This window comes from Kitasatospora sp. NRRL B-11411, assembly GCF_000721345.1.
GTDB lineage: Bacteria > Actinomycetota > Actinomycetes > Streptomycetales > Streptomycetaceae > Kitasatospora > Kitasatospora cineracea.
This window is the reverse complement of sequence record NZ_JOGH01000027.1, coordinates 1-56,746: the sequence shown is the minus strand read 5'-3', so window position 1 is coordinate 56,746 and position 56,746 is coordinate 1. Positions and strand designations below refer to the sequence as shown.

48 protein-coding genes (1 of these 48 cut by a window edge) are annotated in these 56,746 nt (G+C 74.4%); 32 read left to right on the top strand and 16 right to left on the bottom strand.

Going from position 1 to position 56,746, the window contains the following annotated elements; all coding sequences use genetic code 11:
* Window positions 1-503, top strand: the 3' portion of a protein-coding gene (locus tag IH44_RS0115605; RefSeq protein WP_035955220.1) for a TetR/AcrR family transcriptional regulator. It extends 103 nt beyond the left edge of the window; 503 of the gene's 606 nt are visible here — the last part of the coding sequence; its start codon lies off the left edge, out of view; its stop codon occupies window positions 501-503.
* Window positions 504-558: 55 nt separating this feature from the next.
* Here IH44_RS0115605 and IH44_RS0115600 read toward each other — a convergent pair whose 3' ends face one another.
* Window positions 559-2,127: a protein phosphatase 2C domain-containing protein gene (locus IH44_RS0115600; RefSeq protein WP_030460150.1), complete on the bottom strand. Its 1,569-nt coding sequence runs from the start codon at window positions 2,125-2,127 to the stop codon at window positions 559-561.
* Between the two features lie 312 nt (window positions 2,128-2,439).
* On the opposite strand from IH44_RS0115600, the gene IH44_RS0115595 reads away from it, so the two are divergent.
* The 3 genes from IH44_RS0115595 (at window position 2,440) to IH44_RS0115585 (ending at window position 4,506) form a co-directional block, all read left to right on the top strand.
* The gene (locus IH44_RS0115595; protein WP_030460149.1) at window positions 2,440-2,949 is read left to right on the top strand and encodes a hypothetical protein; all 510 of its coding nucleotides are present in this window, start codon (window positions 2,440-2,442) and stop codon (window positions 2,947-2,949) included.
* A 112-nt stretch (window positions 2,950-3,061) separates the two neighbouring features.
* Window positions 3,062-3,793, top strand: a complete 732-nt coding sequence (locus tag IH44_RS0115590) for a DUF3105 domain-containing protein (RefSeq protein ID WP_030460148.1) — start codon at window positions 3,062-3,064, stop codon at window positions 3,791-3,793.
* Complete coding sequence (locus IH44_RS0115585) at window positions 3,790-4,506, top strand: DUF305 domain-containing protein (protein WP_035955217.1); 717 nt, start codon at window positions 3,790-3,792, stop codon at window positions 4,504-4,506. The genes IH44_RS0115590 and IH44_RS0115585 overlap by 4 nt, the downstream gene beginning before the upstream one ends.
* Before the next feature lie 95 nt (window positions 4,507-4,601).
* Here the strand turns inward: IH44_RS0115585 and IH44_RS0115580 are convergent, their stop codons facing one another.
* Window positions 4,602-6,029, bottom strand: coding sequence for an MFS transporter (locus IH44_RS0115580; RefSeq protein ID WP_030460146.1), 1,428 nt, complete (start codon window positions 6,027-6,029; stop codon window positions 4,602-4,604).
* A 242-nt stretch (window positions 6,030-6,271) separates the two neighbouring features.
* Here IH44_RS0115580 and IH44_RS0115575 point away from each other — a divergent pair, with 242 nt between their 5' ends.
* From IH44_RS0115575 to IH44_RS0115565, 3 genes are all read left to right on the top strand, one after another.
* A complete protein-coding gene (locus IH44_RS0115575; protein ID WP_030460145.1) occupies window positions 6,272-6,778 on the top strand; it encodes a MarR family winged helix-turn-helix transcriptional regulator in 507 nt (168 codons plus the stop codon).
* A 97-nt stretch (window positions 6,779-6,875) separates the two neighbouring features.
* Complete coding sequence (locus tag IH44_RS0115570) at window positions 6,876-8,462, top strand: DNA-3-methyladenine glycosylase 2 family protein (RefSeq protein ID WP_030460144.1); 1,587 nt, start codon at window positions 6,876-6,878, stop codon at window positions 8,460-8,462.
* Entirely contained in the window at window positions 8,459-8,998 is a 540-nt protein-coding gene (locus IH44_RS0115565; RefSeq protein WP_030460143.1) for a methylated-DNA--[protein]-cysteine S-methyltransferase, read from the top strand. Before IH44_RS0115570 ends, IH44_RS0115565 begins: the two co-directional genes overlap by 4 nt.
* A 7-nt stretch (window positions 8,999-9,005) precedes the next feature.
* Here the strand turns inward: IH44_RS0115565 and IH44_RS0115560 are convergent, their stop codons facing one another.
* Window positions 9,006-11,093 (bottom strand): tetratricopeptide repeat protein, encoded by a 2,088-nt coding sequence (locus tag IH44_RS0115560; RefSeq protein ID WP_035955211.1) that lies wholly within the window; start codon window positions 11,091-11,093, stop codon window positions 9,006-9,008.
* A 308-nt stretch (window positions 11,094-11,401) separates the two neighbouring features.
* Between IH44_RS0115560 and IH44_RS0115555 the strand changes: the two genes are divergently transcribed.
* Window positions 11,402-14,581, top strand: coding sequence for a BTAD domain-containing putative transcriptional regulator (locus IH44_RS0115555; protein ID WP_198544996.1), 3,180 nt, complete (start codon window positions 11,402-11,404; stop codon window positions 14,579-14,581).
* Between the two features lie 490 nt (window positions 14,582-15,071).
* Here IH44_RS0115555 and rsgA read toward each other — a convergent pair whose 3' ends face one another.
* Complete coding sequence (gene rsgA, locus IH44_RS0115545) at window positions 15,072-16,172, bottom strand: ribosome small subunit-dependent GTPase A (RefSeq protein WP_030460140.1); 1,101 nt, start codon at window positions 16,170-16,172, stop codon at window positions 15,072-15,074.
* Between the two features lie 470 nt (window positions 16,173-16,642).
* Between rsgA and IH44_RS0115540 the strand changes: the two genes are divergently transcribed.
* Both IH44_RS0115540 and IH44_RS0115535 read left to right on the top strand, forming a co-directional pair.
* Window positions 16,643-17,965 (top strand): hypothetical protein, encoded by a 1,323-nt coding sequence (locus tag IH44_RS0115540; RefSeq protein ID WP_051816932.1) that lies wholly within the window; start codon window positions 16,643-16,645, stop codon window positions 17,963-17,965.
* Window positions 17,956-18,294, top strand: a complete 339-nt coding sequence (locus IH44_RS0115535) for a hypothetical protein (RefSeq protein WP_030460138.1) — start codon at window positions 17,956-17,958, stop codon at window positions 18,292-18,294. Before IH44_RS0115540 ends, IH44_RS0115535 begins: the two co-directional genes overlap by 10 nt.
* A 75-nt stretch (window positions 18,295-18,369) precedes the next feature.
* On the opposite strand, the gene IH44_RS0115530 is transcribed toward IH44_RS0115535, so the two are convergent.
* Entirely contained in the window at window positions 18,370-19,587 is a 1,218-nt protein-coding gene (locus IH44_RS0115530; protein WP_030460137.1) for a YihY/virulence factor BrkB family protein, read from the bottom strand.
* 172 nt (window positions 19,588-19,759) lie between these two features.
* On the opposite strand from IH44_RS0115530, the gene IH44_RS49710 reads away from it, so the two are divergent.
* From IH44_RS49710 to IH44_RS0115475, 11 genes are all read left to right on the top strand, one after another.
* On the top strand, window positions 19,760-19,843 hold the full coding sequence (locus tag IH44_RS49710) for a putative leader peptide (protein ID WP_318264789.1): 84 nt from the start codon (window positions 19,760-19,762) through the stop codon (window positions 19,841-19,843).
* Window positions 19,844-20,023: 180 nt separating this feature from the next.
* A complete protein-coding gene (locus IH44_RS0115525; RefSeq protein WP_030460136.1) occupies window positions 20,024-21,748 on the top strand; it encodes a nitrite/sulfite reductase in 1,725 nt (574 codons plus the stop codon).
* Window positions 21,745-21,921, top strand: coding sequence for a hypothetical protein (locus IH44_RS47250; protein WP_198544995.1), 177 nt, complete (start codon window positions 21,745-21,747; stop codon window positions 21,919-21,921). The genes IH44_RS0115525 and IH44_RS47250 overlap by 4 nt, the downstream gene beginning before the upstream one ends.
* Window positions 21,905-22,603 carry a phosphoadenylyl-sulfate reductase gene (locus IH44_RS0115515; RefSeq protein WP_030460135.1) on the top strand — a complete coding sequence of 233 codons (699 nt, stop codon included), beginning with the start codon at window positions 21,905-21,907 and terminating at the stop codon, window positions 22,601-22,603. Before IH44_RS47250 ends, IH44_RS0115515 begins: the two co-directional genes overlap by 17 nt.
* Before the next feature lie 49 nt (window positions 22,604-22,652).
* Window positions 22,653-23,219, top strand: a complete 567-nt coding sequence (gene cysC / locus IH44_RS0115510; protein ID WP_030460134.1) for an adenylyl-sulfate kinase — start codon at window positions 22,653-22,655, stop codon at window positions 23,217-23,219.
* Window positions 23,216-24,154, top strand: a complete 939-nt coding sequence (gene cysD / locus IH44_RS0115505; RefSeq protein ID WP_030460133.1) for a sulfate adenylyltransferase subunit CysD — start codon at window positions 23,216-23,218, stop codon at window positions 24,152-24,154. Before cysC ends, cysD begins: the two co-directional genes overlap by 4 nt.
* A gap of 3 nt (window positions 24,155-24,157) precedes the next feature.
* A complete protein-coding gene (locus IH44_RS0115500; protein WP_030460132.1) occupies window positions 24,158-25,477 on the top strand; it encodes a sulfate adenylyltransferase subunit 1 in 1,320 nt (439 codons plus the stop codon).
* Between the two features lie 301 nt (window positions 25,478-25,778).
* Window positions 25,779-26,858, top strand: coding sequence for an aliphatic sulfonate ABC transporter substrate-binding protein (locus IH44_RS0115490; protein ID WP_107066541.1), 1,080 nt, complete (start codon window positions 25,779-25,781; stop codon window positions 26,856-26,858).
* A gap of 128 nt (window positions 26,859-26,986) precedes the next feature.
* Complete coding sequence (locus IH44_RS0115485; protein ID WP_030460130.1) at window positions 26,987-27,790, top strand: ABC transporter ATP-binding protein; 804 nt, start codon at window positions 26,987-26,989, stop codon at window positions 27,788-27,790.
* Window positions 27,777-28,682 (top strand): ABC transporter permease, encoded by a 906-nt coding sequence (locus tag IH44_RS0115480; RefSeq protein ID WP_030460129.1) that lies wholly within the window; start codon window positions 27,777-27,779, stop codon window positions 28,680-28,682. The genes IH44_RS0115485 and IH44_RS0115480 overlap by 14 nt, the downstream gene beginning before the upstream one ends.
* 4 nt (window positions 28,683-28,686) lie before the next feature.
* The gene (locus tag IH44_RS0115475; RefSeq protein ID WP_081966906.1) at window positions 28,687-29,562 is read left to right on the top strand and encodes a sirohydrochlorin chelatase; all 876 of its coding nucleotides are present in this window, start codon (window positions 28,687-28,689) and stop codon (window positions 29,560-29,562) included.
* Between the two features lie 12 nt (window positions 29,563-29,574).
* On the opposite strand, the gene IH44_RS0115470 is transcribed toward IH44_RS0115475, so the two are convergent.
* From IH44_RS0115470 to IH44_RS0115455, 4 genes are all read right to left on the bottom strand, one after another.
* The gene (locus IH44_RS0115470; RefSeq protein WP_030460127.1) at window positions 29,575-30,234 is read right to left on the bottom strand and encodes a response regulator transcription factor; all 660 of its coding nucleotides are present in this window, start codon (window positions 30,232-30,234) and stop codon (window positions 29,575-29,577) included.
* On the bottom strand, window positions 30,231-31,403 hold the full coding sequence (locus IH44_RS0115465; protein ID WP_198544997.1) for a histidine kinase: 1,173 nt from the start codon (window positions 31,401-31,403) through the stop codon (window positions 30,231-30,233). The genes IH44_RS0115470 and IH44_RS0115465 overlap by 4 nt, the downstream gene beginning before the upstream one ends.
* Window positions 31,403-32,236, bottom strand: a complete 834-nt coding sequence (locus tag IH44_RS0115460) for a CPBP family intramembrane glutamic endopeptidase (RefSeq protein WP_030460125.1) — start codon at window positions 32,234-32,236, stop codon at window positions 31,403-31,405. The genes IH44_RS0115465 and IH44_RS0115460 overlap by 1 nt, the downstream gene beginning before the upstream one ends.
* Window positions 32,237-32,384: 148 nt before the next feature.
* Entirely contained in the window at window positions 32,385-32,897 is a 513-nt protein-coding gene (locus tag IH44_RS0115455) for a hypothetical protein (RefSeq protein WP_030460124.1), read from the bottom strand.
* Window positions 32,898-33,006: 109 nt separating this feature from the next.
* On the opposite strand from IH44_RS0115455, the gene IH44_RS0115450 reads away from it, so the two are divergent.
* Window positions 33,007-33,459, top strand: a complete 453-nt coding sequence (locus tag IH44_RS0115450; protein ID WP_030460123.1) for a MarR family winged helix-turn-helix transcriptional regulator — start codon at window positions 33,007-33,009, stop codon at window positions 33,457-33,459.
* 162 nt (window positions 33,460-33,621) lie between these two features.
* Here the strand turns inward: IH44_RS0115450 and IH44_RS0115445 are convergent, their stop codons facing one another.
* The 3 genes from IH44_RS0115445 to IH44_RS0115435 form a co-directional block, all read right to left on the bottom strand.
* On the bottom strand, window positions 33,622-35,397 hold the full coding sequence (locus IH44_RS0115445) for a DEAD/DEAH box helicase (protein WP_030460122.1): 1,776 nt from the start codon (window positions 35,395-35,397) through the stop codon (window positions 33,622-33,624).
* Between the two features lie 193 nt (window positions 35,398-35,590).
* On the bottom strand, window positions 35,591-35,794 hold the full coding sequence (locus tag IH44_RS0115440) for a cold-shock protein (protein ID WP_030460121.1): 204 nt from the start codon (window positions 35,792-35,794) through the stop codon (window positions 35,591-35,593).
* Between the two features lie 306 nt (window positions 35,795-36,100).
* Window positions 36,101-38,257 (bottom strand): MMPL family transporter, encoded by a 2,157-nt coding sequence (locus IH44_RS0115435; protein WP_030460120.1) that lies wholly within the window; start codon window positions 38,255-38,257, stop codon window positions 36,101-36,103.
* A 505-nt stretch (window positions 38,258-38,762) separates the two neighbouring features.
* Here IH44_RS0115435 and IH44_RS0115430 point away from each other — a divergent pair.
* The 3 genes from IH44_RS0115430 to IH44_RS0115420 all read left to right on the top strand — a co-directional run bounded on the left by IH44_RS0115430 (window position 38,763) and on the right by IH44_RS0115420 (window position 42,992).
* Complete coding sequence (locus IH44_RS0115430) at window positions 38,763-40,967, top strand: MMPL family transporter (protein WP_051816931.1); 2,205 nt, start codon at window positions 38,763-38,765, stop codon at window positions 40,965-40,967.
* A gap of 30 nt (window positions 40,968-40,997) precedes the next feature.
* Complete coding sequence (locus tag IH44_RS0115425) at window positions 40,998-41,876, top strand: aminoglycoside phosphotransferase family protein (protein WP_030460118.1); 879 nt, start codon at window positions 40,998-41,000, stop codon at window positions 41,874-41,876.
* A gap of 123 nt (window positions 41,877-41,999) precedes the next feature.
* Entirely contained in the window at window positions 42,000-42,992 is a 993-nt protein-coding gene (locus IH44_RS0115420; RefSeq protein WP_063759613.1) for a polysaccharide deacetylase family protein, read from the top strand.
* A 19-nt stretch (window positions 42,993-43,011) separates the two neighbouring features.
* Here the strand turns inward: IH44_RS0115420 and IH44_RS0115415 are convergent, their stop codons facing one another.
* Window positions 43,012-43,716 (bottom strand): exonuclease domain-containing protein, encoded by a 705-nt coding sequence (locus tag IH44_RS0115415; protein ID WP_030460116.1) that lies wholly within the window; start codon window positions 43,714-43,716, stop codon window positions 43,012-43,014.
* 126 nt (window positions 43,717-43,842) lie between these two features.
* Entirely contained in the window at window positions 43,843-45,090 is a 1,248-nt protein-coding gene (locus tag IH44_RS0115410; RefSeq protein ID WP_030460115.1) for an SAV2148 family HEPN domain-containing protein, read from the bottom strand.
* Between the two features lie 396 nt (window positions 45,091-45,486).
* On the opposite strand from IH44_RS0115410, the gene glgX reads away from it, so the two are divergent.
* The 4 genes from glgX (at window position 45,487) to treZ (ending at window position 52,751) form a co-directional block, all read left to right on the top strand.
* Window positions 45,487-47,595, top strand: a complete 2,109-nt coding sequence (gene glgX, locus IH44_RS0115405; RefSeq protein ID WP_030460114.1) for a glycogen debranching protein GlgX — start codon at window positions 45,487-45,489, stop codon at window positions 47,593-47,595.
* Between the two features lie 101 nt (window positions 47,596-47,696).
* Window positions 47,697-48,557 carry an SDR family oxidoreductase gene (locus IH44_RS48035; protein WP_051816930.1) on the top strand — a complete coding sequence of 287 codons (861 nt, stop codon included), beginning with the start codon at window positions 47,697-47,699 and terminating at the stop codon, window positions 48,555-48,557.
* Between the two features lie 61 nt (window positions 48,558-48,618).
* Window positions 48,619-51,009 carry a malto-oligosyltrehalose synthase gene (treY, locus tag IH44_RS0115395; protein WP_035955201.1) on the top strand — a complete coding sequence of 797 codons (2,391 nt, stop codon included), beginning with the start codon at window positions 48,619-48,621 and terminating at the stop codon, window positions 51,007-51,009.
* Window positions 51,009-52,751 (top strand): malto-oligosyltrehalose trehalohydrolase, encoded by a 1,743-nt coding sequence (treZ, locus tag IH44_RS0115390; protein WP_030460111.1) that lies wholly within the window; start codon window positions 51,009-51,011, stop codon window positions 52,749-52,751. Before treY ends, treZ begins: the two co-directional genes overlap by 1 nt.
* Window positions 52,752-52,808: 57 nt before the next feature.
* Here the strand turns inward: treZ and IH44_RS0115385 are convergent, their stop codons facing one another.
* Both IH44_RS0115385 and IH44_RS0115380 read right to left on the bottom strand, forming a co-directional pair.
* Window positions 52,809-53,699, bottom strand: a complete 891-nt coding sequence (locus IH44_RS0115385) for a transketolase family protein (protein ID WP_030460110.1) — start codon at window positions 53,697-53,699, stop codon at window positions 52,809-52,811.
* 91 nt (window positions 53,700-53,790) lie between these two features.
* Entirely contained in the window at window positions 53,791-54,432 is a 642-nt protein-coding gene (locus IH44_RS0115380) for a transketolase (RefSeq protein ID WP_232794954.1), read from the bottom strand.
* A 206-nt stretch (window positions 54,433-54,638) separates the two neighbouring features.
* Between IH44_RS0115380 and soxR the strand changes: the two genes are divergently transcribed.
* The 3 genes from soxR to IH44_RS0115360 all read left to right on the top strand — a co-directional run.
* A complete protein-coding gene (gene soxR / locus IH44_RS0115375; protein ID WP_030460108.1) occupies window positions 54,639-55,136 on the top strand; it encodes a redox-sensitive transcriptional activator SoxR in 498 nt (165 codons plus the stop codon).
* 161 nt (window positions 55,137-55,297) lie between these two features.
* On the top strand, window positions 55,298-56,146 hold the full coding sequence (locus IH44_RS0115370; RefSeq protein ID WP_030460107.1) for an SAM-dependent methyltransferase: 849 nt from the start codon (window positions 55,298-55,300) through the stop codon (window positions 56,144-56,146).
* Window positions 56,147-56,236: 90 nt separating this feature from the next.
* On the top strand, window positions 56,237-56,746 hold a 510-nt coding region (locus IH44_RS0115360; RefSeq protein ID WP_035955222.1), incomplete at its 3' end, for a sulfurtransferase.

The window sequence follows — 56,746 nt, the reverse complement described above, 5'->3', positions numbered from 1 at the left end:
GCCTCGGCGAACAGCTCGGCATGAGCGCCGGCCACCTCCTCTACTACTTCGGCAGCAAGGACCAGCTCCTGCTGGAGACCCTGCGCTGGAGCGAGGCCCAGCTCGGCGAGCGCCGCAGCCGCGAACTCGCCCGCCGCGAGGTCCCCGTCCTCGACCGGCTCGACCGCTACCTGGAGCTCTACCTCCCCGAGGGCCCCGGCGACCCCCGGTGGATCCTGTGGATCGAGGTGTGGAGCCGCTCCCCCGGCACCGCGGAGCTCCGCCAGGGCCAGCTCGACATCGAGACCCCCTGGCAGGACGACCTCGCCGCGCTCCTCGCCGAGGGCCGCGCCACCGGCCTCCTCCCGGCCGCCGGCACCACCCCCGCCCGCGCCGCCCAACTGCGCGCCCTGCTCGACGGCCTCGCCGTCCCGCTCGCCATCGGCCTGCCCGCCACCACCCGCGAGGACGCCCTCGCCCAGGCCGGCTCCGCCGCGCGCGCCCTGCTGGGGCTGCCCGCGTAGCGGCCGCCGTCCGCCGGGCCCCGCCCTACTCCGCCCTACCCCGCCCTACTCCGTCCTACTCCGTCCAGACCGCGGCCGCGGTGCGGTCGTCCGCGTAGCCCTTGGCGCGGACCTGGATCTGGCGGAGGAAGTCGACCGTGCCCGGCGGGTGCGGGTGGGCCCAGTGGCTGGACAGGAAGTGCGCCACGGCGGGCTCCTCGGCGATCGGGGCGGCCAGGCCCGGGGTGCACAGCAGCAGGATGTCGCCGGAGGTCGCCGGGACCAGGCGGAAGCGGAACGGCCGGGGCGCGGGCATCGAGGCCGGCGGGAGCGGGGGCTGCCCGTCCGGGTGGTGCAGCAGCCGCGCGGCGTAGGCGTCGATCCAGTGCCCGGAGCGCAGCAGGTACAGCCCGCCGGGGCCGGTGCCGAACGCGGCCCGGTGAGTCGCCGCCGGGTCCGCGGACATCAGCAGGCAGTGCAGCGAGGCGGTCTCCTCGGGCGGCAGGCCGGCCGGCCCGTCCCCGTCCCCGTCCCTGTCCCCGTCCTGGGCGGCCTGCTCCGCGGCACTGCGCAGCTGCACCGCCGCCTGGAGGGCGATCCGCTGCAACCCGTAGCGCAGCCGGTCGCGGGCCCCGGCCCGCAGGTCGGCGGCGAGTTCGGCCCGGCTGCGGCCGATCGCGGCCGCCAGCTGCCGGGCCGACTCGGCCGCCGCGACCGACCCCCACTGGGCGTTGGCCCGGCGCGCGGGCGCGGCCAGCACCGCGAGCACCAGCGCCTCCTCGCCCTCGCCGAACCGGACGGTGAGCAGCGCGTCGGTGCGCGGCTCGCCCCGGTAGCGGGCCGAATCCCCGCGGATCGACACCGCCCGCAGCGTGGTCCCCGCGAACCCGGCGCCGTCGATCGCGGTGTCGGGCACCAGCGCCGCCAGCCCGGCCGGATCGGCGGCGGGCAGGCTGGTCGGCTCCGGCGCGTACGTCGGGGGCCGCTCCCCCACGTGCGGCACGGCCGGCGCCTGCGGACGCCCCGACCAGGGCGCGGCCCGGTCCGGCGGCGGGGGCCCCACCACGACCGTCGGCGCGGGGGCGGGGGCGGGGGGCGGAGCGGGGGTCGGCTCCGGTGTCGGCGCGGGCTCGGGCTCGGGCCCGGTCACCGCTTCCGGTTCGGATTCGGGGTCGGGTTCGGGTTCGGGTTCGGGTTCGGGCAAAGGCTCAGGCTCGGGTTCAGGCTCCGGCGAGGGTTCCGGCGGGGCCGTCGGAAGATCCGTCAGCGTCGGGGCCGGGGCGGCCGGTTCCTTCGAGAGGTTCGGCTGGAGCTCGGGCCAGGCGGCCTCGGCCCAGCTGCGCGGCGTCGGCCCCGGCTGCGGTTCGACCGGCGCCTCCGCGAACTCCACCGCCTCCGCCGCGCGCTCCGGTTCCGGCGCCCCCGATCCCGGCGCCTCGGGTTCCGGCGCCGGCGCCTCCTGTTCGGGGCGGCGCTGCGGGGCGATCAGTCCGGCGGCGGTGGTGAACCAGTCGTCGACGGTGCCGGTGTCGGCGCCGGTGTTCGCGGCGGGGGTGTCGGGGAGGGTGCCGGCGGGGCCCGCGTAGACGGTGTGCCACCAGGCGTCGTCGGGACGGGGCTGCCTGGGCGGGCCCTGCTCGTTCAACTGACCGCTCCTGATCCGTGAGGGGGGCCGGACGTCACGTCATTCTTCCGAAGGACAACGACGGTGTCCGGGATTCGGAACATCGCGCGGACGTCCGGGGAGGGGTTCCGGCCACGGGTGGCGCGGCGGTGGCGACGGGGCGGCGGTACGGGGTCAAACGGGTTCCAACAGGGGCTTCGGGGACGGGGTGGCGGGGCGTTCGTCCGGAAAATGAGAGCCCAAGGGGGGCATCGCTTCACCCGATCGGCTGATTAATATGTGCGCATGGCCGCGCCAGGATCTCGTACTCGCCCCGGAGGGCCCGCAGTCGCGGTGCTCCGTCCGGTGGCGGTGCTGTGGTCCCTGCTGCTGGCCGCGCTGCTCGCGCTGCTGCCCTGCGCGGCGACCGCCGCGAGCGCCCGGCCGCTGAGCTCCCCGCCGGCCGGCCAGGAGGCCCCCGGCGCGTCCGCGCCGCAGCGGACGGCGCCCGGCGCGGACCCGGCCGCCGGGGCGTCCCGGACGGCGACCCCGGTGCGGGCGGGTGCGACGGCGTCGCACCACGGGCCGGCGACGGTGCTGCCGGTCGCGGCCGGGGAGGCGCCCGGTGCGGCGTTCATCCTGTGCACCGCGGACAACCCCGGCCCGGTGCCCGGCCACGGCTGCTCCAGCCATCCCTTCTGCGGCCCGGAGTCGCACCTGCCGAACGCGCCGCCGGAGCCCGGCACGGCCGTCCGACCGCGCCTGGTCGCCCCGCCGGTGACGCCCGCCGCTTCGGCCTGCGGCGCACCGACCGGGTCGCACCACGCGCCCGACCTGCACGTCCTGCAGGTTCACCGGTCCTGAGCGGAACCCACCGCCGACCGACGCCCCGCCGCGCGGGGAGGTCGGCGGCTCCGCTGCCCCCACCCCACCGCAGACCGCCGTGCCAGCCACGGCGGGGACAAGGAAGACATCCATGGGTTCCGCCTCCAAGCAGTCCAACCCCACCGGCAAGCAGCCCAAGCCGGGCAGCAAGGCCGCCCAGCAGGCCGACCGCCGGGCCCGGATCGCCGAGCTGCGCGCCATCGAGCAGCGCCGCGAGCGCCGCAACAAGACGATCACCATCGGCATCTCGTCCGTCCTGCTGCTCGCCATGATCGGCGGCGGCAGCTGGCTGGTGATGGACTCCAAGGACAAGAGCGACAAGAAGAAGGCGGCGGCCACCGCCGCGGCCGAGGCCGCGCAGAAGGCCAAGGACGACGCCGCGAAGGCCGACATCCCGGGCCTGCAGACCTTCGGCAAGCTCACCCAGAACCACGTCAAGACCGAGGTGAAGTACCCGCAGACCCCGCCGGTCGGCGGCGACCACGACCCGGTCTGGCAGACCTGCATGGGCAACGTCTACGACAAGCCGGTCCGCAACGAGAACGCCGTCCACTCGCTGGAGCACGGCGCGGTCTGGGTCACCTACAACGGCAAGGCCACCCCCGAGGACATCAAGACCCTCAGCGACAAGGTCAAGGCCACCCCGTACAGCCTGATGAGCCCGTACCCGGACGAGCCGGGCACCATCACGCTGACCGCGTGGAGCAACCAGCTGGTGGTGGACTCCGCCAGCGACCCGCGGGTCGAGACCTTCTTCGCCAAGTTCGTGCAGGGCCCGCAGACCCTGGAGCAGGGCGCGAGCTGCAGCTCGGGGCAGATGTGACCGCGGCCCCCGCCGACGGCGGCGGGCAGCCGGAGTTCGAGGAGCACGTGGAGTTCGAGGAGGAGCTGCCGGCCGCCCCGCGCGGGCGGCGGCGGTTCTGGTGGCCCGCCGCGCTCGCGGCCGTGGTCGCCCTGGGGCTCGGCGTTCCCGCGCTGGTCTCCGGCAGCACCCCGGCGTCCGGCAGCCCGACGGCCGCCGCGCCGGCCACCGACTCGGCGGAGGCCGGGTTCGCCCGCGACATGGCCACGCACCACCAGCAGGCCATCGACATGTCGTTCATCATCCGGGACCGCACCCAGAGCGAGGAGGTGCGGGGCTTCGCGTTCGACATCATCAACACGCAGGCCAACCAGCGCGGCATGCTGATGGGCTTCCTCGACCAGTGGGGCCTGTCGCAGAGCACCACCGCCAAGCCGATGACCTGGATGAACCACCCGTACGAGGCGCACGACGGCTCGCTGATGCCCGGCATGGCGACCAACACCGAGCTGGACCGGCTCCGTTCGCTCAGCGGCCAGGACGCCGAGGTGTACTACCTGCAGCTGATGATCAAGCACCACAAGGCGGGCGCCGAGATGGCCCAGGCGTACGTGGACGCGGGGCGCAACGCCCCGGAGAAGCGGCTCGCCCAGGGCATGGTCGACGCGCAGCACGCCGAGATCCAGCTGATGACGGACATGCTCGCCGAGCGCGGCGCGCAGCCGGCCGCCTGAGCCGGTAGGCACCGGGCGCGGCCGATGCGCCGGAGGGCGCCGCCCAGGGGTTCGCTTCCCCCGGGACGGCGCCCTCCGGCGTCGGGTCGGGCGACTCAGCCCCGGCAGAGCCGGACCGCCAGCGCCGCGACCACCGCGAGCAGCAGCAGGACGGCGCGGCCGCCCGCCGCCGCACCGGCCTGGTGGACGGCCAGCACCGGGAGCGCGGTGCCCAGCGCGGTGCCGAGGCTGCGCACCATGTTGACCAGCCCGCCGCCGACGGCCGAGCTCTGCGCGGGGATCGCCCGCATCACCAGGGCGTTGTTGGCGGGCAGCAGCAGCCCGAGGCCGTAGCCGGTGAGCAGCAGCGGCGCGGCCGTGGTCCACGGGCCGGGGGCGGGCAGCAGGGCGAGGGCGAGCAGTCCGGCGGCGGCGGTGAGCGCGCCGCAGCGGCAGCGGGCGGCGTCGCTCCAGCGGCCGGGCAGCAGCGCGCCGCCGGCGGTGGCGGCGAGCGCGAACGCGGCGGGCAGCGCGGTGATCGCGGCGCCCGCGGCGGTGGCGGTGGTGCCGCGTCCGGCCAGCACGACGGGTTCCAGCACCAGCGGGCAGAACAGCAGCAGGTAGCCGACCAGGGCGACCAGCAGGCCGGCCCGGATGCCGGGGGTGTTGACCAGTCCGGGCGGGATGATCGGACGGTCGGCCCGGCGCTCCTGCCGGACCAGGGCGAACGTGGCAACGGCGCCCGCGGCCAGCAGCCCGGCGACCGCCCAGCCGGGCAACGACAGGCCGGAGGCGGCCGAGAGGGCGAGCAGCAGCGCGGTGGAGGAGCCGGCCAGCAGCAGCAGTCCGGCCAGGTCGAAGCGTCCCTCGCGGTCCGCCGTCCGGGCCGGGCAGCGGCCGTCGGGGAAGGTGCGCGGCAGCAGGAACCAGCCCGCCAGCATGCCCAGCACGCCGATCGGCACGTTGACCCAGAACGCCCAGCGCCAGGACGCGTGCGCGACCAGCAGCCCGCCGAGGGTCGGGCCGAGCGCCAGGCCGAGCGCCTGGGCGGCGGCCTGCACGCCGAGCGCGGTGCGCATCGCCCGTTCGGGTACGCCGCGGGCCACCAGGGCGACGCTGTTGGCCTGCATCATCGCGCCGCCGACGGCCTGCACGGCCCGGCAGGCCACCAGGACCGCCAGGTTCCCGGCCAGCCCGGCGCCCAGCGAGGCCAGCGCGAACACCGCGAACCCGCCCAGGTACATCGTCTTCCGGCCGACCAGGTCCGACAGCCGCCCGACCGGGGCGAGCAGCGCGACCAGCACCAGCAGGTACGCCAGCGAGACCCACTCGACGGCGGCGAACGAGGCGTCGAAGTGGCCTTCCAGCGCGGGGAAGACCAACGAGGTGACGCTGGCGGTGAGTTGGCCCAGGAACGCGCCCAGGCAGACGGTGCCGACCGCCAGCCAGTGCGCGTGCGGCCAGCGCGCGACGGCCCGGGGGCGGGGGCGTTCGGCCAGTTGCAGGGTGTCGAGCAGCCGGGAGGCGACCGCGGGTTCAGCCATGGGGCGAACATATCTGCTTCCGACATAATCGCTCAAGGAGCGTTTCGGGACCCGACCGATCCGCCCGCCGCTCTTCCGCCGCCTTTCCCCTCGCCTTCCCCTCCCCTTCACCGCTCCCCGGTTCCCCTTACCGATCCCCGGTTTCCCTTACCGATCCCTCCCCCCGCCCGGCACGGTGTTTCGGCCGGTCGACGGGTGGACACCCGGTAGCCCGCGGGTGGCCGGACGCTACGCTGTCCGCCATGTCTTCGCAGCCCCAGCCGCTCCCGCCGCCGACCGGACCCGCGGCCGCGGGCGCCGACACGCTCGCCGGGGCGCAGCAGCTCACCGACGTGATCACCCGCCTGCGCCGGGCGCTGCGGAGCTCCATCCGCTCCGAGTTCCCCTGGGAGGCGCTGCCGATGGCCCAGGTCGAACTGCTCCAGACCCTGGCCGCCTCCCCCCTGCGGGTCGGCGAGCTGGCCGCCCGCCAGCGCCTCGCCCCCAACACCGTCAGCGGCCTCATCTCCAAACTGCTGGAGGCCGGCCTGGTCGACCGCCAGCCCGACCCGGGCGACCGCCGCACCGCCCGGATCGCCCTCACCGAGGCCGGCCACCAGCAGCTGCGCGACTGGCAGAGCGCCCACGAACGCCGCCTCGCCACCGCCCTCGAAAGCCTCACCCCCACCGACCGCGAAGCCGTCATGCGCGCCCTCCCCGGCCTCGACCGCCTCGCCCACTCCCTCGCGGGCACCGACCCGCTCCGCTGAGGCCCGCTCGCCGAGGCCCGCTCCGCCGACGGCCCGCTCGCCGACGGCCCGCTCGTCGGCGTCAGGGGCGTCCACGGCGTCAGGGGCGTCCACGGCGATGTCCGATTCCCGCCAGTCGGTGTCCCCGCGATCGCGCAGACTGGAAGGCGTGATCGACGACGAGACCAGGTACCGGGCCGTGGACAGCCGGGACGCCCGCTTCGACGGGGTGTTCTTCACGGCGGTGCGGACCACCGGCATCTACTGCCGTCCGAGCTGCCCGGCCACCACCCCCAAGCGCACCAACTGCACCTTCTACCCGACCGCGGCCGCCGCCCAGGGCGCCGGCTACCGGGCCTGCCGGCGCTGCCGGCCGGACTCGGTGCCGGGCTCGCCCGAGTGGAACCACCGGGCCGACCTGGTCGGCCGCGCCGTGCGGCTGATCGGGGACGGCGTGGTCGACCGGGAGGGCGTCGCCGGACTGGCGTCCCGGCTCGGCTACAGCGCCCGCCAGCTCCAGCGGCAGCTGACCGCCGAGCTCGGCGCGGGCCCGCTCGCGCTGGCCCGGGCGCAGCGCGCGCAGACCGCCCGGCTGCTCCTGCAGACCACCGAACTGCCGGTCACCGACGTGGCGTTCGCGGCCGGCTTCGCCTCCGTCCGGCAGTTCAACGACACCATCCGCGAGGTGTACGACCGCACCCCGTCCACGCTGCGCACCGAGCACGGCGGCCACCGCCGCACCCCGGTCGGCGGCGGCATGCTCGGCCTGCGGCTGGCCTACCGGGGCGCGATCGACACCGGCCACCTGCTGGACTTCCTCGGCCTGCGGGCCGTCCCGGGCGTCGAGGAGGTCGTCCCCGGCCCGCGCCCCGGCACCCGCAGCTACCGGCGCACGCTGTCCCTCCCGTACGGGCACGGCCTGGCCGAGGTGGACGGGCTCGCCCCCGGCGACCGGCCGGACCGGGGCTGGCTGGACTGCCGGCTGACCCTCACCGACCTGCGCGACCTGACCACGGCCGTGCACCGGCTGCGCGCCCTGTTCGACCTGGACGCCGACCCGGACGCGGTGGACGCCCGGCTGGCCGCCGACCCCCTGCTGGCCCCGCTGGCGGCCGCCCGGCCCGGGCTGCGCTCGCCCGGCCACGTCGACCCGCACGAGCTCGCCGTCCGGGCGGTGCTCGGCCAGCAGGTCACGGTGGCCGCCGCCCGCACCCTGGCCGGCCGGCTCGCCGAGCGCTACGGCACCGCGCTGCCGGCCGCCGACGGCGGGCTGCGCCTGCTGTTCCCGACCGCCGCCGCGCTGGCCGCCGCCGACCCGGAGCACCTGGCGATGCCGCAGTCCCGCCGCCGGGCCCTGCTCGGGCTGTGCGCGGCGCTCGCCGACGGCACCGTCCGGCTCGACCCCGGCGTCGACCGCGAGCAGGCCGCCGCCGAACTGCTCGCCCTGCCCGGCATCGGCCCGTGGACGGTCGGCTACCTGCGGATGCGCGCCCTGGCCGACCCGGACGTGTTCCTCCCCACCGACATCGGCGTCCGCGACGGCCTGCGCGCCCTCGGCGCGGACGGCGACCCGCGCTCCGCCGCCGGACGCTCCGCCCGCTGGGCGCCCTGGCGCTCCTACGCCCTGCACCACCTGTGGTCGGCCGCGGCCGACCACCACGCCGCCACCCCCCGTACCCGCAAGACCCGCGAGGACCAGTCATGACCACCGCACCCGCCACGCCCGCCACCGCTCCCACCACCGTGTTCACCACCATGGACAGCCCGCTCGGCACCCTGCTGCTCAGCGGCCCCCTCGACGCCGACGGCCGCTTCGCGCTGGCCGCCGTCACCGCCCCCGGCCAGAAGGGCGCGCTCGCCGAGCCCGCCGCCCACTGGCGGCCCGACGCCGACGCCCTGGCCCCCGCCGTCGAGCAGCTCACCGCCTACTTCGCCGGTGAGCGCACCACCTTCGACCTGCCGCTGGCCCCCGTCGGCACCGCCTTCCGGCAGCAGGTCTGGGACGCCCTGGACGACATCCCGTACGGCGCCACCCTCACCTACGGCCAACTCGCCGACGCCGCGGGCCAGTCCCCGCGCGCGGTGCGCGCCGTCGGCGGCGCGGTCGGCGCCAACCCGCTGCTGATCGTCCGCCCCTGCCACCGCGTGATGGGCGCCAACGGCAGCCTCACCGGCTTCGCCGCGGGCATCGACGCCAAGCGCTGGCTGCTGGCCCACGAGAGCGGCGACCGGCTGTTCTGACGGCCCGTCAACTCCCTTCCGCGGCAGGAGGAGAGGCGTCGGACGGCAGGGACTCCAGCCGCCGGGCCAGCCGGGCGGTGTCGGGGGCGGCGAGCCGCTGGTACGCCCGGTACGCGGTGTCGAACAGCTCCCGGGCGGCCGCCGAGTCGCCTCGGGCGAGGGCCAGTTCGCCGAGTCCCTCGTCGGTGCGGGCCTGCCAGTGTGCGGATCCGGCTGCCACGAACCCGGCCCGGGCCGCCTCCAGGTCCGCCCGGGCCTCCTCGTACCGGCCGGCCAGCAGGTGCGCCCGGGCCCGGACCGCCCGGGCCCGGGAGACCTCGTACGGGTCGTCGGCGGCGATCAGGTCGGCGACGGCCGCGGACAGGTGGCGGACGGCCCCGGCTTCGTCGGCCGCGTCCACCGCCACCTCGCCCAGCGCGACCCGGACCAGGCCGACGCCGCGCCGGTAGCCGAGCGACTCGCGCAGGCGCAGCGCGGCCTCGAACTGCGTGCGTGCGGAGTCGAGTTCGCCGAGGATGCGGTGCGCGTGCCCGAGCCCGGTCCAGGACTGCGCCTCGGCCAGCACGTCGCCGTTGGCGCGGGACACCTCCAGGGCCCGGGCGTACCAGTCGGCGGACTCCCGGATCCGGCCGGCGCTGCGCAGCCCCTGCCCGCCGGAGGTCAGCATCCACTGCTCCGCGATCCGGTCCCCGCTCTTCCTGGCCGCGTCCAGTCCCAGCGCGTGGGCCTCCAGTTGGAGGGCGTGCGGGCGGAGCCGGATGAACATCGGCTGCATCGCGTCCGCCAACTGCCAGACCAGCCCGTACCGGCGGTTCCGCGAACCGTCCCGGAGTACCGCGGCGAGCTGGTCGCGCTCCCGCTCGAACCAGTCGAGCGCCTCCGACTCCTCGACGAACTCCGGTGCGTGCAGCGGCGGTTGGAGGTAGTCGCGGGGCAGGAAGCGGTGGCTCGGCATGATCAGGGCCTCGGCGGCGGTCGCCGCGGCCAGGTAGTGCTCGGCGACCCGGCGGACGGCTGCCCCGCCCTGCTCCGGCGGCTCCTCGGCGGTGCCGCGCTCCCGGGCGTGCAGCCGGACCAGGTCGTGGAAGCGGTAGCGGCCCGCGGCGTGCTCCTCCAGCAGGTGCACCCCGGCCAGCGCGTCGAGCAGGCCGTCGGCCCCGTCCCGGGAAAGCTCGCCGGCCGCACCGGCCGCCTCGGGGGTGAACTCCGGTACCGGCAGCAGGCCGAGCAGCCGGTACAGCCGCGCGGCGGCCGGTTCCAGCGCGCGGTAGGAGGCGTCCAGCACGCCGCGTACGGCGGCCTCACCGTCCAGCCGCAGCGCGGTCAGCCGGCCGCCCTCCCGGCGCAGCGCCTCGGCGGTCGCGGCCAGCGGCTGCTGCGGGCGGGCCGCCATCCGGGCGCCGGCCACGCAGATCGCCAGCGGCAGCCCCGCGCAGCGGGTGACCACCTGGTCGGCGGCCGACTGCTCGGCGGCGATCCGCTCCGCCCCGACCTGCTGGGCGAGGATGGCGTTCGCGGCGTCCGGCCCGACCAGGCCGACGGTGAGGAACCCGGCGCCGTCCATGGCCAGTCCGGTGAGCCGGGTGCGGCTGGTCACCAGCGTCACCGCGGCAGCCGCCGCCGGGATCAGCGGCCGGACCTGGGCGGCGCCGACCGCGCTGTCGAGCAGGACGGCGATCCGCATCCGGGCGGTGGCGGAGCGCCACAGTGCGCTGGCCTCGGCGAGTTCGGCGGGCACCGCGGTGTGGCCCAGGGCGCGCAGGAACCGGCCGAGCGCCTCGATCGGATCGGCCGGGTCGTCGTAGGAGTGGCCGCGCAGGTCGGCGTAGAAGGCGCCGTCCGGGAAGCGGTCGCGGTGCGCGCGCAGCCAGTTGACGGCCAGGGCGCTCTTGCCGACGCCGGCCGGCCCGTTGAGGACCAGGAGCGAACCGGCGGGCCGTTCGGCGCCCAACGCCCGTTCCAGCGCCGCCAGTTCACTCTGTCGGCCGGGGAGGTGCGCAGGGGCGGGTGGAAGCTGATGGGGTACTGGAAGCTGCGCCGGAGCATGCACGGAGACGTGTACGCCCCCTTCGATCCGATCGGCCTGGAGCGCCATTCCGTTGATCGTCGCGTTCCCCTCGACGCTGTTGCGGCGAACGGAGCCTTGCTGAGCTGGAGAGTTCGGCGATACGCCGGATTCGGGCGCCAACTCTGCTCCTCCTCGGGCCTGGTGGGGCGGACACCGGATCGCAGGAGAAGGACGCAGCACAGGCGGATCGCCTATACCACATCAGTTTCCCTTTCGCCCGGACAACATGGAAACCCGCAGTTCAGGAAACCGTGCGGTGGTATAGCAGACGGTTCCCTCTCATGCCATGCTCGCCTCCTGCGCGTCCGGGGAACAGACGACAGGGGGCATTTTCGGTGGAGATCCATCTTCTGGGGACCATAGGGCTGGCGGTCGACGGGACGCCGCTGACGATCCGCTCGCACAAGGTGCGAATACTGTTGGCCGGCCTGGCCCTGGACCTCGGAAAACCGCTCTCGCCCGCCGTCCTCGCCGACCGGATCTGGGACGGCGAACCACCGGTCAGCGCCACGTCCACCCTGCAGAGCTACGTCTCCCGGCTGCGCACCGTGCTCCGGGAGGCCGCCGCCGGGGCCCCGGGACGGCCGGGCACCCGGATCGAAATCGTCTCCCAGGCCGGCACGTACGCGCTGCAGGCCCGGCCCGAACAGGTCGACTGGCACCACTTCCGCACCCTGGCCGGCCGGGCCCGCACCCTCGCCGAGGCGGGCCAGGACCACCGGGCCTGGACCCTCCTGCGCGAGGCCGAGGACGTCTGGCAGGGCGAACCGCTGGCCGGGCTCCCCGGCGAGTGGGCACAGTCCACCCGCGTCCTGCTGGCCGACCGGAAACTGGCGGCCACCCTCGCCCGCATCGAGATCGAACTGCGCCTCGGCCGGTTCGCCGACGCGGTCGCGGAGCTGATCGCGCTGGCCGCCGACCACCCGTGGAACGAACGGGTCTCGGCACTGCTGATGACCGCCCTGTACGGCTGCGACCGGCTGGCCGAGGCGCTCAGCGTCTACCGCGACGTCCGGCGGAGGCTGCGGGAGGACCTGGGGACCGGCCCCGCCGAGTCGCTGAACCGGCTGAACGAACAACTCCTGCACCGGGTGCCGGTCGGCAACCTGCTGCGCCGACCGGCGGCGGCCGCCGGCAGATCGGCCGCCCACGGCGCCTCCGCACCTCCGTCGACCCTTCGCTCCGCTCCCGAACTCATCGGCCGGGAATCGGAGTTGAACGCCGTCCTGGACGCCGCGCGGAACCCGGACCGGGCCGGCGGCGGGCGGCCCGCCCCCTTGACGGTGGTGACCGTCTCCGGCATGCCGGGTGCCGGCAAGACCGGACTCGCCCTGGCTGCGGCCGCCCTGCTGCGCGAGGAGTTCCCGGACGGCCAGGTGTTCGTACCACTGGCCGCGCACGCCGGCGGCACGTCGACCCTCGGTCCGGAGAGCGCCGCCACCGCGCTGCTGCGGCAGTTCGGCGTACCCGCCCAGCAGATCCCGCTCGACCCGGAGGAACTGCTCGCCGAGTGCCGCGAACTGCTGGCCGGCCGGCGCGCCCTGGTGGTGCTGGACGACGCCGCCGGCCCGGCCCAGGTCCGTCCGCTGCTGCCGGCCGCATCACCCTCCTTCGTCCTGGTCACCAGCCGCCACCGGATGGCGGAACTCCCCGCGGTCCGCACGGTCCTCCTCACCAGACTGTCCCCGTCCGCGTCCCGCGCGATGTTCCGGAGGCTGGCGGGCGGGAGCCGGATCGCGGAACCGGAACAGGCCGCGGAGATGACCGCGGTGGCCGAGTTGTGCAGCGGACACCCGCTCGCCCTCGACCTGGCCGCCAGCCGCTTCCGGGCGCACCCGACGTGGACCCTCGAACACCTCATCCGGCGACTCTCCCGCGCGGACGGCAGGATCGGCGAGCTCTGGAACGACCTCGGCAGCCTGGAGGGGGCCTTCATGATGTCGTACCAAACCCTGGCAGCTGATCACCAGACCGCGTTCCGCCGCCTGTGCCTGTACCCGGGCGGGGAGTTCGGCCCGCACACGGCGGCTGCGCTGGTCGGCCTCCCGGTGGCGGCGACGGAACGCATCATCGACGCACTGCTGACCGTCCACCTGGCGTCCGAACCCTCCCCCGGCAGATACGAAATACACGATCTCATCAGCGAGTTCGGCCGAATCCTGGCAAACCGAACAGACCCGCCGGAAGATCATTCCCGTACGGTCCGAAGACTGTCGGCCTTCGCCACCGACGCATTGGTCGCCCTCGACCACACCCGCTCGCCCCGGCGTTTCCGGCTGCCACCGCCGGCGGGCCTTCCCGATTTCGCCGAAGGAGCGCCGCCCGGCACCCCGGAGTGGTCCGACGAGGCCTCGGCCACCGCCTGGCTGCGCCGCGAGCTTCCCGGATTCATCGCGCTGGAAGGGAAGTTGCGTGCGGACGGCGACATCTCCGAAGCCGGCTGGCTGTCCCACGTGCTCGCCCCCCACCTGGACACGGCCGGCCTGTGGCACGAGGCCCACCGGATGCAGGAGGCCGCGGCCACCGCCGGGCCCGCGCAGGACGACCCCCGACGGGCGGCGCACGCCCTGCTCGACCTGGCCCGGACCCTGATCCGCTTCGCTCGCTACCCCGACGCGGCCGACGCCGCCGAACGCGCCCTCGGCCTCGCCCGGCGCACCGGCGACGACCCGGCCCACGCCGACGCACTGAGCCGGCTCGCCGAACTGCACGGACAGATCGGCGACCCGGCGACCGCCCTCACGTACCAGCACGCCGCGGTGACCCTGCGCCGCTCGATCGGCGACGAGGGACCGCTGGCCCGCAGCCTCAACAACCAGGGCGTCTTCCACACCCTGCTCGGCGACCAGGAATCCGCCGTCCGGTCCCTCCGGGAAGCACTTCCGATTTTCCGGAGCATCGGCGATCAGCGCAGCACCGGCTCGCTCCTGAACAACCTGGGCGGAATCCACCTGAGCACCGGCGACCGGAAATCCGCCCGCACGTCCTTCGAAGCCCTGCTGGAACTCGACGGCGGAAATCTCTCCGAAGCCGACCTCGCGGCCGTCCGCCTCAATCTGGCACTGACCCTGGACATTCCCGAGGAATCCCGGCTGGCGACGGAACTGCTGAATTCATCGGCCCGGACCTTCGGGCTCCTCGACGACGTCCGCCACGAAATCGACGCACGCAACGCACTCGGCCTGGTGCACCGCCTTTCGGGCAACCTCCCGGAGGCCCACCGGCAGTACTTCACCGCAGCCGGCCTGGCCGCCCGCATCGGCGCCGCACACGAGGAGCAGGAGGCCCGGCAAGGGCTGGAACAGGTGGAGGACGTCATCGGTACCACCCCGCGTGACGAGGGAGGCGGTGAACAGTCGTCCGACCGCTCCCGCCTCGCCCGCGCCGAGGAGGCGACCGCTCCGAACCTGGGCGACCTGACCGAATCGCTGCTCCGGCGCGACTGGCCGGACCTCGCCGAAGCCCCAATTCCGAAGCAAATGAATTCCAGATCGACCCAAGGCGATCAAAATTGAACACAACCAGTCGATCGAGGGCACCGAGATCCATCGGGGGTGACAAGTTCACGGCACCTCCAGAGAATCGCGGACGGGAGATTCCAATCACCCGGACTTGATGATCGACCCACGACGTGGCTAGCCTGTTCGAGACAAGGGTGTCGATTCTCGAACGCCACGGATCCCGCACAAACGGAACCTGCAAATGTATCGCGCACGTCTGACTGCTCGAACCGCCCCTCCCCCGCCCAAGCCCTCCAGGGGGAGGGGAAATTTGTCCACGTACATCACGCTCGTGGCAATGGCAGTCACCCTGGGCTGGATACCCATCTACCTGGCGATCGCCCAGTTCCCCTCGGACAGCACGGCCCACGGCCCAGTAGCCGCCGTGCGCGGCACAGTCTGACCCGGTAGAACAGCGGCCCCGATTCCCGCCCCCGGTTGCGGCGGAGATCGGGGCCGTTGGTACGACCCGGGGCCCGGAAGCGAGGGGCCCGGAGGCGCGGGGTCAGGGCTTGGGGCGGGTGCGGGTGGTCTTGGTGAGGTGCTTGCGGTGGCGGGCGCGTTCGGCGCGGAGGCGGGCGTCGGTGCGGGCGGCGATCCAGTCGTTCTCGCGCTGGAGCTTGAGGTAGCTCTCCCAGCGGCGTTCGGGCAGGGTGCCGTCGGCGAGGGCGGTGCGGACGGCGCAGCGGGGTTCGCTGCGGTGGGAGCAGTCGGTGTAGTGGCAGTCGGCGGCGAGGGCGCTGATGTCGGCGAAGGCCTGGTCGATGCCCTCGCCGCCGAAGAGGCCGACGCCGCGCAGGCCGGGGGTGTCGATGACGGCGCCGCCGGCCGGGAGCGGGACGAGTTCGCGGACGGTGGTGGTGTGACGGCCCTTCTCGTCGACGGAACGGACCTGCTGGACCGTCATCGCGGACGTCTCGGCGAGGGCGTTGGTGAGGGTGGACTTGCCCGCGCCGGACTGGCCGATCAGCGCGCAGGAGCCGGTGGCCCGGGCACGCAGTTCGTCCATCCCCTCGCCGGTTTCGGCGCTGACCGTCAGTACGGTGACACCGGGTGCGATCGCCTCTACGTCCGCCCGGACGAAGTCGCCGTCGTGGACCAGGTCGGACTTGGTCAGGACGATCAGCGGTTCGGCCCCGGACTCCCAGGCGAGGGCGAGCAGGCGCTCGATCCGGCCGGGATCGGGTTCCGCGGCGAGCGAGACGGCGATCAGTACGGTGTCGACGTTGGCGGCCAGGACCTGGCCTTCGGAGCGCTTGTGGGCGCCCTTGCGGATGATCGCGGTGGTGCGGGGCAGCACCGCCGCGAGGGCGGGGGCGGGACGGGCGGCCGGGTCGAACGCGACCCAGTCCCCCGTACAGGGGTTGTGCGCGGTGTCGGCCGTCATGACCGGGCGGGTGGCGGCGCGCTGCACGGCCGGCTCCCCGCTCCCGGGGTCGACGAGCAGTACTTCGCAGCTGCCGCGGTCCATCCGGACGATCCGGCCGGGCAGCAGCCCGGTGGCGGCGAGCGGGGCGAACGCGGCGGCCCGGTCGTCCGTCCAGCCGAGCCCGGACAGCGGGTGGGCGGACGGGGAGGGGGCGGAGGGGCGGGTGGGGACCTGCATGGTGATCAACGGGGACCCTTCGAGGGAACGGGCGGCCCCGGCCGGAGGGCGTCAGCGGGTGCGCGACGCCGGAGGACGGCGGGCCGGGGGCCAGGGGGTAATGGACTCGGCAGACTTCTGAACACAGCGGAAAACACCTGCGAGAACAGGCCTCACGGTCCTCACCTCCTTCCTCTCCGGACACGCCTCGCCCACCCCGCCCGGGGTGCGCTCGATCGGCGGACGCCACGGTAGTCCCCTCCCGTCACCCGCGCCACCGAATTTCCGCCGGTCCGCGAGGTGTCGTCAACTCGCCTGCACAGCAAGGAAGTTGGGGCTTACGGCCGGACGCAAGGGTTCCGCAAGCCGCGCAAGGGTTCTCCAGCCGTCCCGCCACCGCGCCCGGACATCCCTCCCCCGACGGCGGTGCACGGGGCCCGCCGTCCCGGTGGAAGGCCGGGAGGAGAACGGGAAGGAAGGGGGGAGGCCCGATGTCCTGGGCGACTCTGCTCGACCGCAAGCGGGTGCTGGCGGTCGTGCACACGGTGGTGTACGGGCAGCGGCTGCGCGAGGTGTGCGAGCTGCTGGCGGCGGACCTGCGGGTGCAGGTGGTGTTCACCGTCGCGCCGCACGCGTTCAACGAGGGGGTGGCGGCGTTCCTGATGGGGCTCGGCGGCACGGTGGTGCCGTGGGAGCAGGCGGTGGCCACCGAGTTCGACCTGGTGCTGGCCGCCGGCTCGCAGGGGATCGAACAGGTCCGCGGCCCGCTGGTGCGGCTGCCGCACGGGGCCGGACACCTGAAGCTGGCCCGGGCGCTGCCGCCCGCGGGCTCGGTGACGGGCGTCCGGGAGCAGCGGCACGCCAACAGCACCAGCAGTAGCGCCGGCAACGGCAACGGCAACGGCCCGCGGGAGGTCTCCGGCCTGGGCCGGAACTACCTGCTGTGGGAGGGCCGCCCGAACGCGGCGGCGTACGCGCTGGCGCACCGGGACGACCTGGCGGCGCTGGAGCAGTCCTGCCCGGAGGTGGTGCCGATCGCGGAGGTGGTCGGCGACGGGGACCACGACCGGATCCTCGCCGCACTGCCCCGGCGGGCGGAGTTCCGGGCGGCGCTGGGCCTGGGCGAGCGGGAGCGGCTGGTGCTGCTCTGCTCGACCTGGGGGCCGGACTCGGTGTTCGGCGGGCTGGACGCGCTGCTGCCCCGGCTGGTGCGCGAGCTGCCCGCCGGACGCTTCCGGACGGCGCTGGTGGTGCACCCCAACGTGACGGCGGGGCACGGCGGCTGGCAGGTGCGCCGCTGGGTGGAGGGGGTGTCCGGCGGGACGGTGGCGCTGGTCGCCCCGCAGACCGACTGGCGTCCGCTGCTGGTGGCCGCCGACTACGTGATCGGCGACCACGGCTCGGTGACGCTGTACGCCTCGCTCACCGGGGCCCGGATCCTGCTGGCCCGGTTCCCGCACCGGAACGTCAACCCGGACTCGCCGGGCGTCCAACTGGCGCGCACCGCCCCGGCGCTGGACCCGGCGCACCCGCTGGACCGGCAGCTCGCGTACGCGGACGGGCTCTACCGGCCGGAGGCGTACGCGGCGATCGGGGCCCGGATCTCCTCCGAGCCGGGCGCGTTCCTGCCCCGGATCCGCCGCCTGCTGTACCGGGTGCTGGACCTGGGCGAGCCCGCCCACCCCGCCGCGGAACCGCCACTGCCCCCGCCCGCCCCGCTGTTCACCGGCCCCGACCGGCCCGACGGAAGCGGCAGCGACAGCAACAGCAGGAACGGAAGCAGGAGAGGGAGCGGGGGCGGCCGATGGCGGTGACGGTGACGGTCCGGCTCCCGGCCGCCCCGGGCGTCCCGGCCCGGTGCGACCGGCACCTGGCGGCCCGGACGGACGAACCGGCCCGGGTGCGGCACCTGGCGGACGTGCTGCACGGCGAGCACCCGGACGGGTCGGACGAGGAGGTGTGGCGGCGGCACCCGGGCTGCGCGGTGCTGGCGCTGCGCGGCCCGGACGGCCTGGTGCGGGTCCGCTTCCGGGGCGGCACGCTCACCCTCCGCCCGGGCCCCGCCGCCCCCGACCCGGCCGCGCTGGCCGGTTCCCTGGTGCACGCCCTGCTGTCCGCTGCCGCGCAGCATCAGCAGCAGTAGCAGTAGCAGTAGCAGTAGCAGTAGCAGCAACAACGGCGGCGGCGGCCCCGCCACCCCGGCGGCCGGGGCCGCCGTTCACGGCCCGGAGCGGCGGCGGCGCTCGCCCCCGCCGCCGATCCGGCGCCGGACGTCGCCGTAGGGGAGGAAGGAGGCCCAGCGCTCCGGGTACTCGCTGGGGACGTCGTCGTCCTCGTCCTCGTCGAAGAGTTCCTCGTCGTGGCCGTCGGCGAGGCCGAACTGGCGGGCCCGGTCGGCGCGTTCGGCGGCCCGGCGGGCGGCGGCCTCGCGGCCGCGCTGGACGGCGGCGTCCTCGGCGATGCGCTCGTTCTCGGCGCGGGCGTCGGCGGTCTCGACGGTGGGCCAGCGGCGGTCTATCGCGGCGTTCATGGCGGCGCCGATGAGCACGGCCAGCGCCACCACGAAGATCCACAGCAGCACGGCGACGGGGGCGGCCAGCGAGCCGTAGACGGAGTGGCCCTCGACCGAGCTGACCAGGTAGAGCCGCAGGGCGACGCTGCAGACCACCAGGACCAGCAGGGCGACCAGCGCGCCGGGGATGTCCTCGCGCCAGGGCGTGGAGACCGGGACGGCCACGTGGTAGAGGGTGGTGAGGGAGACGATCAGCAGGACGATCGCGGCGGGCCAGTAGAAGCTGGTGATCGCCCCGGTCCAGCTCGGGAAGGTGTTGATCAGCAGGCCGGGCCCGGCGACCAGCAGCGGCAGCACCAGGGAGCCGATCACCAGTGCGCCGAGGTAGAGGCCGAGCGACATCAGCCGGGTCTTGACCAGGCCGCGCTTGCCGTCGAGGCCGTACATCACGGTGATGGTGTCGATGAAGATGTACAGCGCCCGGGAGCCGGACCAGAGCGAGAGCAGGAAGCCGATCGAGATCAGGTCCGGCCGGGCGCTGTCGAAGACGTCCTGCAGCAGGGGTTGGACGATCTCGTCGATGGAGCTCGGTGAGAGCACCGTCCCAGCTGCTGAGACGATGTCGTTCTTGAGCTTGTTGATGGTGCCGGCCCCGAGGATGTCGTCGAGGTAGCCGAGGGTGCCGGCCAGGCAGAGCAGCAGCGGCGGGATCGACAGCAGGGTGAAGAAGGCCGCCTCCGCCGCGAGTCCGGTGACGCGGTACTCGACGCAGGTGTTGGTGGTGTCCTTCACCAGCGCCCACACGGTGCCGTACCAGGTGTTCCGCTTGGCGGCGCGGCGCCGTCCGCCGCGGCGGCGGGAGGGCCGGTCGCCGGCGGGCCCGGGTCCTCCGGCCGGGTGGGGGGTACTGCCTGCTGCTTGCACGCCCCTACGGTATCGGCCCGGGCCGCGGGCCCCGTGCGCCGCCGCCGGGAACGGAACCCCCGCGGGGCCGCGAGCAGCCCCGCCTCGGGGCCGGTCCCACCATTCGGAACGATGGAGTCCAGGATTCGGACGTTAGTGGACCGCGAGTCGCTCGCCGTGCGAATCTCTTGCCATGTCTAGCGCCGGAACCACCCTAGTTGGCCGACTCCACGTCGACCTCCTTCGCGTGTCCAGCGCCATCTGTCCGGTGACCTGAGCCCTTCGTACGCCGCACCGCACCGGCGCCATCCCCGCCGTCGCGGATGTGCGCAAGACCCTGCCCGGCCCAGCGTCACCCTCTCCCGCCGCCTGCCCGAGAACGCCGCAGGTGGGAGCGGAGCGCGTCCGGGGACCGCCAGCACCTCGCACCTGCCAAGCCGCTCAAAGGACTGACACCATGGCCCGCACTCCCGACACGGTCGAGCCTCAGGACGGCGCCGCGCCCGCGGCCCGCCCCGCCGCCCGCAAGGTGACCCGCCACCGCGGCGAGGGCCAGTGGGCGATGGGCCACTACACCCCGCTCAACGCCAACGAGCAGCTGAAGAAGGACGACGACGGTCTCAACGTGCGGACGCGCATTGAGACGATCTACTCCAAGGGCGGCTTCCAGTCGATCGACCCGGCCGACCTGCGCGGCCGGATGCGCTGGTGGGGCCTGTACACCCAGCGCCGGCAGGGCATCGACGGCGGCCGCACCGCGATCCTGGAGCCGCACGAGCTCGAGGACGAGTTCTTCATGATGCGGGTGCGCATCGACGGCGGCCAGCTGACGGTGGCCCAGCTGCGCGCCATCGGCGAGGCGTCCGAGCAGTACGCCCGCGGCACCGCCGACGTGACGGACCGCCAGAACGTCCAGTTCCACTGGGTGCGGATCGAGGACGTCCCGGCGATCTGGGAGAAGCTGGAGTCGGTCGGCCTGTCCACCACCGAGGCGTGCGGCGACTGCCCGCGCGTGGTGATCGGCTCGCCGGTGGCGGGCATCGCCGCCGACGAGATCATCGACGGCACCTGGGCGGTCGACGAGATCCACCGCGAGTACATCGGCAACAAGGAGTTCTCGAACCTCCCGCGCAAGTTCAAGACCGCGATCTCCGGCTCGCCGCTGCTCGACGTGGTGCACGAGATCAACGACATCGCCTTCGTCGGCGTGGTCCACCCCGAGCACGGCCCGGGCTTCGACCTCTGGGTCGGCGGCGGCCTGTCCACCAACCCCAAGCTGGGCGTCCGGCTGGGCGCCTGGGTGCCGCTGGCGGAGGTCCCGGAGGTCTGGGCCGGCGTGGTCGGCATCTTCCGCGACTACGGCTACCGCCGCCTGCGCAACCGGGCCCGGTTGAAGTTCCTGGTCGCCGACTGGGGCGTGGAGAAGTTCCGCCAGGTGCTGCAGGACGAGTACCTGAAGCGCGAACTGGTCGACGGCCCGGGCCCCGAGCAGCCCTCCAACCAGTGGCGCGACCACGTCGGCGTGCACCCGCAGAACGACGGGAAGTTCTACGTCGGCTTCGCCCCGAAGGTCGGCCGCCTCTCCGGCAAGCTGATCCAGCAGATCGCCGACCTGGCCGCCGAGCACGGCTCGGGCCGGGTCGCCACCACGGTCGAGCAGAAACTGATCGTGCTGGACGTCGCCGGGGACCGGGTCGACTCGCTGGTGGCCGGCCTGGAGGCGCTCGACCTGCGGGTCAAGCCGTCCACCTTCCGCCGCGGCACGCTGGCCTGCACCGGCATCGAGTACTGCAAGCTGGCGATCGTCGACACCAAGGACCGCGGCCGCACCCTGATCGACGAACTGGAGCGCCGCCTGCCGGAGTTCGACGAGCCGCTGAGCATCAACATCAACGGCTGCCCGAACGCCTGCGCCCGGATCCAGACCGCCGACATCGGCCTCAAGGGCCAGCTGGTCACCGACGAGAACGGCGAGCAGGTCGAGGGCTTCCAGATCCACCTGGGCGGCGCGCTCGGCTTCGAGAACGCCGGCTTCGGCCGCAAGATCCGCGGCCTGAAGGTCACCAGCGCCGAACTGCCCGACTACGTCGAGCGCCTGCTGACCCGTTACCAGGCCGACCGCCAGGACGGCGAGCGGTTCGCCCAGTGGGCGGTCCGGGCCACCGAGGAGCAGTTGTCGTGAGCGAGCGAGCGGCGCCCTTCTACTGCCCGTACTGCGGGGACGAGGACCTGCGCCCGTCCGAGAGCGGCCACGGCGCGTGGGAATGCCGGGCCTGCCGCCGGGGCTTCCAGCTGAAGTTCCTCGGACTGCTGTCAACGACCGACGGGGGTAACGGACATGACGACCGCCACTGACTACGAGGCGATAGCCGTCGAGGCCGGCCGCGAGCTGGAGGAGGCCACCGCGCAGGAAGTGCTGCGCTGGGCCGCCGACACCTTCGGCAAGCGGTTCTGCGTGACGTCCTCGATGGAGGACGCGGTGGTCGCCCACCTGGCCTCCACCGCGCTGCCCGGCGTGGACGTGGTCTTCCTGGACACCGGCTACCACTTCGCGGAGACCATCGGCACCCGGGACGCGGTCGCCGCGACCATGCCGGTCAACGTGATCACGCTGACCCCGAAGCTCACCGTCGCCGAGCAGGACGCCCAGTACGGGCCGAACCTGCACGACCGGGACCCGGACCTGTGCTGCTCGCTGCGCAAGGTCGAGCCGCTGAACCGCGGCCTGGGCGCGTACGACGCCTGGGCGACCGGCCTGCGCCGCGACGAGTCGCCGTCCCGCGCCAACACCCCGGTGGTGGCCTGGGACGCCAAGCGCCGCAAGGTGAAGATCGCCCCGATCGCCCGCTGGACGCAGGACGACGTGGACGCCTACGTGCAGGCCAACGGGGTGCTGCTGAACCCGCTGCTGTGGGAGGGCTACACCTCGATCGGCTGCTCGCCGCTGTCCTGCACCGCCAAGCCCGGCGAGGGCGAACAGGGCCGGGCCGGCCGCTGGGCGGGCTCCGGCAAGACCGAGTGCGGCATCCACCTCTGAGCCGCACCCCCCACTGAACCACCGTCACCGACCTTCAGGAGTAACCACCGTGACCACCGCCGACACTCTGGCCGCGGGCCGCGAGCGCGGCGCCACCGTGTGGCTGACCGGCCTGCCCAGCGCGGGCAAGACCACCCTCGCGTTCGCGCTGGCCGAGCGGCTGCGCGCCGAGGGCCACCGGGTCGAGGTGCTGGACGGTGACGAGATCCGCGAGTTCCTCTCCAAGGGCCTGGGCTTCACCCGCGAGGACCGGCACACCAACGTCACCCGGATCGGCTTCGTCGCCGAGAAGCTGGCGGCCAACGGCGTCAAGGTGCTCGCCCCGGTGATCGCCCCGTTCGCCGACTCCCGCGCCGCGGTGCGCGAGCGGCACGCCGCGAACGGCACCGAGTTCCTGGAGATCCACGTCGCCACCCCGGTCGAGCTCTGCTCCGAGCGGGACGTCAAGGGCCTGTACGCCAAGCAGGCGGCCGGCGAGATCTCCGGCCTGACCGGGGTCGACGACCCGTACGAGGCCCCCGAGAAGCCGGAACTGCGCCTGCAGACGCAGGGCCGGTCGGTGGCCGAGTCCGCCGCCGAACTGCACGCCTTCCTGACCGAAAGGGGACTGGCATGACCGTCACCACGCAGCGCCTGGTCCAGGCCGAGGACAGCCCGTACGCGCTGTCGCACCTGGACGCCCTGGAGGCCGAGTCGGTGCACATCTTCCGCGAGGTCGCGGGCGAGTTCGAGCGGCCGGTGATCCTGTTCTCCGGCGGCAAGGACTCCATCGTGATGCTGCACCTGGCGCTGAAGGCGTTCGCGCCCGCGCCGGTGCCGTTCGCCCTGCTGCACGTCGACACCGGGCACAACTTCCCCGAGGTACTGGCCTACCGGGACCGCGCGGTCGCCAAGCACAACCTGCGGCTGCACGTCGCCTCCGTCCAGGACTTCATCGACCGCGGCGTGCTGCGCGAGCGCGCCGACGGGCTGCGCAACCCGCTGCAGACCGTCCCGCTGCTGGACGGCATCGAGTCCAACAAGTTCGACGCCGTGTTCGGCGGCGGCCGCCGCGACGAGGAGAAGGCCCGCGCCAAGGAGCGCGTCTTCTCGCTGCGCGACGAGTTCGGCGCCTGGGACCCGCGCCGCCAGCGCCCCGAGCTGTGGTCGCTGTACAACGGCCGGCACGCGGTCGGCGAGCACGTCCGGGTCTTCCCGCTGTCCAACTGGACCGAGCTGGACGTGTGGCAGTACATCGAGCGCGAGGGCATCGAGCTCCCGGAGATCTACTACGCCCACCGCCGCGAGGTGTTCAAGCGCGACGGCATGTGGCTGACCGCCGGCGAGTGGGGCGGCCCGAAGGAGACCGAGCAGGTGGAGACCCGCCTGGTGCGCTACCGCACCGTGGGCGACATGTCCTGCACCGGCGCGGTCGACTCCGACGCCGACACCATCGAGGCCGTGATCACCGAGATCGCCGCCTCCCGCCTCACCGAACGAGGGGCGACGCGCGCCGACGACAAGATGTCCGAGGCCGCGATGGAAGACCGCAAGCGCGAGGGGTACTTCTAAGCAATGAGCACCACCCAGGAAGCAACCGCCACCTCGCTGCTGCGCTTCGCCACCGCGGGCTCCGTCGACGACGGCAAGTCCACCCTGGTGGGCCGGCTGCTGCACGACTCCAAGTCGGTGCTGGCCGACCAGCTGGAGGCCGTCGAGCACGCCTCCCGCCGGCGCGGCCAGGAGGCCCCCGACCTGGCGCTGCTCACCGACGGCCTGCGGGCCGAGCGCGAGCAGGGCATCACCATCGACGTGGCGTACCGCTACTTCGCCACCGCCCGGCGCCGGTTCATCCTCGCCGACACCCCCGGCCACGTGCAGTACACCCGCAACATGGTGACCGGCGCGTCCACCGCCGAGCTGGCCGTGGTGCTCGTCGACGCCCGCAACGGCGTGGTCGAGCAGACCCGCCGGCACGCCGCGGTCGCCGCCCTGCTGCGCGTCCCGCACGTGGTCCTGGCCGTCAACAAGATGGACCTGGTCGCGTACGCGGAGCCGGTGTTCGCCGCCATCGCCGAGGAGTTCACCGCGTACGCGGCCTCGCTCGGGGTCAAGGACGTCGTGGCGGTGCCGATCTCGGCGCTGGCCGGCGACAACGTGGTCGAGCCCTCCGCGAACATGGACTGGTACGGCGGCCCGACCCTGCTGGAGCACCTGGAGACGGTGCCGGTCGGCACCGACCCGAGCGCCGAACCGGCCCGCTTCCCGGTCCAGTACGTGATCCGGCCGCAGAGCGAGGAGTTCCACGACTACCGCGGCTACGCGGGCCAGCTGGCCTCCGGCGTGCTGCGGGTCGGCGACCCGGTGACGGTGCTGCCCTCCGGCCACACCACCACCGTCGCGGCGATCGACGCGCTCGGCGAGAGCACCGAGATCGCCTGGGCCCCGCAGTCGGTGACGGTCCGCCTCGCGGACGACATCGACATCTCCCGCGGCGACCTGATCGCGGCCGCCCCCGCCCCCGTCCCCACCAAGGACGTCCGGGCCACGGTCTGCCACCTCAACGAGCGCCCGCTGCACGTCGGGGCGAAGGTGCTGCTCAAGCACACCACCCGCACCGTGCGCGCCCTCGTCAAGGAGATCGACTACCGGATCGACATCGACACCCTGGAGCGGCGCCCCGGCGCCGAGGGGCTGAACGTCAACGACATCGGCCACGTGGTGCTGCGCACCGCCGAGCCGCTGGCCCTCGACGACTACACCGACAACCGCCGCACGGGCTCGTTCGTCCTGATCGACCCGTCCGACGGCACCACGCTCACCGCCGGCATGGCGGGCGAGGCGTTCGACACCGTCAGCACCACCGACGCTTCCCAAGAGGAGGACTGGGTCTGATGCCCAGCGAGGCGTTCTCGGGCATGGACAAGGAAGGCGGCCGCATCGGCAGCGGCGTCCTCGGCAGCGGCCAGGGCGGCCTGACGCGATGTGGGGGCGGACAGGGGCGCTGAGCCCCTGTCACCGGGCCCGCTGCCGCCGTTCCTCCCCACAGCAGGCACGGCGGAGGCGGCCCGGCCCCGGCAGCACGTCAGGCACGAACCTTCCTCCTCTCCGAAACGGGACACCTCTCATGGCACCGAGCTCTCAGCCCACCCATACCTCCGCACGCCCCCGCGCCGGCCGGATCAGACGCTCCGCCGTGGCGACCGTCGCCGTGCTGACCACCGCCGGCCTGCTGTCGGCCTGCTCCTACGGCTCCAAGAGCGACGACAAGGCCTCCGCCTCCGCCAAGCCCGCCGCGAGCGGCGCCAAGCTCTCCGCGGACACCGTGAAGATCGGCTACTTCGCCAACCTCACCCACGGCACCGCGCTGGTCGGCCTCAAGCAGGGCATCATCCAGCAGGAGCTGGGCGGCACCCAGATCAAGACCCAGGTCTTCAACGCCGGCCCGGCCGAGATCGAGGCGCTGAACGCCGGCTCGATCGACATCGGCTGGATCGGCCCCTCCCCGTCGATCAACGGCTTCACCCAGTCCGGCGGCAAGTCGCTGAAGATCATCAGCGGTTCGGCCTCCGGCGGCGTCAAGCTGGTGGTCAACCCGGAGAAGATCAACACCCTGGACGACCTCAAGGGCAAGAAGATCGCCACCCCGCAGCTCGGCAACACCCAGGACGTCGCCCTGCTCAACTACCTGGCGGGGAAGGGCTACAAGGTCGACGCCCAGACCGGCGACGGCGACGTGAAGGTGCTGCGCACCGACAACAAGGTCACCCCCGACGCCTACAAGTCCGGCTCGATCGACGGCGCGTGGGTGCCCGAGCCGACCGCCTCCAAGCTGGTCACCCTCGGCGCGAAGGTCCTGCTCAACGAGAAGGACGTCTGGCCGGACAAGAAGTTCGTCATCACCAACATCATCGTCTCGCAGAAGTTCCTCAAGGAGCACCCGGACGTGGTGGAGGCCGTGCTGCGCGGCTCGGTGAAGACCAACGCCTGGATCAAGGCCAACCCGGCCCAGGCCAAGGACGTCGCCAACGCCCAGATCAAGGCCGACGCGGGCAACGCGCTGGACGCCTCGATCCTCGACCCGGCCTGGCAGGACATCGACTTCATCGACGACCCGCTGGCGAACACCCTGCAGGCCGAGGCCGACCACGCCGTCACCGCCGGGCTGCTCAAGAAGCCCAACCTGGACGGGATCTACGACCTGACCCTGCTCAACAAGGTGCTGAAGGAGAACAACCAGGCCGCCGTCGCCGACGCCGGCCTGGGCACCAAGTAAGTCCTCCCAGGCCCCGAGGTCCGCGCCCCGCGCCCGCCCACCCGATGCCCACTCACCGGGCGGGCGCGGGGCCGGACCCCGGACACCGATCCCTTCCCTGCCCGGAACCACACCTGCAGGAGGTGCCCGTGACCACGGCACTGACCACCTCGCCCGACGCCCCCGGCGCGGGCCGCCCGGACGGCGACACCGCCGTCCGGATCTCGCACGTGCACAAGACCTTCGGCCGCCCCGGCACCGCCGCACCGGTGCTGGAGGACATCAACCTCACCGTCGCACCCGGCGAGTTCGTCACCCTGCTCGGCGCCTCCGGCTGCGGCAAGTCCACCCTGCTCAACCTGGTGGCCGGCCTGGACAAGCCGACCTCCGGCACCATCGAGGTGCCCGGCGGCCGCCCCGCCCTGATGTTCCAGGACCACGCCCTGTTCCCCTGGCTCACCGCGGGCCGCAACATCGAACTCGCGCTGCGCCTGGCCGGCGTCCCCAAGGAGCAGCGCCGCCCCGAGGCCGAGCGGCTGCTCGAACTCGTCCGCCTGGGCGGCTCGTACAAGAAGCGCGTCCACGAGCTGTCCGGCGGCATGCGCCAGCGCGTCGCCCTGGCCCGCTCGCTCGCCCAGGGCTCCCAGGTGCTGCTGATGGACGAGCCGTTCGCCGCGCTCGACGCCATCACCCGCGACGTCCTGCACGACGAGATCACCCGGATCTGGGCGGAGAAGCAGCTCGCCGTCCTGTTCGTCACCCACAACGTCCGCGAGGCCGTCCGCCTCGCCCAGCGCGTCGTGCTGCTCTCCTCCCGCCCCGGCCGGGTCGCCAAGGAGTGGCGCATCGACCTGCCGCAGCCGCGCCGCATCGAGTCCGCCGGGGTCGCGGATCTGTCCATCGAGATCACCGAAGAACTGCGTGGGGAGATCCGCCGCCATGTCCAGCACTGACACCGCCGCCGCTCCCCTCGCCAAGGACGAGTCCGCCGACAACGCGAGCGTCGAGGCGGGCCTCGACGCCCTGGAGACCGTCCAGGCGCAGCGCCCCCCGCTCTCCGCGGTGCTGCGCCAGAAGGTCCTGCCGCCCGTCCTCGGCGCGGTGCTGGTCCTGGCCGTCTGGCAGCTCGCCTACAGCCTCGAACTCACCACCCCCGACAAGCTCCCCAGCCCCTCCGACGTCTGGCACTCGCTCACCGAACTCTGGTACGCCGGAACGCTGTTCTCGATCATCTGGACCAGCGTCTGGCGCGGCCTGTCCGGCTTCGTGCTGTCCGTCGTCATCGGCACCCCGATCGGCCTGGTCGTCGCCCGGATCAAGCCGGTGCGGGCCGCGCTCGGCCCGGTCCTCTCCGGCCTGCAGTCGCTGCCCTCGGTGGCCTGGGTGCCCGCCGCGATCATCTGGCTCGGCATCACCAACTCCGCCATGTACGCGGTCATCCTGCTCGGCGCCGTCCCGTCCATCGCCAACGGCCTGATCAGCGGCATCGACCAGGTCCCGCCGATCTACCTGCGGGCCGGCCAGACCCTCGGCGCGACCGGCCTGCGCGGCGCCCGCCACGTCCTGCTGCCCGCCGCGCTCCCCGGCTACCTGGCCGGGCTCAAGCAGGGCTGGGCCTTCTCCTGGCGCTCCCTGATGGCCGCCGAACTCATCGCCGCCTCCCCCGACCTGGGCCTCGGCCTCGGCCGCTACCTGGAGAACCAGCGCGAGTTCTCCAACATGTCCGGCGTCCTGCTCGGCATCCTGCTGATCCTGTTCGTCGGCGTCGCCATCGACCTGCTCTTCTTCTCCCCGCTGGAGCGCCGCGTCCTGCGCAGCCGCGGCCTCCTCGTCAACTCCCGCTGACCGCATGGCTCCCAGCACGGAACGCAGCACCCCCGCGCCCCATCAGGGGCGCGGGGAACTGCGCGCAGCGGAAGGCCACCACCCGCAACCGGGTACCGCCCCTGCCCCCGCGCGCCGTACGCCCGTCCCGCCCGGCGCGTCCACCCCGCCGCTGCTCCTCCTCGCGCACGGCTCCCGCGACCCCCGCCACGCCGCCACCGTCGAGGCCCTCGCCGACGCCGTCCGCGCCCTGGCCCCGCACCTGCCCGTCACCACCGCCTACCTGGACCACTGCGCCCCGCGGATCGCCCAGGTCGCCCCACGCCTGACCGGCGCGATCGCCGTCCCGCTGCTGCTCAACCGCGCGTTCCACGCCAAGCACGACATCCCGGCCGCCCTGCGCGCCGCGGGCTCGCCGATCCCCGTCGCGGACGTCCTCGGGCCCTCCCCGCTGCTGCTGGCCGCCCTGGACCGCCGGCTCGCCGAAACCGGCCTGGACGTCGCCGACCCGGCCGTCCGGGCCCGCACCGGCGTGGTGCTGGCCGCCGCCGGCTCCTCCGACCCGGCCGCCAACGCCACCACCCGCGCGGTGGCCGCCGAGTGGCGCCGCACCCGCGGCTGGGCCGCCGTCACCACGGCCTACGCCTCCGCGACCACCCCGACCGTCCCGGACGCCCTGGCCGAGCTCCGCGCCGTCCCGGCCGTCCGCACCACCGCCGTCGCCCCGTACCTCCTGGCCCCCGGCCTCCTCCCCGACCGGATCGCCACCGCCGCGACGGCCGCCGCCACCGACCACCTCGCCCCGGTCCTCGGCGCCGCCCCCGAACTGGCCCGCCTCCTCCTCACCCGCCACGCCGAAGCCGCAGCCGCCACCGACGCAACCGCCGCCCGCACCGCCTGACGGTGCGTCGGCTCAGGCTGCCAGGCCGTGCCGGTAGGCGTAGACGACGGCCTGGACGCGGTCGCGGAGCTGGAGTTTGGTGAGGATGCGGGAGACGAAGGTCTTGACGGTCTCCTGGCTGATGACGAGGGCCGCGGCGATCTCGCTGTTGGAGAGGCCGTCCGCGAGGAGCCGGAGGACCTCGAGTTCGCGGGGGGTGAGCGGGATGTCCCGGGCGGGGTCCCCGGCGGGGCGGATCCGGGCGGCGTAGTGCCCGACGAGCCGGCGGGTCACGTCGGGGTCGAGGAGGGCCGCTCCGCCGGCCACGGTGCGGATGCCGTGCAGCAGCCGGTCCGGGGGCGCGTCCTTGAGGAGGAAGCCGCTGGCGCCGACCCGCAGGGCCTCGTACACGTACTCGTCGAGGTTGAACGTGGTCACCACGAGGACCTTGACCGGGTCGGGCACGGCGATGCCGGCCAGCAGGCGGGTGGCTTCGAGTCCGTCGAGGACCGGCATCCGGATGTCCATCACGACGACGTCGGGCCGTAGCGCGCGGGCGAGTTCGACGCCGGTGCGCCCGTCCCCGCACTCGCCCGCGACCTCCATGTCGGGCTGGGCGCCGATGATGGTGACCAGGCCGGTGCGGACCAGTAGCTGGTCGTCGCAGACCAGGACCCGGATCGGCGCGCTCACGCGGCGGCCCCGGCGGGGAGGTGCGCCCGGACGGTGAAGCCGCCGTCGGGTTCCGGCCCGGCGCTGAACTCGCCGCCCAGGACGTCGACGCGCTCGCGCAGGCCCGCCAGGCCCCGCCCGCCGCCGGTGGCGACGGCGGCCCGGGTGCCGGTGCCGTCCGTGCTGACCTCCACGGTGATCCCCTCTCCGCCGTACCGTATCCGTACCGAAGTCCGGCTGCCGTGAGCGTACTTGAGGGCGTTGGTGAGCGATTCCTGCACCACCCGGTGGACGACCAGGTCGGCGCTGCCGGCCGGGGCCGGCGGGGTGCCCTGTTCGGTGAACTCGACGGGCTGTCCGGCCCGGCGGGTCTGCTCGACCAGGGTGCGGACCCGGCCGACCACCGGTGTCCTGGGCTCCGCGCCCGCCGCCGGGCCGGTGCCGTGGTCGGGGTTGAGCAGGTCCAGCAGGTGGCGCAGGTCGGCGATGGCGAGCCGGCCGGTGTCGCTGACGGCGGTCAGCGACTGTTCGAGCCGCCCGGGGTCGGCGGTCAGGTAGCGGGCGGCCTCGGCCTGGATCACCATCGCGGTCACGTGGTGGGTCACCACGTCGTGCAACTCCCGGGCGATCCGGGCGCGTTCGGCGGCCCGGACCTCGGCGGCGACGGCCTCGCGGCGCCCGTCCTCCGCGGCCCGGGTGGAGCGCAGCCACGCCCCGGCCCCCCAGGCCGCCGCGAGCACCAGGTAGAAAGTGGCGAACCCGGTCGGCGTCTCGGTGCCGGAGCCGAGCCGGGTGAGCGCCACCGCCAGCGGCGGGTACGCCGCGGAGAGGAGGACCACGGCGGCGCGCCGGTGCCGTTCCAGGTGGGAGCCCGCGCTGATCAGCGCGAGCGGCAGGGCGGTGCCGGCCAACGAGTGGTAGCCGCGCAGCTGGTCGAGGGCGAAGCCGGCCGCCACCAGCGCCAGGCTGACGGCCGGCCAGCGCCGGCGCAGCACGAGGGAGAGGCCCTCGGCCCCGACGGCCAGGACGGCGAGCGCGTCGAAGGCGCGGGTCGGCAGGTCGCCGAGCTCCGTCCCGTTGCCGCGCAGCGCCGGGACGAACGAGGCGGCGACCAGCAGGGCCCCGAGCGGGAGGTCGCGCAGGGTGACGTGGAGTCCGCGCCACGTCCGGCCGACCCGCTGAAGGATCATCACCGGGCGAGTGTAGCCAGCGCGTTGACGCGCCCGGCCTGCCGCCGGGGGACGATGCGGCCGCGCCGGTGGGCCAGCCGCAGGAAGACCGCCATCATCACCGCGCCGAACAGCACCGCGTACCCGCTGGCCTCCGGGCCGAACTCGCCGCCGGTGACCAGCGCGGAGCCCGACGTCGCGGCGTCCAGCAGCCCGTGCGTGCTGCCGTTGCCGGAGACCTCGGTGCTGAAGATGCCGGACTCCGCGAAGTTCCAGCCGAAGTGCAGGCCGATCGGCAGCCACAGCGAGCGGGTGGCGGCGTACCCGGCGGCGAGCATGCCGCCGGCCTCGATCGCGATGGCGGCGGCGCCCACCAGGGTGGCGTCCTGGTTGAACAGGTGGGCCGCGCCGAACAGCACGCCGGACAGCGCCAGCGCGGCGTACGTCCCGAGGCCGCGCTCCACCAGCCGGAAGAGCAGGCCGCGGAACATCAGCTCCTCCGTGACGGCGGCGCCCGCCATGAAGCCGACCAGCCCGATCGGCCCGCTCAGCGAACCGAAGCCTTGGACCCGGTAGTCCCCGAGGAGGATGATGTTCACCATCACGCACCCGAACATCGCCGTCCCGATCACCAGGCCCCGCAGCAGGGCCCGGGACGCTCCTCCGGGGGCCAGTTCGGTGACCGGGCGCTGCTCGGTGCGCCCCACGACCCACCGGTAGACGGCCACCGCGAGCACCGCCGCCAGGCCGCCCACCAGGAGCGAGAGCCACGGGTTGTCCTGGACCGCGGTGGCGCTCTGCCCGCCGATCGCGCAGGCCAGCACCACGGCCAGGATCTGCCACACCAGTTTCATGACGACTTCCCTCTTCGGTTGCGGTCCGGTCCGCGACCCGGGCGCCGCGGCTGCATCGAACGTTAGGCAACCGGCGAACGGAAATCGTCACCTCCCGGGGGACACCTGCGGGTAGCTCGCACGGGGGACAGGACGGGCCGTCGACCCGTCAACTGCCCCCCGAGGCACCGGAGTCGGGGTCCAGCCGCCCGCGCTCCCACGGGTCGGCGGCGGCCCGGGCCGCCGCCCGGCGGGCGGTCTCGAAGCGCTGCGCCAGGTCCGGGTGCGGGGCGTCCGCCCAGCGCCAGGCGCCGACCGCGCAGACCCGGCGCAGCGGGTCGCCGGTCTCCAGGGCCGCGACCAGTTCCTGCTGGAGCCGCCGGCTGCCGCCCGCGACGGCCAGCACCTGGGCCAGCCAGCGCGGCGAGGAGGGGTCGTCGTCGGCCAGCAGCGCGTCCAGCACCGCCCCGTAGTGGGCCCGGACCGCGGCCCGGTCCCCGGCCAGCCGCCGGTACGCGGCCTGCCGCTTGTGCCCGATCCGGTGGTACTGCGGGTAGCCGGGGGCCCGGGCGGCCAGCGCGTCGACGCGCGGGTCCGGCTCGGTCCGGACCTCGGTGCCGAGCGCCGCCAGCAGCGCGTCCAGCGCGGCCTCCTGCGCGTCCAGCCGTGCTCCCTGTTCCACTGCGGCCGCCCTTCCTCCGGCTCCCCCGCCACATACTTGCAGGCGCGGGAATTTGCGTACCTCGACTAAGCTTGTCCCCAACAGGACCACGACGAAGGGAGCACGGGCCATGACCCGACCGGACCCCGGACTGGCGCACGGCTGGTGCGCCCTCACCGCCCTGCACGGCCGGATCGAGGCCCACGTCGAGCGCGCCCTCCAGGCCGAACACGAGCTCAGCGTCCGCGAGTTCTCCGTCCTGGACGTGCTCTCCGCGCAGCACGACGGCGACGGCGGCCACTTCCGGATGAACCAGCTCGCCGACGCGGTCGTGCTCAGCCAGAGCGCCACCACCCGCCTGGTCACCAGGCTGGAGGACCGCGGCCTGCTGGCCCGCTACCTCTGCCCCACCGACCGCCGCGGCATCTACACCAACGTCACCCCGGCCGGCCTCGCCCTCCTCGAACAGGCCCGCCCGACCAACGACCTGGCCCTCACCGAGGCCCTCGACAGCGCCGGGCAGCGCCCCGAGCTGGCCCCGCTGGTCACCGCCGTCCGCCACCTCTCCGCCCCCGGGTCCTGAGCCCCGGTAGAGCCCGCCCCGACAGCCGGCGGACCGGCGCCGCGCAACGGCGGCGCAGCCCCCGAAAAAACCGCCGGCGCAGACCCGCCGGGCCTCCGGAGCCCCGAAGGACCCGGGCACCCGGCCGCCCCGCGCCGGCGGTGCAGCAGCCCAGCGGCAGCCCTAGTCGGCCTTGCGCCGCTGGCGCCCCGTCCCGTAGTTGGCGCCGCTCTTCGAGCCGGAGCCCGGCTTCGCCCGCCCGGAGGACTTGCCGATGAAGCCGGCCGCCATCTGCGGGCTCCCGGCGCCGGGGCGCTGCTTGGGGCGGGGGCGGCGCGGGTTGCCGCTCATGTCGAGGTCCTTGGGCAGGCCGGCGTCGGCCCGCTTGGCCGGGCGGCGGCGGCCCTCGCCGTCCAGCGGCTTCGCGCCGCCGCGCCCGCGGCCCCGCCCGCGTCCGCCGCCGGCGTTCTCGGTGCCGCCGGTCGCGGCCGCGGCCGGCGGCTGGGCGGGGACGGCCGAGGCCGGGACCGGCAGGACCACGGCCACGCCGGACGGGGTGCGGGCGCCGGTGATGCGCCCCAGCTCGCCGTCCCCGGGGCGGACCTTGGTGACGGTCGGGCGGATCCCGGCGATGCTCATCAGCCGGTTGACCTCGCGGCGCTGCTCGGGCAGCACCAGGGTGACGACGGTGCCGGACTCGCCGGCCCGGGCGGTGCGGCCGCCGCGGTGCAGGTAGTCCTTGTGGTCGATCGGCGGGTCGACGTTGACGACCAGGTCGAGGCCGTCGATGTGGATGCCGCGGGCGGCCACGTTGGTGGCGATCAGCGCGGTGACCTCGCCCTCGCGGAACTGGTCGAGGACCCGGTTGCGCTGCGGCTGCGACTTGCCGCCGTGCAGCGCGGCGGCGACCACGCCGTTGGCGCGCAGCTGCTTGGCGAGGCGGTCCGCGCCGTGCTTGGTGTGCACGAACATGATCACCCGGCCGTCGCGGGCGGCGATCCGGGCGGTGGTCTCGGCCTTGTCGGCGGGCTCCAGCTGGAGCAGGTGGTGGTCCATGGTGGTGACCGCCCCGGCCGACGGGTCCACCGAGTGGGTGACCGGGTCGGTGAGGAAACGGTTGACCAGCCGGTCCACGTTGCGGTCCAGGGTGGCGGAGAACAGCATCCGCTGCCCGCCCTCGGCGACCTGTTCCAGCAGCTTGACGACCTGCGGCAGGAAGCCCATGTCGGCCATCTGGTCGGCCTCGTCGAGGACGGTGATCGCCACCTCGTCGAGGAACACGTCGCCGCGCTGGATCAGGTCGTCCAGCCGGCCGGGGGTGGCGACCAGCACCTCGGTGCCGCGCCGGACCTGGTTGGACTGCCGGGTGATCGACATGCCGCCGACCACGGTGGTGATCCGCAGGTTCAGCACCCCGGCGTACGGGGCGAGCGCCTCGGTGACCTGCTGGGCCAGCTCGCGGGTGGGCACCAGCACCAGGGCCAGCGGGCGGCGGGCCGAGGCCCGCTTGCCCGCGGTGCGCACCAGCAGCGGCAGGCCGAAGGCCAGCGTCTTGCCGGAGCCGGTGCGGCCGCGGCCGAGCACGTCGCGTCCGGCCAGCGCGTCCGGCAGGGTGGCGGCCTGGATCGGGAACGGCTCGGTGACGCCCTGCGCGCCGAGCTCCTTCAACAGCCCGGCGGACAGCTCCAGTTCGGCGAAGCTCGCGGCCGGCGGGCGGGACGGGGTGCCCTGCACGGGCGTGAAGTCGGCGGCGGGCGCGGCCGCGGGGGCGGCGCCGCGGCCGCGCGGACGGCGCGGCTGCTCGGTGCGCGGCGCGCCGCTGCGGGCGGCGCCGGTGCGCGGCTGTCCGCTGCGGGTGCGCGGCCGCTCGGTGCGCGCGGACTGCCCGCTGCGGGGGCGGTCGGCGCGGGGCTGGTCGCCGCGGGGCTGGTCGGTGCGCGGACGGGACTGCTCGGGCATGCGTGTTCCCACTTCCTGGGGGCCGCCGGCCGGCGCGCGGAGAGAAGGGGCGCGGGAGCCGGGAGATCGGATCGGCCGTCGGAAAGGGGGAGGAGGGGCCGCCCCGGCCGTCGGGCGGCATGGACGAGGGCCCGTACCTGGTGGAGGTACGGGCCCTCGCCTATGACATCTGTGCGTCGGCGTGAGCCGGGACTCAGATGGCGCGGATGTTCTCCGCCTGCGGGCCCTTCTGGCCCTGGGTGACGTCGAACTCGACCTTCTGGCCCTCGACGAGCTCACGGAAGCCGGTGGACTGGATGTTCGAGTAGTGGGCGAAGACGTCGGCGCCGCCGCCGTCCTGCTCGATGAAGCCGTAGCCCTTTTCGCTGTTGAACCACTTCACGGTGCCGGTAGCCATAACCGTCTCCACTTTCACTGGGGCATTGGGACGCACACCTCGTGCGCCCCACGTAGCCGCGATCCCCATCCGGAGACTAAACACCGGACAAAACAAATGCGCCTGTGGTTGGAACCAGCAGGCGCACACACACGTTCATGGGAACCAATACTGCAACTGCTTCGACAATAGCACGTCGGCCCTCGTCAATGGCGGCAATGGTTGCGCTGGTCACACCGTGTTTCGCCACCGCGCGGAGGGGGCACGAGGTCCGTTCGGACCTCGTGCCCCCTCCCCCGTCACCGGGTCGGAACCGGCGTCACCGGGTCAGAACCGGCCGGCCGGCTCCGGCTCGCGCTCGCCGATCGCCTCGGGGCCGTGGTCGGGCATCGCGCCGTGACCGGGCCACCAGGCCTTCTTGCCGAGCAGGGCAGTGATCGCCGGGGTGAAGAACATCGCCATCACGAAGGCCGCCAGCACGATGCCGATGGCCAGGGCGAAGCCCAGCTCGGCGAACAGGACGTTGCCCGCCAGCATGAAGGTGGCGAAGGACGCCGCCAGGATGAAGCCGGCCGCGGCGACGGTCGGGCCGGCGTGCCGGACCGCCTCCCTGGCCGCCTCGCGCGGGCTGCGGCCCTCGCGGGCCTCCTCCCGGAGCCGAGCGATGATCAGGATGTTGTAGTCGGTGCCGATCGCCACCACGAACAGGTAGATGAAGATCGGCAGCATGAACATCAGACCGGGCTCGGTGCCGATCTTGAGGAAGGCCACCGTGGTGGCGCCCAGGGTGGCCGCGAAGCCGAGGCCGACCGAGGCCATCAGGTACCAGGGCGCGACCACGCTGCGCAGCTGGAGGCCCAGGATCAGCAGGATCAGCAGACCCGCCACCGGGAAGACCAGCTTGTAGTCGTGGGTCATCGCCAGGTTGATGTCCTTGTACACCGACGAGGTGCCGCCGACCACGGCCTCGGTGCCGCTGGGGGCGGCCGAGTGGGCGGTCGAGCGCAGGTCGGTGACCGCGTCGATCGCCGCGTTGCTGGCCGCGGCGTCCTTGAGGGTCACCGTGAAGTCGGCGGTGCTGCCGTCCTGGCTGATCTTCTGCTCGGGGGCGACCCCCGCCACGCCGGGCACCTGGCCCAGCTTGGCGCCGAAGCCGTCCAGCGCGCCGGTGTCGAGCTTGCCGCCGCCGGTGGTCAGGAAGACGTGGGTCGGGTCGGCGGCGCCCGCCGAGAAGCCCTTGCTGAGCGAGTCCATGACGACCATGGACTCCTTGTCCTTCGGCATCATGCTCTTGGCCATGTCGAAGGTGCCCTGGTAGCCGAGGCCGGCCAGCGAGAGGATCACCAGCAGGCCGCCGGAGACCACCGCGATCAGGCCGGGGCGGCGGCCGACGGTGTTGCCGAGCTTGTGGAAGCGGGCGCCCTTGGGCTCCTCCATCCACTTGCGGCCGGGCCAGAAGGTGGCCTTGGCCGGGATCACGGCGAGCAGCGCCGGGGTCAGGGTGAGCGAGGCCAGCGCGGTGACGATCACCGAGATGGCCAGCGCCGGGCCGAGCGCGGTGAACATGCCCAGCTCGGACAGCAGCAGCACGGCGAAGGCGACGGTGACCGCGCCGGCCGCCGAGGCGATCGCCTCGCCGACCCGGCCGACGCCGTTGGCCACGGCCGACTTGCGGTCGTCACCGGCCCGCAGCCGCTCGCGGTAGCGGAACATCAGGAACAGGAAGTAGTCGGTGCCGACGCCGAGGATCACCACGATCTGGATCGCGGAGGCGATCGGCGAGCTCTTCAGGTCGAACAGCTTGGTGACGAAGGCGATCAGGCCGCTGGCCGCGATCATCGGGAACAGCGAGAGCAGCACCGGCAGCCAGCCGACCAGGATGCCGCGGAAGATCACGCCGACGATGACCACGATCAGCACCACGGTGGCGACCATGGTGATCGCGTCGGTGGCGCTGGAGGACTCCTTCTGGTCCAGGGCCATCGCGGCCTGGCCGCCGACCTGGTACTTCAGCGCGGTGCCCTCGGCGAGCTTCTTGCCGTCGTCGCGGAGCTTCTTGGCGGCGTCGCTGTACTCGTCGGTCTGCATCTTCGTCTTGTCGATGGAGACCATCGACATCGCGTAGTGCCCGTCCTTGGAGGTGCTCTGCGGGGACGGCGGGATGACCTGCTCGACCAGCGGGATGTGCTCGTCGGTGAGCCCCTTGACGACCTTGGCCATGTCGGCCTTGTCGGTGTCGGTGAGGGCGCCGCCGTCGGTGCGCTCGAAGAGCAGGATCGCGGCCGGGGAGAACTCGGCCGGGAACTTCTCCTCCTGGAGCACCGAGGCCCGGATCGACTCGTAGTGCTTCGGCAGGAACTCCGACTCGTCGGTCGAAGCACTCATCTTGGGTGCGAAGGCCGCCAAGCCGATGGAGGCGATCACCCAGGCGATGATCACCCACCAGGCCCGCTTGACGACGAAGTGTCCAAGTCGGTGGAACATGCTCGAAATGCCTCCTGGGCATGGTTCACCGCCGCCGGGGGACGGGGACCGGGCAACGGCTCTGACCGGCGCACGGACCCCAGCGGGGCGTCTAGCCGGTCGGCAGGTAAGGACTAGTGGGCATCCTACGGGACCTTACTTGCCGCCCGGCAAGTGGGTTTGCGGGTGCCCTCCGGGGACGGCGGTGAAACCGGCCCCGCACTATGGTCACCCGGCCCCGGGGTCCCCCACCTCGTGCTCCGGGTGGAGATCGCTCCCCCTCAGGGTGGACGTCCGACCGCCCCCAAGGAGGAGATCCCGACCCCGGGGGTGGGGTTAACCCCCACCCCGACCCTGGGGACAGGTTCAGGGGAAAGACGGTGACTGCCCGGATGGTCCGTCAGCGCGCCGGTTCCTAGCGTGGGTTGTGCCGCGCGGCAGTGCCCGCGGCCCACTGGCCGGGGCGGTCCACGACCGCCCGAAACCCTGGGGGGAACCCGCAGTGAAGCAAGGAATCGCCGCCACGATGGGCGCGTGGAGCGCCCGCCACCGGAAGACCGCGGTCTTCGGCTGGCTGCTGTTCGTCGTCCTGGCCTCCTACCTGGGCGGGATGCACGGCGCCCGCAAGGTCACCGACGCCGAGTCGATGCCCGGCCAGGTCGCCCGGGCCGCGAAGATCCTCGACGACGCGGGCGTCAAGTCCCCGGCCGGCGAGACGGTGCTGGTCCAGCACCCCTCGCTGACCGCCGACGACCCGGCCTTCCACGCCGCCGTCGACCAGGTCGCCGCCGCCGTCCGGGCCACCGGCCGCACCGCCGGGGAGCTCGGCCCCTACGAGACCGGGGCGGTCTCCGCCGACCGGCACTCCGCGCTGCTCCGGTTCACCGTCGCCGGGGCGGACCGCGAGGCCGCGGTGGCCAACGTCCCCGCGGTGATGGACGCGGTGGCCGAGGCCCGGCGGCAGCACCCCGGCTTCGTGGTCGAGGAGTACGGCGAGGCCAGCTCCGGCAAGTGGTTCAGCGACCAGTTCAAGGACGACTTCGCCCGCGCCGAGTGGACGGCCGTGCCGCTCGCCCTGGGCATCCTGCTGATCGCCTTCGGGGCCGTGGTCGCCGCCGTCCTGCCGGTGGTGCTGGCGATCACCGCGTTCGTCGCCGCCGGCGGCCTGGTCGCCCTCGGCTCCGGGCTGCTGCACACCAGCGACGACGCCAGTTCGGTGATGCTGCTGGTCGGCCTCGCCGTCGGCGTCGACTACTGCCTGTTCTACCTGCGCCGCGAGCGCGAGGAGCGCGCCGCCGGCCACGACCCGGCCACCGCGCTGCGGATCGCCGCCGCCACCAGCGGCCGGGCCGTCCTGGTCTCCGGCGTCACCGTGGTGGTCGCCATGGCCGGCATGTTCCTCACCGGCATCGCCGACTTCCGGGCGATGTCCTTCGCCACCATCGTGGTCGTGGTCACCGCCGTGCTCGGCTCGCTGACGGTGCTGCCCGCCCTGCTCTCGATGCTCGGCGACCGGGTGGCGAAGGGCCGCGTCCCGTTCCTGCACCGCCTGCGGCGCGGGGCCGGCGACGGCAGCCGGTTCTGGAACGCGGTGCTCACCCCCGTGCTGCGCCGCCCGCTGGCCGCCGCCGTCCTCGCCACCGGCCTGCTGCTCGCCGTCGCCGCCCCGCTGCTGACCATGCACACCGCGAACCTCACCTTCCAGCAGCAGCTGCCCCGGGGCAACGCGCTGGTCGCCACCGCGCAGCGGGTCGAGGCCGCCTTCCCCGGCAGCCCCGCCCCCGCCACCGTGGTGGTCAAGGCCAGGGACATCACCTCCCCCGAGATGACCCGGGCACTGGCCGACCTGCAGTCCCGCGCCCTGGCCACCGGGCGGATGCACGGCCCCACCGAGGTCACCGTGCACGCCGAGCAGAACGTCGCCACGGTCGACATCCCGCTCTACGGCAGCGGCAACGACGCCGTCTCGGCCGCCGCCCTGAAGGTGCTGCGCGAGGAGGTGGTCCCCGCCACCGTCGGCGCGGTGCCCGGCACCGAGGCCCCGGTCACCGGCAGCACCGCCGGCTCGGTCGACTTCAACCGGCAGATGTCCGACGCGATGCTCCCGGTGTTCGGCTTCGTGGTCGCCTTCGCCTTCCTGCTGATGCTGCTCTCCTTCCGCTCGCTGTCCGTCGCCCTCACCGCCGTCGCACTCAACCTGCTCTCCGTCGGCGCGGCCTACGGCGTGCTCGCGCTGGTCTTCCAGCACGGCGTCGGCGCCGCCCTGATCGGCACCGCGGGCGTCGGCGCGGTCGAGAGCTGGGTCCCGCTGTTCCTGTTCGTGATCCTCTTCGGCCTCTCGATGGACTACCACGTCTTCGTGGTCTCCCGGATCAAGGAGGCCCGGGACGCCGGCCTGCCCACCCGGGCCGCCGTCGCCCACGGCATCCGCAGCACCGCCGGCGTGGTCACCAGCGCTGCCGTGATCATGGTCGGGGTGTTCGCCGTCTTCGGGACGCTCTCGATGCAGTCCATGAAGCAGATGGGCGTCGGCCTCGCCGTCGCCGTCCTGATCGACGCCACGGTCATCCGGGCCGTGCTGCTCCCCGCCGTGATGACGCTGCTCGACGAGAGGAACTGGTACCTGCCGCGCTGGCTGCACCGGCTCCCCCGGGTCGGCGCCGAGCCCGCCCCGGCCGGCCTCCCGGCCGCCCCCCGCCCCGAACCGGCCCCGGCCGGCGCCCACCGCTGAGTCCCGGGGAGGTTCCCCGACAATGGACGGGTGATCTTCGACGAACCGAGGGCGCTGGCCCTCCTGCAGGAAGCAGCCGCCCCGGCCGGGATCGACCCGGCCGGGGCGGCGCTGCTCGCGCTCGGGCAGAACGCCGTCTTCGAGCTGCCCGCCGAGGGCCTGGTGGCCAAGGTCGGCCGCACGCCCGGGGAGGCCGCCCGGGCCGAGCGCGAGCTGGCGCTGGCCTCGTGGCTGGACGGCGCCGGGGTGCCGGTGGTGCGCCCGGCCGCGGCGGCCGTCGCGGTGGTGCAGGGGCACCCGGTGACGTGGTGGCACCGGCTGCCCGCGGCCGTCCGCCCGGCCCGGCCGGTCGACCTGGCGCCGCTGCTGAGGGCGCTGCACGCGCTGCCCGCGGCCCCCGTCCCGCTGGGCCGGCGCGACCTGCTGGCTCCGGTGGACAGCTGGCTGGCCGCCGCGGCGGGCCACGTCGACCCGGCCGACGCGGACTTCCTCCGTGTCCGGAAAGAGAGCTTTGTCACCGCGATCGCCGGACTGGACCCCGTCCTGCCCCCCGGCCCGATCCACGGCGACGCGCTGCCGCGCAACGTGCACGTCACCGCGGACGGCCCGGTGCTGCTCGACCTGGAGTACACGGCCGCGGACCTGCGCGAGCACGACCTGGTGGTGCTGGCGCTCAGTCAGGACCGCTACGGCGTACCGGCCGAGGAGGTCGACGCGTTCCACGCCGCCTACGGCTGGGACGTGCGCGAGTGGCCCGGCTTCGCGGTGCTGCGCGGCGCCCGGGAGACCGCGAGCGCCGCGTGGGTGGCCCAGCAGGCGGCCGGGAACCCGGCCGCGGGCGCCGAGTTCCGCCGCCGGGTGGACTCCCTGCGCGACGGGGCGACGGCAGTACGCTGGTTCGCGTTCTGACCGCTTCCGTCCGTGCCCGCCGTGTGGCGCAGCGCACATCCGGACGGAACCACCCCGCTCGTGCCTGGCGTCGTACCGGACGCCCCGCCCCAAGGCGGCCGGTACGACGTCAGGAGTCGCCCCATGGTGAAGTCCCGCATACCCGCCCCCCGTCGTTCTCTCCTGCTGGGTGCCTCGGCGCTGCTCGGCACGTCCGCCCTGCTGGTGGCGTGCGGCGCGCAGGGCTCCCCCTCCGCGGCGGGGGACGCCGCGCACCGCCCGGCCGTGCCGAGCGCGAGCACGGGCACGACCGGCGCGGCGGGCGGGACTCCCTCGGTCGCGGCCCGGCCCACCCCGGGCGAGGGCACGCAGACCCCGACCGCGCCCGACCGCACCCCCGAGCCGTCCGCGAGCAGCACCGCGCCGGCCTCCCCGTACGCCTCCCCCACCCCGTCCGCGCCGCGGACCACCGCGGTCCCCTCGCAGAGCGCCGGCAGCACCGCCGCCACCCCCTCGCAGCCCTCCTCGCCCGCCCCGGCCACCGGGGTGCTGCGGCACACCGCCTCGGGCGGCAGGACGGTCGCGCTGACCTTCGACGACGGCCCGGGCCCGGCCACCGGACAGGTGCTGGACCTGCTGGCGCAGTACGGCGCCAAGGCCACCTTCTGCGAGATCGGCGACAACGCGAAGGCCCGCCCGGCGGCCGTGCAGCGGATCCTCGCCGAGGGCCACCGGCTGTGCGACCACACCGTGGACCACCCGCAGCCGATGCACACCCGCCCGCACGAGCAGCAGGTCGCGGAGATCGCCGACGCCAAGTCGATGATCGAGAACGCGGCGGGCAACAGCCCGACGATCACCTGGTGGCGCGCCCCGGGCGGCGACTTCACCGCCGAGAACGAGCGGATCGGCGCCGACCTGGGCATGAAGTCGCTGGGCTGGACGGTCGACCCGCGCGACTGGTCGCGTCCGGGCGTGCAGGCGATCGTCTCCAACGTGCAGCAGAACCTGCGCCCGGGCGGGGTGGTGCTGATGCACGACGGCGGCGGCGACCGCAGCCAGACCGTGGCGGCGCTCAAGCAGCTGCTGCCGTGGCTGGTCGCGCAGGGCTACGCCTTCGACTTCCCGCAGTCCTGACGGCGGGTCACCGCGGGGGTCAGGACGCCTCCTTGAGCGGCCAGCGCGGGTCGACCACGGCCGCCGGGTCCTTGCGGCGCAGCCAGCTCTGCAGGTCGACCGCCCAGTCCCGGTACCAGCCGACCTGGCGCCGGTGCAGTTCGTCCAGCGGCAGGTCGCCGGCCTGCGGGTACCGGCGGCCGAGCGCGACGGCGACCCGGACGGCGGCCAGGGCGTCGCTGCCGGCCTCGTGCGCGTCGCGCAGTTCGACGCCGTAGACCTCGCAGACCCGCTGCAGGGTGCGCGAGCCCTTGCGGTACTTGTCCAGGGCGCGGTCGACGACCATCGCGTCGACCACGGGGGTGACCGGGCCGCCGAGGCGGTCGGCCAGCGTGGGCAGGGCGTGGCGGCGCAGTTCGGCCTCCAGCAGCGAGAGGTCGAACGGCGCGTTGAAGGCGACCACGGGCCGCCCGGCGGCCAGCCGCTCGGCCAGGGCGCGGGCGATCTCCTCGACCGCCTCGGCGGCGGGGCGGCCGTGCGCGCGGGCCTCGGCGTCGGTGATGCCGTGGATCGCGGCGGCCTCGGCGGGTATCGGGACGCCCGGGTCGACCAGCCAGGTGGTGGCGCGCTCGACGCCGGCCCCGCGGGTGTCGACCACGGCGGCGGTGACGATCCGGGCCTCCTCCGGGTCGGTGCCGGTGGTCTCCAGGTCGAAACCGGTGAGCGGCCCCTTCCACCAGGTCATGGGGGTGTGTCCTTCCGTCAGCACTGCCAAGGTGGGTCCATCATCGCGCGGCGCAGTGACAGCGCCCGCGGCACTCCTGCCCTGCGGCGGGGCGGCCAACCGCCGGGGCCCGGCCCCGGACGGGCGCTAGGACACCGGCCGGGAGTCCCCCCACAGGTCCTCGAACTCCTCGCGGTAGACCTCCAGCAGCCCGGGTTCGGTGCCGCCGGACTCCTGTCCGGCGCCGCCGCGCAGCACCAGTGCGGGCGACTCGATGCCGCGGGCCCGGCGCAGGTAGGGCTGGACGACGCCGAGGTCGGTGGAGCGGCGGCGGCCGCCGGCGCCGGTGGTGCGCGGCCCCTCGACCAGGTACGCGGTGAACCGGGGCAGCTCGTCGAACACCCGGATCTCGAAGCCGCCCTGGTCGCGCAGCCGGGCCCGGACCCGTCGCACGTGCATGATGTTCATCTCCACCGCGCGCCCCAACTCGCCGCGCCCGATGCCCAGTTCGCGCTCGCGGCGGCGCACCGCGCTGCTCGCCGGGTTGAGGAACAGCAGCCGCACCCGGCAGCCCTCGGAGGCGAGGCGGACCAGCCGCTTGCCGGTGTAGTTCTGGCAGAGCATGCCCAGGCCGATGCCGACCGCGTCGAGCCGCCGGGCCCCGTCGAGCAGGTCCTCGACCGGCAGGTCGCGCTGCAGCCGGACCCGGTCGGCGTGCACCGCGACCACGTCGGCGTAGCGGCCGGCCACGAGTTCCTCGACCACGTCGGCGGGGACGCCGCCGTGCGCGCCGTCGAGCAGGGCGAGCAGCCGGGCGGCGGCCCGCTCGGTCTGGTCGAGGACGGTCTGCGACAGGGCCCGGTTGCGGGAGACCACGTGCCGGGCGACCTCCAGCTCGTCGAGGGCCAGCTCGATCTCCCGGCGGTCCACCAGGTGCGGTTCGAAGCACGGCCAGTGCTGCACCATCAGTTCGCGCAGCTGCGGCAGGGTGAGGAAGACCAGCGGGTCGTCGTCCGCCGGGTCGAGCAGGTAGCCCTTGCGGCGGGAGACCTCGCGGACGGCCGCGGCCCGGTGCACCCACTCCTCGCCGGCCGGGCCGGCGGCGGCGGTGACCCACTCCTCGCCGTGCGCGGGCGCGTAGACGGGGCGCAGCACCTCGTCGACCAGGGCGCGCAGCCGCTGCTCGACCAGGTTGAGCCAGACGTAGGCGCGGCCGGCCAGCCGGACCCGGCGGTAGGCGTCGTCCCACTGGTCGGCGGCCCAGGCGGGCGGGATCCCCTCGGCGGAGCCGGGCTGCGGGGGCAGCGGGCCGCGGCCGCCGCGGACGACCAGCGTCGGGGCCTCGCTGCTGCCGGCCCGCGGGTCCGTGCCGTCGCCGCCGGCGGGGAACCCCATCCGCCACCTCACCTCTCGTCCGCCGCCCCTCGGGTGACGGTGCGTCCGCCGAATCCCCCCAGCACGGCCCCGGTCGCACGCCGCGCGGGCCGGGGCCCAGGGCCTGTCGATCAAGGGTATCGCCCGCCGCCGCCGGGCCGCAGCCCTCTTGACAGCAAGCGGGCCCGTCCCCGACGGTCCGTCACCGCCCGGCCACGCCGCGCCGCCGGCCCGGCCCGCCGGGACACCCGTTCGGGCGAACCACGCGCGGATGGGCGGGGAGTTCGGGCCGCCGCCGGGGAGTATGCGGGTGTGCCGTGCGTCACCTGGTTGCCGCCCCGCACATGGCCGGGCGCTCCGCCGGGAAACCCCCGTAGGAGCGCCAGTTCGCGTCTGGCACAAGGAAGTTGAGGACACATGCAGGTCTGGCCGGGGCAACCGTACCCGCTCGGCGCCACCTATGACGGGGTCGGCACCAACTTCGCGGTGTTCTCCGAGAGCGCGAACCGGATCGAGCTCTGCCTGCTCGCCGAGGACGGCACCGAGACGGCCGTCGAGCTCCGCGAGACCGACGCCTTCGTCCGGCACGCCTACCTCCCGGGCGTCCAGCCCGGCCAGCGCTACGGCTTCCGGGTGCACGGCCCGTACCAGCCGGGCCTGGGCCAGCGGCACAACGCCTCGAAGCTGCTGCTCGACCCGTACGCGAAGGCGATGAGCGGCCACATCGACTGGGACGAGTCGGTGTACGGCTACCACTTCGGCGCGCCCGAGCGCCGCAACGACCTGGACTCGGCGCCGCACACCATGCACTCGGTGGTGACCAACCCGTACTTCGACTGGGGCACCGACCGGCCGCCGCGCACCGACTACCACCGCACCGTGCTCTACGAGGCGCACGTCAAGGGCCTGACCGAGCTGCACCCGGGCATCCCGGAGGAGATCCGCGGCACCTACGCGGGCCTGGCCCACCCGGCGGTGATCGAGCACCTGGCGAAGCTGGGCGTCACCGCGATCGAGCTGATGCCGGTGCACCAGTTCGTCCGCGACCACCGGCTGCGCGACCTGGGCCTGACCAACTACTGGGGCTACAACACGATCGGCTTCTTCGCCCCGCACTCCTCGTACTCCTCCACCGGCGACCGCGGCCAGCAGGTGCAGGAGTTCAAGTCGATGGTCAAGGCGCTGCACGCGGCCGGCATCGAGGTGATCCTCGACGTGGTCTACAACCACACCGCCGAGGGCAACCACCTGGGCCCCACGCTCTCCTTCCGCGGCCTGGACAACGCCTCCTACTACCGGCTCGCCAAGGACCAGCGCTTCTACGAGGACACCACCGGCACCGGCAACTCGCTGCTGATGCGCAGCCCGCACGTGCTCCAGATGATCATGGACTCGCTGCGCTACTGGGTCACCGAGATGCACGTGGACGGCTTCCGCTTCGACCTGGCCGCCACGCTGGCCCGGCAGTTCCACGAGGTCGACCGGCTGTCCTCGTTCTTCGACCTGGTCCAGCAGGACCCGGTGGTCTCCCAGGCCAAGCTGATCGCCGAGCCCTGGGACCTCGGCGAGGGCGGCTACCAGGTCGGCAACTTCCCGCCGCTGTGGACCGAGTGGAACGGCAAGTACCGCGACACCGTCCGCGACTTCTGGCGCGGCGAGCCCGCCACGCTGGCCGAGTTCGGCTCCCGGCTGACCGGCTCCTCCGACCTCTACCAGGACGACGGCCGCCGCCCGATCGCCTCGATCAACTTCGTCACCTGCCACGACGGCTTCACCCTGCGCGACCTGGTCTCCTACGACGGCAAGCACAACGAGGCCAACCACGAGGACAACCGGGACGGCGAGTCGCACAACCGCTCCTGGAACTGCGGCGCCGAGGGCGACACCACCGACCCCGCCGTCCTCGACCTGCGGGCCCGCCAGCAGCGCAACTTCATCGCCACCCTGATGCTCTCCCAGGGCGTCCCGATGCTCTGCCACGGCGACGAGAACGGGCGCACCCAGCGCGGCAACAACAACGCCTACTGCCAGGACTCCGCGCTCACCTGGGTGGACTGGGCCGCCGCGGACGCCGGGCTGCTGGAGTTCACCCAGGGCATGATCTGGCTGCGCCGCGACCACCCGGTCTTCCGCCGCCGCCGCTTCTTCCACGGCCGCCCGGTCTCCGGCACCCACGACGACCTGACCGACATCGCCTGGTTCACCCCGTCCGGCGAGGAGATGACCGAGCAGGACTGGTCCACCTCGTACGCCAGGTCGCTCACCGTCTTCCTCAACGGCAACGCCATCTCCGAACCCGACCGCCGCGGCGGCAAGATCGTCGACGACTCCTTCCTGCTGCTGTTCAACGCCCACTCCGAGCCGCTCGCCTTCACCGTCCCCGCCGACCACGGCGAGGCCTGGCAGCTGGTCGTCGACACCTCGCTGCCCACCCTCCCCCCGCGCGGCACCGGCCCCCGGGTCAAGGCCGGCGACACCCTGCGCCTGCTCGACCGCGCACTGATGGTCCTCCAGCGCCCGGCGTGACCCCCCGCGCTCCGGTTCGTCCCCGACCTTCAGGTCTGGGGGCGGGCCGGGCCGGGTAGCCCCCTCCGCACTGCGGAACCGCGGACCGGAGGGGGTACGAAGTGTCTCGTCGGTGGTTGGTGACCGGATGTTCGTCGGGGTTGGGGCTGGCGCTGGCGCGGGCGGTGGCGGCGGGTGGTGACCGGATCGTGGCGACCAGCCGGGGGGCCTCGCCGCTGGACGCGCTGGCGGCCCGGTTCCCGGGACGGGTGGTGCCGGCCCGGCTGGAGCTGCGCAGCGCCGCGGACTGCGCGGCGGCGGTGGAGCTGGCCCGGGAACGCCTGGGCGGGGTGGACGTGCTGGTGAACAACGCCGGGGTGGGCCTGTTCGGGGCGGTGGAGGAGGTCTCGGACGCGGAGCTGCGCGAGCAGCTGGAGGTGCTGGCGGTGGCGCCGTGGCGGCTGGCGCGGCTGGTGCTGCCGCTGATGCGGGCGCAGGGCGGCGGGCACGTGGTGAACGTCTCCTCGGTGGGCGGCCGGATGGCCTTCCCCGGGCTGGGGGCGTACGTGGCGGGGAAGTTCGCGCTGGAGGGGATGAGCCTGGCGCTGGCGGCGGAGGCCGCGCCGTTCGGGGTGCGGGTGACGGTGGTCGAGCCGGGCGGGTTCGCCACCTCGTACGGGAACTCGCTGGCCGAGACGGCGGTGAAGCTGCCGGAGTACGGGCGGACGCTGGAGCCGATGCATCGGGCGCTGCGCGGCATGGCGGGGGACGCGGAGCTGAACCGGCCCGAGGCGTTCGCGGAGCTGGTGCTGCGGGCCGTCGCGGCGCCGGCCGGCCCGGTGCGGGTCCCGGTGGGGCTGGACGCGTACGCGATGGTGGAGGCGGCGCTGGCCGGGGAGGCGGCGGAGCTGGCGGCGGCGCGGGCGCTGGCGGAGGAGGGGGCGGTGGCGCAGGACGGGGCGGTGGCGCCCGATCCGGTCTGAACCGGCCCGTTCGGCGCAGTGCGGGCGGTATCCCCGGGGCGCCTCGGGTAGGCATCCGGGTATGACGTCCGCCGCCGCACGCCCCGAGACTGCCGACGCCCCGACGGCCAGCTACCGGCTCCAGCTGCAGCCGGGGTTCACCCTGCACGACGCCCGCCGGGCGGTGCCGTACCTGGCCGCGCTGGGGGTCTCGCACCTGCACCTGTCGCCGCTGCTGGAGGCGGTGGCGGGCTCGACGCACGGGTACGACACGCTCGACCACAGCCGGATCAGCGAGCAGCTGGGCGGCGAGGGGGCGCTGCGCGAGCTGGCCGCGGAGGCGGCGGCGCACGGGCTGGCGCTGATCGCGGACGTGGTGCCGAACCACATGGCGCTGCCGGTGCCGGAGCGGCTCAACGGGCCGCTGTGGGAGGTGCTGAAGAACGGTCCGGACGACCCGTTCGCGGCCTGGTTCGACATCGACTGGTCCGCGCAGCCGGGCCCGGTGGACGCGCCGGAGCGGGGGCGGCTGCTGCTGCCGCTGCTGGGCGACCGGCTGGGCGCGGTGCTGGAGCAGCTGGTGGTGGACGGCGAGGTGCTGCGCTACCACGAGCACGAGTTCCCGCTGCGGCCCGGCACCGCGCACCTGCCGCTGCCGGAACTGCTGGAGCGGCAGTGGTACCGGCTGTGCTGGTGGCAGCTGGCCGACGAGCAGGTCAACTACCGGCGGTTCTTCACCGTCAACGACCTGATCGCCGTCCGGGTGGAGGTCCCGGAGGTGTTCGAGGCCACCCACGGGGTGCTGCTGCGGCTGCACCGCGAGGGCGTGCTGGCGGGCTTCCGGATCGACCACCCGGACGGGCTGGCCGACCCGCGCGGCTACCTGCGGCGGCTCGCGGAGGCGACCGGCGGGGCGTACACGGTGGTGGAGAAGATCCTGACCGGGGACGAGGCGCTGCCCGCGGACTGGGCGTGCGCGGGGACGACGGGGTACGACGCGCTGCGCCGGATCGACGGGGTGCTGACCGACCGGCGGGGCGCGGAGAAGCTGTTCGCGGCCTACCGGCGGGACGTGGGCGACGCGGCGGACCCGGCGGCGGCGGGCCGGGCCGGGCGGGCCGAGATGGTCGCGCCGGGCGGGGCGCTGGCGGCGGAGACCGACCGGCTGGTGCGCCTGGTCGGGCGGATCTGCGCGGAGGGCCCGGAGCTGGCCGACCACTCGCCGCTGGCGGTGCGCCGGGCGCTGGCGGACCTGCTGACGCGCTACCCGGTGTACCGGCCGTACGTGGTGCCGGGCGAGCCGGCCCCGCCGGAGGCCGTCGCGGCGCTGGCGGCCCCGGCGGACGCGTCGGGGACGGAGCGGCTGGTGCGGGAGCTGGCGCTGGGCCGACTGGGGCGGTCGGCGGCCAGGGACGAGTTCTGCCACCGGTTCGGGCAGACCGCGTCGGCGGTGGCGGCCAAGGGCGTGGAGGACACCGCGTTCTACCGGTTCAACGCGCTGCTGTCGCTGAACGAGGTGGGCGGCCTGCCGGAGCGGCCGGGCGTGTCGGTGGCGGAGTTCCACCGCTGGTGCACCGGGCAGGAGCGGCTGTGGCCGGGGGCGATGACGGCGCTGTCCACGCACGACACCAAGCGCAGCGCGGACGCCCGGGCCCGGCTCGCGGTGCTGGCGGAGCTGCCGGAGGCGTGGGCGGCGGAGTGCGCGGCCTGGACGCTGGCGGCGGGGCCGTGCGCGGACCGCTCGACGGCCTGGCTGCTGTGGCAGACGCTGCTGGCGGCCTGGCCGCTGTCCCCGGAGCGGCTGCTGGCGGTGGCGCTGAAGTCGGTGCGGGAGGCGAAGCGGCGCACCTCGTGGAAGGAGCCGGACGCCGGGTTCGAGGGCTGGCTGGCGCAGTACGTGCGGGGGGCGCTGGCCAATCCGGGGCTGTGTCCGCGGATCGCCGGGTTCGTCGGGCTGATCGCGCCGTTCGCCCGGGTGAACTCGCTGTCGGCGGCGCTGCTGCACCTGCTGGTGCCGGGCGTGCCGGACGTGTTCCAGGGCGGCGAGGAGCCGCTGTACACGCTGGTCGACCCGGACAACCGGGCGCCGGTGGACCTGGGCGCGCTGGCGGTGCGGCTGACCGACTCGCCGGAGCCGCGGCCGGGCGACCTGGCCCGGGAGAAGCTGCACCTGACCACCACCGCCCTGCACCTGCGCCGCTCCGGCGCGCTGGGCTCCTACCGGCCGCTGGCGGCGGACGGGCCGGCCGCCGAGCACCTGGTGGCGTTCGGCCGGGGCGAGCGGGTGCTGGGCGCGGCGACCCGGCTGCCGTACGGGCTGCACCGGGCGGGCGGCTGGCGCGAGACGGTGCTGGAGCTGCCGCCGGGCCGCTGGACGGACCTGCTGACCGAGCGCCGGTTCACCGGCGGCACGGTCGAACTGTCGTATCTGTTCCGGCAGTTGCCGGTAGCACTGCTCGTGGAGGGGTCGTGATGCGGTACCAGGTGTGGGCGCCGGACGCCAAGGTGGTCGAGGTCGAGGTCGGGGCGATCCCGTACCTGCTGGAGCGCGACCCGGACCGGCCGGGCTGGTGGCACGGGGAGGGCCCGGAGGGCGACTACGGGTTCCGGCTGAACGGCGGGACGGCGCTGCCGGACCCGCGCTCGGCCCGGCAGCCGTTCGGGCCGGACGGGCTGAGCCGCCACGTCGACCACGGCGCGTTCGCCTGGTCGGAGACGGCCTGGCGGGGCCGCCCGCTGCCGGGCTCGGTGGTGTACGAGCTGCACGTGGGCACCTTCACCCCCCAGGGGACGTTCGACGCGGCCGCCGACCGGCTCGACCACCTGGTCGAACTGGGCGTGGACTTCGTCGAGTTGATGCCGGTGTGCGCCTTCCCGGGCCGCTCCGGCTGGGGCTACGACGGGGTCGACCCGTGGGCGGTGCACGAGCCGTACGGCGGCCCGGACGGGCTGAAGCGGTTCGTGGACGCGGCGCACCGGCGCGGGCTGGGCGTGGTGCTGGACGTCGTGCACAACCACCTCGGCCCGTCCGGCAACTACCTGCCGCAGTACGGCCCGTACTTCACCGACCGGCACCGGACGCCGTGGGGTTCGGCGGTCAACCTGGACGCGCCGGGCTCCGACGAGGTGCGGGCGTTCCTGATCGGCAGCGCACTGGCCTGGCTGCGCGACTACCGGATCGACGGGCTGCGCCTCGACGCGGTGCACGCCCTGGTGGACACCCGGGCCCGGCACTTCCTGGAGGAACTCTCGGCCGAGGTGGGGAAGTTGGCGCAGGCCACCGGCCGGCCGCTGTTCCTGGTCGGCGAGTCCGACCTGAACGACCCGCGCACCACCACCGCCCGGGAGGCGGGCGGGCAGGGCCTGGACGCGCAGTGGAGCGACGACTTCCACCACGCGCTGCACTGCCTGCTGACCGGCGAGTCCCAGGGCTACTACGCCGACTTCGCCGCCGACCCGTACGCGGCGCTCGCCAAGACCCTCACCAGGGGGTTCTTCCACGACGGGAGCTGGTCCTCGTTCCGGGGCCGCTCGCACGGCCGCCCGTTCCCGCCGGAGCACGGGCACCGGCTGCTGGGCTACGCGCAGACCCACGACCAGGTCGGCAACCGGGCCACCGGCGACCGGCTCGCCGCCTCGCTGCCGCCGGGGCGGCTGGCGGCGGCGGCCGCGCTGGTGCTGACCTCGCCGTTCACGCCGATGCTGTTCATGGGCGAGGAGTGGGGCGCGGGCACTCCCTGGCAGTACTTCACCGACCACACCGACCCGCAGCTCGCCGAGGCCGTCCGGCAGGGGCGGCGGCGGGAGTTCGCCGAACACGGCTGGCGGGCCGAGGACGTGCCGGACCCGCAGAGCCCGGCGACGGTGGCCGCCTCCACCCTGGACTGGACCGAACCGCAGCGCCCTCCGCACGCCGAACTGCTCGCCTGGCACCGGGAGTTGATCCGGCTGCGGCGGGCCGCCCCGGAGCTGGCGGACGGCGACCTGGCGGCGGTCCGGGTCCGCCACGACGCGGCGGCGGGCTGGCTGGCGGTGCACCGCGGCCGCTACCGGGTGCTGGTGCGGCTCGGCGGCTCCGGGCAGCCGCTGCCCGTCCCGCTGGAGGGCGAACTCGCCGCGCTGGAGGCCGCGTTCGGCGACGTCGCGGCCGGCGGGGCGGCGGCCGGGGAACTGCTGCTCGGCCCGGACGCGGTCGCGGTGGTGCGCACCGCGTAGCGCCCGCCCGGGCGGGGGCGGGGTGCGCACCGCGCAGGCGCTGCCGGGCCGGGTGCGTCACCACAGGTACGAGGCGATCGCGGCGTGCAGTCCGGCGGCGTCCAGGCCGTACGCGGCCAGGTGCTCGGGGATCGAGCCGTAGTGCCGGTGTTCGGCCACCGGCACGCCCAGGCCGAGCACCCGGTGCGGCAGGCCCTCCAGCGCGCGGTGCGCGGCACGCTCCGAGGTGCCCGCCAGGTAGGGCTCCACCAGCACCACGTCGGCCCGGCCGCCCAGCGCGGCGCGCAGGCCCACCGCGTCGAACGGGCGGACGGTGGCCGCGTACAGCACCGTGACGTCCAGCGTCTCGGTGGCCTCCAGCACGGCGTCCAGCATCGGGCCGACCGCCAGCACCACGCCCGCCAGCCTCGCTCCCTGACGGACCGTCAGGAACCTTCCGGGGACGACGGGTTGGCGCTCGGCGTTCTGGTGGGCGGAGAGCCGGACGTACTGCAGGGTGTCGTCGGCGGCGACCGCGTGGCGCAGCAGCAGGTCCGCCTCGGCGGGGTGGCCGGGGACGTGGACGTGCCAGCCGGGGAGGGTGTCGAGCAGGGCGACGTCCCCCGGGGACATGTGGGTGCGGCCGCCGGCCGGCCAGTCGTAGGAGCCCGCGGCGCTCACCAGGACCGCGCCGACGCCCTGGTGCACCAGGTCCAACTTGACCTGCTCGAAGGGCCGTTCGATCAGGAAGCTGGCGAAGGTGTGGGCGATCGGCCGCATCCCGGTGAGCGCCAGGCCGCCCGCCACGCCGATCAGCAGCTGCTCGCGGATGCCGACGTTGACCACCCGGTCGGGGTGGTCGCGGGCCGCGTCGGGGAACTGCGCCGCCCCGATGTCGGCGAGCACCAGCGCGGTGCGCGGGTCGCACTCCAGCAGGTCGGTGACGGTGGCGCCGAACTGCTCGCGCATGGTCGCCTCCTGGCCCCGCGGACGGATGCGCGGACGGGCACTCGGGCGGACGCCCGGACGGACGCTCTGCATGGTCTCTTCTCCCTTGCGGTCAGCTGTACTTGGGTTCGGTGCGGGCCACCACCACGTGCGGGCGGCCCGGGTGCGGGGCGGTGAACGCCCGGTACAGCTGCTCGTGGTCGCGGCCGTCCACGGTGGCCGTCGACCAGCCCTCGCCCGCGAACCGGGCCGCGATGCCGCCGCTCCAGCCGTGCGTGGCCGAGGAGTTGTCGATCACCAGGGTGTGCAGCCGGTCCAGCCCGTACGCCCCGGCGAAGGCCACCGCCTCGTGGTTGGAGCCCTCGTCGAACTCGGCGTCCCCGATCAGCACCCACACCGCCGGACCGGTCAGGCCCTGCGCCCGCAGGCCCAGCGCCGTCCCCACCGCCAGCGGCAGGCCGTGCCCCAGCGAGCCCGAGCCGATCTCCGCGCCGGGCACCAGCAGCCGGTCCGGGTGGTGGCCCAGCGGCGAGTCGTACGCGCCGAAGCTGTGCAGCAGCTCCACCGGGAAGAAGCCCTTCGCGGCCAGCACCGCGTAGTACGCCATCGGGCCGTGGCCCTTGGAGAGCAGGAACCTGTCCCGGTCCGGCGCGTCGACGTTGCCCGGGTGCACGTCCAGCACCCGGTCGTACAGCACCCAGAGCGCGTCCAGGGTGGAGTGCGCCGCCGGGGAGTGCTTCTCGTCGCCGGTCATCAGGGCGACCAGGTCCAGCAGGCCGGCCCGGTCGGTGCCGACAGGGCTCGGGCCGCCGGGGCCGGGGCCGCCGGGGCCGCCGAAGCCGCCGGGCGCGCGGGTCGGCGCGGTCGCGGCGTGCGCCGCGGAGTGGTTCGTCATGGGGACCAGCCTCTGACTTCAAGTGCACTTCAGGTCAAGCGGGCCCGCCCCGGTACCCTGCGGGCATGGCACCCTCCCGGCACGACGTCCTCACCATCGGCCAGCTCGCCGAACGCAGCGGCCTCGCCGCCTCGGCGCTGCGCTACTACGAGAGCCTCGGGCTGATCCGCTCCACCCGCACCACCGGGAACCAGCGCCGCTACGCCCGCTCCGCCCTGCGCCGGATCGCCTTCGTCCGGGCCGCCCAGCAGGTCGGCCTCAGCCTCGACGAGGCCCGCACCGCGCTCGCCCGGCTCCCCGAGGACCGCGCCCCCACCACCGGCGAGTGGGACGCCGTCGCCGCCGCCTGGCAGCACCGGATCGACCGGCAGATCGCCGAACTCCAGCACACCCGCGCCAAGTTGACCGGCTGCATCGGCTGCGGCTGCCTCTCGCTGACCCGCTGCAGCCTCTACAACGCCGACGACCGGGCCGGGCGGACCGGCCCCGGCGCCCGCTACCTGCTCACCCGGGACCCGGACACCGGCCCCGAACCCGGGCCCGACCCGGACGCGGAGGACTGAGACCGCCCGGCGGACGGAGGGCGGCGCCGCGGGCCGACGGCCGTCGCCCCCCCCGTCCGCCGGACGGGCTGATCCACTTCTTTCCCGGCCCGCTGCCGCAGCACCCGCCGGGCCGTCTATGCTGCCCCCGGAAGCGCGTTCCACCGACGGGGGAGCCAGATATGACCGACCATCAGGAAATCGCCCTCGACTGGATGTCCGGCGACCAGACCCCGCCGCCCTCCGCCGAGCTGCGCCCCGAGGTCCCGCACCCGGCCCGGATGTACGACTACTACCTCGGCGGCAAGGACAACTTCCCCGCCGACCGGGCCGCCGCCGACCAGGTCCTCGCGCTCAGCCCGCTGGTGCGGATCAGCGCCCGCGCCAACCGGGCCTTCCTGCAGCGCGCCGTGCGCACCCTCGCCGAGCTGGGCGTGCGCCAGTTCCTCGACATCGGCACCGGCATCCCCTCCGCCGGGAACACCCACGAGATCGCCCAGGCCGTCGACCCCAGCGCCAAGGTCGCCTACCTCGACAACGACCCGATCGTGCTGGTGCACGGCCGCGCCCTGCTGGCCGGCGCCCAGCAGGGCAGCGTCAGCGTCCTGCAGGCCGACCTCCGCAAGCCCGAGGCGATCCTCGCCGACCCGGCCGTCCGCGACCTGCTCGACCTGCGGCAGCCCGTCGCGCTCCAGCTGTTCGCCATCCTGCACTTCATCGACGACGCCGACGACCCGTACGCGATCGTCCGCACCCTGGTCGACGCCCTGCCCTCCGGCAGCTACCTGGCCCTCTCGCACGCCACCGGCGACTTCGTCGATCCCGCCGAGGCCGAGAAGGGCCCCGCCGTCTACAAGTCCGCCACCGCGCAGCTCAGCATGCGCACCCGCAGCCAGGTGCTGCGCTTCTTCGACGGCCTCGACCTGCTCGAACCCGGCCTGGTCACCGCCCCGCTGTGGCGCCCCGACCAGGACCCGCAGGACACCGACGCCGAGGTCGCCATCTGGGCGGGCGTGGGCCGCAAGCCCTGACCGCGGGCCGCAAGCCCTGACCGCGGGCCGCAAGCCCTGACCGCGGGCTGCAGGCCCTGACCGCACCCGGCCGTCCGCGGCGGTGCGATCATGGGCCCGCCCCCGCACCGGGGGACCGAGAGAGCCAGCAGGGAGCCGCCCGCCGTGACCGCACCGCCGCCGCTGATCGACCCGTCCTGGCTCGCCGCCCGGCTCGGCCACCCCGACCTGGTCGTCCTGGACGCGGGCATCGGCGCGCACCGGCACGCCCCCGCCCGGATCCCCGGCGCCCGGGCCTTCGACCTCGACGGCGCGCTGTCCGACCACGCCTCCCCGCTGCCGCACACCCTGCCCTCCCCCGCCGACCTCCAGCGCGAACTGCGCGCCCTCGGCGTCGACGACCGCTCCACCGTGGTGCTCTACGACGGCGCGGGCATCTACTCCGCCCCGCGCGCCTGGTGGATGCTGCGCGCCATGGGCTTCGACCGGGCCGCCGTCCTGGACGGCGGCCTGCCCGCCTGGCAGGCCGCCGGACACCCCGTCAGCACCGACCGGCCCGCCCCCGCCCCCGCCGGGGACTTCACCGCCCGCCCGCGCCCCGCCCTGCTCGCCGACCGGGAC

Excerpts from the sequence above, each read along its gene's own strand:
- IH44_RS0115420 (WP_063759613.1), top strand. The coding sequence starts at position 42,000 with ATGGTGAAGTCCCGCATACCCGCCCCCCGTCGTTCTCTCCTGCTGGGT.
- IH44_RS0115525 (WP_030460136.1), top strand. The coding sequence starts at position 20,024 with ATGGCCCGCACTCCCGACACGGTCGAGCCTCAGGACGGCGCCGCGCCC.
- IH44_RS0115565 (WP_030460143.1), top strand. The coding sequence starts at position 8,459 with ATGACCACCGCACCCGCCACGCCCGCCACCGCTCCCACCACCGTGTTC.
- IH44_RS49710 (WP_318264789.1), top strand. The coding sequence starts at position 19,760 with ATGTCTAGCGCCGGAACCACCCTAGTTGGCCGACTCCACGTCGACCTC.
- IH44_RS0115445 (WP_030460122.1), bottom strand. The coding sequence starts at position 35,397 with ATGCCCGAGCAGTCCCGTCCGCGCACCGACCAGCCCCGCGGCGACCAG.
- IH44_RS0115415 (WP_030460116.1), bottom strand. The coding sequence starts at position 43,716 with ATGACCTGGTGGAAGGGGCCGCTCACCGGTTTCGACCTGGAGACCACC.
- IH44_RS0115590 (WP_030460148.1), top strand. The coding sequence starts at position 3,062 with ATGGGTTCCGCCTCCAAGCAGTCCAACCCCACCGGCAAGCAGCCCAAG.
- cysD (WP_030460133.1), top strand. The coding sequence starts at position 23,216 with ATGACCGTCACCACGCAGCGCCTGGTCCAGGCCGAGGACAGCCCGTAC.
- IH44_RS0115380 (WP_232794954.1), bottom strand. The coding sequence starts at position 54,432 with ATGACCGGCGACGAGAAGCACTCCCCGGCGGCGCACTCCACCCTGGAC.
- IH44_RS0115580 (WP_030460146.1), bottom strand. The coding sequence starts at position 6,029 with ATGGCTGAACCCGCGGTCGCCTCCCGGCTGCTCGACACCCTGCAACTG.
- glgX (WP_030460114.1), top strand. The coding sequence starts at position 45,487 with ATGCAGGTCTGGCCGGGGCAACCGTACCCGCTCGGCGCCACCTATGAC.
- IH44_RS0115385 (WP_030460110.1), bottom strand. The coding sequence starts at position 53,699 with ATGCGCGAGCAGTTCGGCGCCACCGTCACCGACCTGCTGGAGTGCGAC.
- IH44_RS0115465 (WP_198544997.1), bottom strand. The coding sequence starts at position 31,403 with ATGATCCTTCAGCGGGTCGGCCGGACGTGGCGCGGACTCCACGTCACC.
- rsgA (WP_030460140.1), bottom strand. The coding sequence starts at position 16,172 with ATGCAGGTCCCCACCCGCCCCTCCGCCCCCTCCCCGTCCGCCCACCCG.
- soxR (WP_030460108.1), top strand. The coding sequence starts at position 54,639 with ATGGCACCCTCCCGGCACGACGTCCTCACCATCGGCCAGCTCGCCGAA.
- IH44_RS0115410 (WP_030460115.1), bottom strand. The coding sequence starts at position 45,090 with ATGGGGTTCCCCGCCGGCGGCGACGGCACGGACCCGCGGGCCGGCAGC.
- IH44_RS0115435 (WP_030460120.1), bottom strand. The coding sequence starts at position 38,257 with ATGTTCCACCGACTTGGACACTTCGTCGTCAAGCGGGCCTGGTGGGTG.
- IH44_RS0115430 (WP_051816931.1), top strand. The coding sequence starts at position 38,763 with ATGGGCGCGTGGAGCGCCCGCCACCGGAAGACCGCGGTCTTCGGCTGG.
- IH44_RS0115535 (WP_030460138.1), top strand. The coding sequence starts at position 17,956 with ATGGCGGTGACGGTGACGGTCCGGCTCCCGGCCGCCCCGGGCGTCCCG.
- treY (WP_035955201.1), top strand. The coding sequence starts at position 48,619 with ATGACGTCCGCCGCCGCACGCCCCGAGACTGCCGACGCCCCGACGGCC.
- IH44_RS0115460 (WP_030460125.1), bottom strand. The coding sequence starts at position 32,236 with ATGAAACTGGTGTGGCAGATCCTGGCCGTGGTGCTGGCCTGCGCGATC.
- IH44_RS0115570 (WP_030460144.1), top strand. The coding sequence starts at position 6,876 with ATGTCCGATTCCCGCCAGTCGGTGTCCCCGCGATCGCGCAGACTGGAA.
- IH44_RS0115500 (WP_030460132.1), top strand. The coding sequence starts at position 24,158 with ATGAGCACCACCCAGGAAGCAACCGCCACCTCGCTGCTGCGCTTCGCC.
- IH44_RS0115515 (WP_030460135.1), top strand. The coding sequence starts at position 21,905 with ATGACGACCGCCACTGACTACGAGGCGATAGCCGTCGAGGCCGGCCGC.
- IH44_RS0115475 (WP_081966906.1), top strand. The coding sequence starts at position 28,687 with ATGGCTCCCAGCACGGAACGCAGCACCCCCGCGCCCCATCAGGGGCGC.
- IH44_RS0115370 (WP_030460107.1), top strand. The coding sequence starts at position 55,298 with ATGACCGACCATCAGGAAATCGCCCTCGACTGGATGTCCGGCGACCAG.
- treZ (WP_030460111.1), top strand. The coding sequence starts at position 51,009 with ATGCGGTACCAGGTGTGGGCGCCGGACGCCAAGGTGGTCGAGGTCGAG.
- IH44_RS0115480 (WP_030460129.1), top strand. The coding sequence starts at position 27,777 with ATGTCCAGCACTGACACCGCCGCCGCTCCCCTCGCCAAGGACGAGTCC.
- IH44_RS0115540 (WP_051816932.1), top strand. The coding sequence starts at position 16,643 with ATGTCCTGGGCGACTCTGCTCGACCGCAAGCGGGTGCTGGCGGTCGTG.
- IH44_RS0115560 (WP_035955211.1), bottom strand. The coding sequence starts at position 11,093 with ATGGCGCTCCAGGCCGATCGGATCGAAGGGGGCGTACACGTCTCCGTG.
- IH44_RS0115575 (WP_030460145.1), top strand. The coding sequence starts at position 6,272 with ATGTCTTCGCAGCCCCAGCCGCTCCCGCCGCCGACCGGACCCGCGGCC.
- IH44_RS0115450 (WP_030460123.1), top strand. The coding sequence starts at position 33,007 with ATGACCCGACCGGACCCCGGACTGGCGCACGGCTGGTGCGCCCTCACC.
- IH44_RS0115440 (WP_030460121.1), bottom strand. The coding sequence starts at position 35,794 with ATGGCTACCGGCACCGTGAAGTGGTTCAACAGCGAAAAGGGCTACGGC.